The following is a 57,216-nucleotide window of genomic DNA, read 5'->3' as shown; positions in this document are numbered from 1 at the left end:
AGTCCCGCGTCGCACGATAAATTTAAAACCGCCTATCGCCTGCCATTCGTATTGCTTTCAGATCCCGAGGCCAAGGTCATGCGCGCCTACGGCGCTTGGGGCAAAAAGATAATGTACGGCAAAACGGTCGAAGGCACGATCCGCTCGACGGTCGTGATCGGCGCGGACGGCAAGGTCAGAAAACATTGGCAGACGGTGAAGAACGCCGAGGAGCATCCGCAAGAAGTCCTGGAGTTCTTGTCCGAAAAGGCGAACCGGTGAAATCTCTCTTCGATAACTTCGAAACTAGTTGAGTGAAAAGTCTACTCTCGGTTGGAAGGCTGTTCAAGAGAAAATTAAGGTGTCGATATACGGGCTTCCCGATCGCGTAGTAGGCACAGCCGGCCATTGGCAGGCGCTTCGCGGTCTCGATCTCGACCTGAATCGTGCCTGATCGGCAGCCGATTGTAATACCGACTCGTACTGACCCATAAATCCTCGTAAGAAGCTAAGTCCTTCGAATCGTTGCGCTGTTGAATCCAACGGGTGAGGGGCCTTTAGCCCACTTAATGTTACGGCAGAATCTGCCGATAGCTCTAGGAGGTAAGAGTGCTGCCATTCTTTGCCCGGTTAGCCCCCTCGCTATGGCAGGGCCATTAGCAGAATTGAAGGGATTGGAGTTCCAAGGATCAAGATGGACTTAGAGAGAACTTTTGTGTACTGGGACGTTCCATCCATGCTGCGAGCATCCATTTGAAACATTATCGCGACGACCAGACTAAATAATGTCCAATATCCACACACTGGTGATTTACGGACTGGGCGCTCCGGTCGCTCCGGTTCAAAAGTCCCTCGAAGAGCGGGGCTTATCGATCCATCTGAGCAGTAGCTGGGAAGAAGCCGAACGTGCCTACTCCTTCCTTTTAGATCAGGTCAAATATATCTTCGTTGATGTCGCCATGTGCCAGGGCCCGGGCTGGGAGAAGTTCGTTTATCGGTCCAGGATCGGCGGCTCAAGCGCTACGCTGGTTACCTTTCATGCCGAGTTTCCCCAAAACCTTCAATACCTTCTTGGCTGCCAGATCGAGGCCGACAGTCCTCGGCCGGAAGAATCATTCTCGCAGCAAATAATCGCGGAAGGGACAAAGTTCCGCGAGGTCCTGGACTTGGCAACTCGTTATGCCAAGCACGACGTAACCATCCTAATCACCGGCGAGACGGGCACCGGTAAAGAGGTGGTGGCTCGCTACATTTGCGATGAGAGTCCGAGAAAGACCGGGCCGTTCGTTCCGTGCAACGTCAGCGCGATTCCGGATACCCTGGTCGAGAGCGAGCTATTCGGACACGTCAAAGGCGCGTTCACCGGAGCCGATAAGAACAAAATGGGGCTGATCGAGTCTGCCGAAGGGGGAACGCTGTTTTTCGATGAGATCGGAGATCTCTCTCCGAATATTCAACTGAAGCTTTTGCGCTTTTTGGAAAGCCGCGAATACTACAGGATCGGAGACTCTTCGGCTAAAACCGCCGACGTGCGCATTGTCGCCGCGACCAACCGAAATCTCGAGCAGGCCATCTCGAACGACAGCTTTCGCAAGGACCTTTATTATCGATTGAACAGCGCCCGCATCATCTTGCCGCCGCTGTATGAGCGCAGGGAAGATGTTCTGCCTTTGGTCGAGCACTTTATCCGCCGGGCTTGTGGGCCGAATCCCAAACCAGCAAAAAAGTTAAGCAGCTCGGTCAAGGCGTTGTTTTTGGATTATCCATGGCCGGGCAATGTCCGGGAACTCAAGAATGTGATCGAGAGCGCGCTGATGGTTTCGGATGAGGAGTACGTGACCGTCGCCGACCTGCCGATGCATTTGCAGCAGTACGCGACCGGTCACCGGGTAGAGATCGGCGCCAAGGCGATTCGGACCATCGAGCAGGCTGAAAGGGAAGTGGTGGAGGAGGCAATCCGAAAGTCTGATAACAACAAGATGAAGGCCGCCGAGTTGCTTGGCATATCTCCCCGAACACTCTATCGCAAGCTAGCAAAATTTGCCGCGGCAGCCGAGCAAAGTTATTCCCATTCGGAACTCAGCAAGATGGCTGTCTAGACAGCCAACGACGAATTGGTTTCCAAAATACTCGAAGATTTTGAGCGCAAGCGACCTAGCGGGCGATCACCATTCGGGCTTCGCTTGAGAGGTCGACGGCCGGGATAAACCACACCACGGGCGTGAAAGAAGAGGTCACTTGGACCACGACGGTGCTCCCTGGGTCGGGGGGGGCGGGCCAGGTCACGTTCACGGTCACAGGCCGCCCTACGGCTTTGCTCTGAACGTAGCCACTGATCTGGGTCGCGGAGGCGGTACAGGAGGAGCCGTCGGGAAGAGCACAGGCGCTCCCGCGAACCGTGGCATAGCGAACTCCCTCTCTCGCGGCTTCCGAGACAATGTTGTAGTCAAAGATCAATCGACTGCCTTCAAAGATGCCCAAGATTACCATCAGGAAAAGGAGGAGGATCAGGGCAAACTCTACGGTGCTCTGGCCCGCCTCGCCTCGAATCACTTTTCTCATCCTTATTGCACCCGCATTTCTGCGGATCTTGTTATTGTAAGCGTGTCGGCGACCCAGGGATAGCTGTAAAGCAGGCTAAAGTCCTTGGTGACTACGATCCTGACGTAGACGACAGCCGCGATGCCGGTCCCGCAGCTTGCCGGTGGGATTGGAAAATTGGTATGCTTCGTCGTCGTTGCATCGCTCGGACAGCGCCAGTACATGTCGGCTGTGGTCACGTCGCTTGTGGTCAAGCCTACGTCGGCGCCGGTAGCCACTGCCGCCGCCGTCATGCCCGCAGAATCCGTCTGATTGTGAAATCCATACTCCGCGCCCGCGCGCGCCGCCTGGGTCACCGCCATTGCAAAATAAAAGATTCGTCCCAGATCGATCGTCGGCAGGAGCAGCAGGACGAGAAACGGCAAGAGCAAAGCAAATTCAACCAGGGCTTGGCCCTTATTCGATATAGATTTCATATTCATTCCGCGAGCACTACATTTCCGGGGCCCGATGGAGCGTTCGTGGGCTGCGCAAAACAGGTTGAACCCGAAATTGTGATAATATCGGCAATGAGCACAGTGCGAGATTCGGAGCAACTCCCTCCTGAAAAAGAAAGGACGGCGCCGGGAACGTAGATTGTCCCATTGAAGATTTTGTTAGAGCCTCCCGACATCGCGGCCGGAATCGGGTTAGTGCGGCCCTGGAACAGGAGAACACCTTTATAGGTTCCACTGGTCGGAGCCGAGAGCCTCACTGCACCGGTTCCGGCGAAGCTGACGCTTCCTCCTGCTGCGATATAAAAAGTTACCCCGTTGCCCGTGACGGTTGCGTTACCGCCTATCGTGAAGCCGCCGACGATATAATAGGTGCCTGGATTGAAGGTCCACGCCTCGTTGCCACTGACGGCAATCGTACAATAAGTACCCGGGTTAAAATTCCGCTGTGTCGGCAGCGGTAGAATGCAGGGGAGACTGGGGGTGGGCGCCGGTAGACTTCTCAGCGGATCGGACTTTGCCGGAGCGTTGGTTCTTGGGGTGGGGGTGGCACAACCGCCTGTGTAGTTTCCCACGATGTCGATTTCTTTGACGTGCACACACGCGCCTCCATTGAGGATCATCGCAGTGCTCGAGCTTGATCTGACATAGACGCCGCACTCTGCGGCGTTAATACTGGCGGTGCCAGCGACCGTCAATCCCGTGACCGCCAAGGGATTCAGTGCCCAGATGCACTCGGGCAAAGGCTTAGGGCCGGCGACAGCCCGGGCCGCAACTGTGGCGGTGCTGAAGTCGTCGGATGAGATGAGAGACAGGACGCGGATAAAGAAGGTCGATTTCCTCTGATTAACGATCACCTCGATATAGTCGTCGCTGGCGCTATACTGCCCGCTCGCTGGCGGACTGTTGACTGTGACGTTTACGTTGTCCACCCCTTTTGTAAACCCGTTTAAGGCCGCGTCGTCCTCGGCCGCCGTGGTGATCGCAGTTATGTTACTGCCCTTCCGTGTCTCTAGGGCTCCCGCAACGGCAGCGCTATCAGCGGCCGTCTGCATGTTCCTTTTGAGCTGGAAAAGGAAGCCTGCATCTATGGCTACCCCGATGATGCCTACAACCGGAATCAGCAATAAAGCGGCCAGAACGATGACCTGTCCGCCTTGGGACTCTGCGTACCTGTAAAGAAATGGCTTCTGCATGATTTCGTTTACCCGACTTCGTTCAGTTGGGTCTCTCTCAAATCATCGACCGCCGAGGATTCCGCCTGCGATATGTCCAGCCGGTCTCCCGGTTCGGTGCGAGATTTTCCGATCGCGCCTTTGGGCAACTCCAAGGCACTGTAAGCCGTCAGATGAATCTTGGTGGCGCGATAGGGAACCATGGCCGGAACTACGTCCACGACTTTATAGTTCTTATCCAGGAAGATGACGTCGATAGGGAACTTCATCCCGACGGTGTGAACCCCTTTGCTGGGGATCAGCCAGAGCGCCTCTTCGGGGCCAAGCTTATTTCTTTTGATCAGTCCCACCAGCCGGGTTAAAAAGCTGTCGGCTTTTCTGACTTTGGTCGCGAGCCACGTGTTCTTGTCGAGGTTAATGATCGGCATGTTAGTGACTCCCGGTGCTGACAAGCAGCTTGGCGATGCTGATGACAATCGGCGAGAAGATAACCAAGAACAGCGCGGGCAGGACAAAAAGAGCGATTGGAAAGACGAGCTTGATGACCGCCTTCCTGGCCGCCTCTTCCGCCTTGTGGCTGCGCTTGTCGCGCATCGTGCTCGCGTAGACTCTGAGCGAGCGGCCGACGCTTCCGCCCAGCTCTTCCGTTTGGTTCAGGAAAGTCAGCAGGCCTCTCAGCTCATCGAGGTCGGTCCGCTCGGCCAGCCGGGAAAGGGCCTCCCGTCGCGCCATGCCGGCATGGATCTCCCGGGTCATCAACTGGAACTCCTCGCCGATGATCAATCCTTGCTCCGCCTGTTCTTTCGCTACACGAACCAAGGCGGCGTCCATGGCCAGGCCGGCCTCGACGCAGATGACAAGGAGATCCAAAGTGTCGGGCAGGGAATCGCGTATGGCCAACGTGCGCGCCTTGGCTTTGCGTTGGAGAGCGAGTTGAGGCAGGAAGTATCCCGCCGCGGCGAATGCGGCGACCAGCAAAACCATCTTGGGCAAGGGGGTGAGAGATACGAAAGCCAAGCCGATCGAGATCAGCCCGAAAAACGCGGCCAGGAAGATGCGCACGCCCCAGAAGATGCGCACGGCCCGCTCCCACGGATAGCCGGCCCGATAGAGAAGCCGGCGCGACTTGTCATACTTCGCCGGCAGCTCTTTCTCGCCAAGAAAGAAATTCCCAATCCGTTCCCAGATCGTTTGTTCCTGGGTGTCTGATACCCGGACCGAAGAGGGCGCTTTTGTCTGAACGGCTGCGATTGCGCCGATGCGCTGCTGGATGATTTCATGTTGGGCCGCCGGCTTTGGCGCCAGGAATATATATAAAAAACTTCCGACGAGACCGAATATGCCGATGGCCAAAAGCAATTCCATAAATCCGCCGCCCGCTAGATGCGCACCTGAATAATCTTGCGGAAGACGAAAATTCCGACGACTTCGAAACTCAACGCGAGCAGCAACATCGTCCGCCCCATGGGATTGTTAAAAGTTTCGTTCATCAATTTCGCGTCCATGGAGAACATAAAAGCGGCCAAGACCGGCGGCAGCGAGGAAACAACCCAAGCGCTCATGCGGTTTTGGGCCGTTAGGCTTTTGATCTGCCTTTCGATCCTGAACCGATCGCGCACGACGTCCGCCAGGTTTTTGAGCATCTCCGCCAGGCTGCCGCCGATTTCTCTCTGCACGCCCATGGCAATGGTCAGAAGGCGCACTTCCTGGAGCGGTATCTTTTCCTGCAGTCCCTTCAAGGCGTCTGCGAGCGGAAGCCCCAGGTTTATTTCTTCCATGAAGACCGAAAATTCCGTCCCGATGGGGTCGGGCATTTCCTTGGCGACGAACACCATCGACTGGGTCAATCCCAAGCCGGCCTGCAAGCCTTGGCCGATCAGGTCCAGAGCGTCGGGCATCTGCTCCAAAAAGCGCCTGAGCCTTCTTCGGCCAAGCTGCCGGGCGTACAGGTAAGGAAGAGCGGAAGCGCCGATACCGGCGATCAGAGCGATACTAAAGCTCCAGTCGAACAGCGTCAGGAAAGCCAAGGTGATCGCTCCTGTGAAGGACGAGAACAGTAAAAACAGCGCCGGGCTGACATCCAGATTCGCCCGCTCCAAGAGGAGAGTGATGCTGCGGACGAAGTCCAGTCGATCCAAGGCGTTGTTCAGCCATGGGATTTCGCTGAAGGACGATTCCTTGAGCAGGGCGCGCACTTCCGCCTGCGAGGCATTCGGACGGCTCAGGATGGCATCGAGTCTTTTCCGGATGCGGGCTTGCGGCGAAGTCTGGATGGCGGTGGCCAGAAAAAGGGCCATGATGATCAGGCTCGCCGCGGCCAAGAAAGCGAACACGACGATAATGAGCAAACTCATATCGCCCTCTTCTTCGCGGATTGCACGACGGGAAGGAAATAGCTGTTGGGAATCTTGTGTCCGTGGCTCTCCAGGCGATCCAGGAAACTTGGCAGGACTCCGGTTGCGGCAAACTCCCCGATCACTTTGCCGGCCTCAATGCCCTTCTGCCGATATTGAAAGATCTGCTGCGTGGTGATGATGTCTCCTTCCATGCCCGTGACTTCGCAGACCTCGATCAGCTTGCGGCTGCCGTCGCTCAGGCGCGACAATTGCACGATCACGTCCAGGGCCGAGGCGATTTGTTCCCGCAAGGCCCTTTCGGGAAGACGGACGCCCGACATCAGCATCATCGTTTCCAGCCGCGCGATCGCGTCCCGGGCGGTGTTCGCATGGACCGTGCTGATGGAGCCGTCGTGTCCCGTATTCATCGCCTGAATCATGTCGAGCGCCTCGCCGCCTCTCACCTCGCCCAAAACGATCCGGTCCGGCCGCATACGAAGCGCGTTCCTGACCAGATCTCTCTGCGTCACCATTCCTTTGTCTTCGATGTTCGGCGGACGGGTTTCGAGACGGACCACGTGCTCCTGCTGGAGTTTCAGCTCGGCGGAATCCTCGATGGTGACGATCCGCTCCGTCTCGGGAATAAAGTTGGAAAGGCAGTTGAGGAGCGTCGTTTTGCCCGCGCCGGTTCCGCCGGAGACGAGAATGTTGAGGCGCGATTTGACGCAGGCCGCCAGGACTTCGGCCACCTGCTCGGGCACCGAGTCGGACTCGATAAGATTTTTCATGGTCAGCGGATCGGCGCCGAAGCGCCGGATGGAGAGTATGGGGCCGTCCAGCGCGAGCGGAGGAATGATCGCGTTCACTCGCGATCCGTCGGGAAGGCGCGCATCGACCATGGGAGACGACTCGTCGATCCGGCGGCCCACCCGCGAGACGATCCGGTCGATGATTTGCATCAAATGCGCGTCGTCGCGGAAGCTGACGTTGGCCTTTTCCAGTTTGCCGTGTCGTTCGACGTAAACCAGCCGGTGATTGTTGACGAGGATGTCGGTGATCTCGGGATCTTTCATCAAAGATTCGAGCGGCCCCAGGCCGAAGGCCTCGTGCTGAACTTCGGTCACGAGCCGGTCGCGGTCGGCGCGGCTGAGCGGCAGCGACTCCGCCATCACCATTTCCTCGAGGATGCGGCGGATCTCCACCTTCACCATCTCCACCTCTAAGCTGGAGAGTTTCGACAGGTCGAGGGTGTCGATCAGCTTGCGGTGGATGCGGAGTTTTAAATCCTGAAAGAATTGCTCATTCACCGCCCCGTGCCCGGACGTAGAGAAACGTTTGCCCTCAAGCTGGGAAATTTCGTTACGGCTCAAATTGATTTCAGAAGGGCGCATCGGTTCTTATGCCTCTTTCCTCACCTTCGCGAGATTCCGTCCCAGAGCGGGAATCCATTGGCCCAGTATTCCGCCTTTTTTTTCTTCTTCCTGCGTCGCGCCCTGGGAAAGCCAGAGGCCGTCGGTGATGCGGTCGGCCAAGGCCCGATAAGCTTTGGCGATCTCAGACTTCGGATCGTTCTCCAGAATCGAGATCCCCTGGTTAACCGCTCCGATGACCGTGGGGTAATCGTTGGGCAGCGTCCAGCAGACCTTTATCCCCAAAGCCTGTTCAACGGCCTCCACGGTCATGATTTTACTTTTTATATATCGGTTTAAGATCAACCGGATCTTCGAATCATAACCGCCGAGCCGGTCGAAGAGCTCCAACGCTCTACGGCTGCTTTTTAAGGACGGGATATCCATTTCACTGACAAAGAGAATTTGGTGCGATTGGTCGAGGGCGACCGAAACCGTGTCGTCGAAATCCTTCGGGGTGTCCACGATCACGTAATCGAAGGACTGCTCCAGAGCGGCGAGTATATGCTCGACGTCGCCGGCCTTGATCGAATTGGCGTCCTCGGCGCGGAAAGGCTCGGAGAGGACCCTCACGCCCGAGCCGTGCTGGACCAGAGAGCCTTCCAGCAACATATGATCCATTTGCTTTAAGTTTTTTACCAGATCGAGAATGGTGTAGTAGGCCTCGAGATTCAGAAAACTCGTCACCGAGCCGAATTGCAAAACAAGATCGACGATGCAAACCGACTTTTGATGATTCGCCGCCAAAGCCACGGCAAGATTGGTCGCTATCGTGGTGGTTCCGACGCCCCCCTTATTGGAAAACACGGTGATGATCTCGCCGTGCTGGGAGCCTTTCGGCGCTTGAAGATCGATCTTCGCTCGGATCCGCCCCATAGACTGCAACACGGTCGGCCAGTGGAACGGCTGAGACAAAAACTCTTCAGCTCCGGAGCGCATCGCTTCCAGGATGATTTCCGGATCTTTATTTCCGGCAGTCACCACCAGACGAACTTGAGGGAGCTTGAGCTTGACTTCCTGCGCCAGCGTCAATGCCTTGGCCGGTTCGCGGCTCAGATCAAAAATGGCTATGCCCGGACCGGTCTTCGTTCTGAGGCTCTCGAAGGCATCGTCAAAGCCGCGGATTTTATCGCTGACGATAAAGTCGCGTTCCTTTTCAATCTGCTGGCGCAAGGAGGCCAGTGAGAGATTATCTTGTCCTATCAATACGACGGGTATCTTCATAATATGATTTTTGCCCCGTAACTTTTTGGTCTCTTTCAGACCCTCCCCGCTATGGGTGTGACCTCCTCCTTATGAGTTGATCATGGCTGTTCCTGAGGCGTAGGCGCCGGATCACCGAACAGCGGGACCTGGCGCATATCCGGGTCGTCATACTTTTCAACCGACGGAATTTCCGGCTTCTCCCCGGCTTTCAACGGCTTCACGATCTTCGGTGTAATCACGAAAATCAGCTCGGTTTCCTGATCTCTAAAGCGCGTGCTGCGAAAGAGCGTCCCCAGGATCGGGATGTCGCCCAGGAACGGGATCTTGGTAAGGTCTCTAAGGGTCTTGCGGTCGAACAAGCCGCCGATCACCAGGGACTCACCCTCATGCATCTCCACGCGGTTCACGGTCCTGCGGACCTTCAATCCGGGTACGGCAATGCCTGATACCGAGACCGACACCGATTGATCGATTTCGCTGACCTCCGGAAAAACTCTGAGGTCGATGGTCTTGGACCATGTGATGGTGGGGACAAAGTCCAGTCGCACTCCGAATGGTTTGAATTCCACGGTGACTTGATCGCGAGTCGCGATGGGAATCGGAAACTCTCCTCCGGCCAGAAAACCTCCCGAGCGCCCATTTTTCATCACCAGCCTGGGCTGCGCGAGAATTTGCGTTACATCGCGATTCTGAAACAAGCGAAAAACATTCGCGACTTGGTATCTCTTTCCAAAATAAGCCATTGCGGCGGAAGCGCCCCCGCCAATCGTGGTCGTCGGCGGGAAAGTGCCGGTGTCGCCGATGAGACTGCCTGACGGAAAACCGGTCTGGGTTCCGCTCCTGCTGAGGACCGCTGTCTGGTTGTTGAAGACGCCCTGGAAGTCTAAACCCAGCTCTCTAAGCTTGGTCAGCGAAACTTCGGCGACGATGACGTCCAACTGAATTTCCTGCACCTCGCGTATCACTAGGAGATCGACGATCCCTTGTATGGCTCTTCTGTTGCCCCATCGGCCGACGTCGGTCAGGGACGATTCCTCGGTAAAGGCGAGTTGTCCGCCGCCGGCAAAAGCCGTACCCGTCTGCGGCAGGCGAATCGCCGGCGTGCTGACCGAGACAGTCTGGCTTGGCATCGGAGCGACTTCCTTGGCCGGCGCCGGTGGGAGATAGGTCTGGGCGATTTCCAAGACCTTGTCGTAAATCACTTCATTCGATACTTCGCCCCGGAGCACGATCGCAGGTCCGGAGGTCGAAGCCCGGATGTTCTCATCGGGGAAAATAATCTTGAGCTGCCTCTGCAACGCGCCGACGTCGGCCACCACCAGAAGGTCGAAGTTGGTGGCGGTTCCCTGCTGGTTCCAAACCACCAGTGAAGTCGCGCCGACCGATTTTCCGTTGATGAGAATTTGATCCGGAGCCACGACGGATACGTCGGCGATCTCCGGCTGGGTTACGGAAACCCTCGTGGCCTTTTGGTCCAGGCGGTGGATCAAAGACTTGTTGACGGTCACGGTAATGGAGGGAGGGCCATCCTGGGCCGCGGCGCTTGCTTGAACGAGCAACAGGCCGGCAAAAATCAGCAGGCGGACGCTCCACCGTTTGGCTGCGACTGTCGATAAACAAAAATGAGACCTCACGTTTTTTCCCTCCTAGAATTCCGCCACCGATTTTTTAGTTCCTAAATACAGCTCGACTCGATGTTTTGCCGGTGCGACAGCCGATACATTTCCATTCTTAGGAGCAGCGCTTACGGCAAGAAGGTCCCGCGTCGTGCTTCCCCGCGTCTGGACCAATTTTTCGTCTCCGACGGCGCGAAGCGCGAGAATGGTTTGACCTTCGAGCTGGACCAACGAAAGCCTCTCCGCCTCGTCGGGAGTCACTTCCAATGTAATGGAACGGGCGACCTGGGCCTTGCCTTCTTTTTGTTCCACGTTTTGGGCCACGGAAAGCACCCGCTTATCTTGCAAAACGATCTTGGACATTTTCTCTTCATGAGAATTTTTCCCCGGCGCGGCGACGGTGGCGATCACGTCCACCCGATCGTCCGGAGAGATGAAACCGCTCACGCCGATGATCTCATCGACTTTGACCGACATCGCCCGATAGCCGGCGCTCAGGCGAACCGTGAGCCCCATGCCCTCGCCGGAGATTCTTGATTGGAGAATCGGCTCGCCGGCCACGGTCTTGACCTTGACGATCTTGCCGACGAGTTGTTGCGTCGATACGAAAGAACCGGCGGGCACGGAAGCCTTCGGCCACGCGACCTCCTTCAGCATCCCCCCTTTAATCGCCTTTTCGTCGATGGTCGTCCCGGCGGGCACGTCCTTGGCGGCAACCACCACGTTCTGGGACGCTTTTTTCATGGCTTCCGTAGCCGCCTTCTGTTGGCGTAAAAAGTTGTACGTGCCGTAAGCGGCGATAAAGCCGAAGACCACGGCGGCAATGACGGCGATTTTGAGTCTCTGATTCATACGACGCCCTCCTTTAGAAGCCGGCCCACTTTCCCTGCGAGTCCAGATAAAATGCGATCAACGCTCCCAATCCGATGGAGACGCCATAAGGTATCGTAAGCGTCCCCTTAAAAAGTTGCTTCACGATTCCTCGGGTCGCGGCGCATGAGATCAATGCCGATGCCAAGCCAAGGACAGAAGAGTAGAAGAAGAGCCGTGGGATCCAGCTCAGCCCGAAGATGGCTCCTACGGCTCCAAAGAATTTTACGTCGCCGGCGCCGAGCCAGCCGAACGCGAAGGGGATCAAGAGAATCCCCACTCCCGCGCCGCAGCCCAAAAGGCTGTCAAAAAACTGCGGCGCTCCCTTCCAAAGATTGAGCACCATTCCACCCCCGATTCCGGCGAGGTTCAGCCAGTTGGGAATTCGTCTCTGTGTCACATCAAAGCTCATTGAAGACCCGGTAAACAGCAGAACGAAAAAATTAAAGATCAAGCTTTCGTTCAGCAATAAATTCATTTTGTTATCCGTGACCGCGAGCAGGTCATGCCGATTTTCACTGCATCCCCGAGTATGCGCCAGGGCGAGTATGGTCCCGGGGGACACACCCCACCCCTCTGCGAGAGAGAGGTGGGGCGCGGTGTGAAGGCTTCGCTAATTTATTAGCAACACCCGGTTACCGTTGTAGTCACGTTGGTGAAAATCCCGGTGATCGCATCGCCGAGACCCAAGCCGGACACGGCCACCCAGACGCCAAGAACGATGAGGCCGAGGATCAAAGCGTACTCGGTCATGCCCTGCGCTTTCTCTTCAACAAAAAACCTCTTTAGAAGCTCCATTTATTTTCACCTCCTTCCGAAAAGAATAATGTGTAGTTCGATACGGATTTCACTCGTTGGCCGATCGAGGGAGCAGTTTTTATGCCACCGTCAAAATGCTTGTTTTCGCAGGGGCTTAAATCCGATAGATCCGGCGCCTTGCCATAGATCTCTGCCACTCCTGGCAGAAGGTATGTCAGAAATGACAAACCCCTGAGCCGACTCGTGAAGCCCGGCCGTGGCTCCGGACCCTAGGCGAACGTCGAACGAGCCACGGGTAGGGGAATTTGTCCGCTAGCATCATAAGTTAATTAATCAGCGTGTTCTGTCGATCTTTCTGGATATCAATGGTTGTCCGGCTGGCCTGTGTTTTGCTCGTCCTACCCAAAACTGCCGGGGTAGAACTGCGCCCCGCTGATGCTTTTTGCTGAAAATCGAGGATTTGCCGTGCGTAAGCGCAATTCAATTCTGATCCCGTTGTTTCTGGTCACCACAATTTGCGGCCTGGTGATCTCCTTGACGGATCACGGTTCCAACTCCGCCGGGCTCGCGCTTAAAAATTTCTTGAAGTCGATTCTCTGGGTACCGCTGACAAACTTTTTTGCGCTTCGAACCGACAGCTTGACCCTTTTGTGGAACGTTCTGGAGGACAACCAAACGCTGATTGTTTACGGCGGGCTGGGGTTCTTCGGTGTCCTCATGATCGGCTTGGTAGCCCGTTCTCTTTTGAAATCTCCGAAAGACAAAATCGAGGCGTCGCTCTTGAAGGCGCTGATTCAGGAAAAAGAAAAAGCCGAACAAACGGCGAAAACAAAGGCTGAATTTCTGACCCAAGTATCGCACGAGCTGCGCACGCCGCTGGCCGTCATTATAGGATACGTCGACTGCTTGATAGACGGCATTTACGGCGATGTCGAAGGCAAGCCCAAAGACATTCTTGGAAGAATTTCCAAGCAATCGAGCGACCTTAAGAATATGATCGATCAGATTTTGCTTTTCTCCCGCTTGGAGGCGGGGAGGCATCAACCGAGGATTGAAACTGTCGCGCTCGGTAAGATGGTCGGCGAACTCAAGGAAACGTTCGGTTTTCTTGCTCGCCAAAAGGGCCTCGAAATGACTTGGCCGCTCGGCGCGGAGATTCCAGAATTACAGACCGATCCTGAAACCTTGAAGGAGGTGCTCAGCAACCTGCTGGGGAACGCTTTGAAATATACCGAGCGGGGATCGATTTATTTTCGCGCCCAATATGTTCTGGCCACGGATTCAGTTGCGTTTGAAGTTACCGATACCGGCATCGGGATTGCGCCGGCGGCGTTGGACACGATTTTCGATCCGTTCGTTCGGGCGCACAAGGAATCGGGATATCAAGCTCCGAATGGCTTGGGTGGAATAGGGATGGGTTTGGCGATCGTAAAGAAACACGTGGAGCAGCTCCATGGGGCGATCACCGTTGAAAGCCGGCTTCAACAGGGCACCTCGTTTAAAGTGGTCTTACCGAGGATATTCGTGGAACAGCAAAAACAGCCTAGCAAAAAATCTTCCCGGCTGTTGACGCTCCTGCGGCGTACCGGAGACCATAGTAAACCGGATACAGGAACGGAATCACCCGAGAATTCTGATCAGAAAAAATCAGCGTAGGGCTGAGCGCTCGCGCCGAAAATATTATCGCAGCACTACGGCAGGTAGACGTGGCCGTCCATGAGCAGGCGGGCGGTGCGCGCCAGCGCGGCTTTGGAAAGCGTGAGCCCGCCGTTATTCTTCGCGGTCTCGATCTCGACTTGAATCGTGCCGGAGGGATGTCCGATCCTCACTGCGGGCGGATTATTGGGCTGGACTCGGCGGTAAATTTCGTGAACTATCGTTCCTTCGATCTTGGCCGCCGCGCCGAGACAGACCGCGCCGGTGACGGCGTAGGCCTTGTGCAGCTTTTGTAGCGCGGTCATGCGCGCGATCACGTCGACCTCGCGCGCTTCCACTTTGCCCTTCGGCGTTTGGTAGCTCGTGGGCGGGGAGACGACAGCGATCTTTGGCACGCCGGGACTTTTTTGCGTCGCGTCGTCTTTTTTAGAGATGCCCATGATCTCGGCCACGACCGAGCGGATCTCCTCGCATTTTTTGAGCAGCGGATCGTTGCCGGCGACTTCGTCAAGCGTGGCGTCGTCTGGGAGACCTAAATCCGCCGCGCGAACAAACACGAACGGGTTGGCCGCGTCCACCATAGATACCGTCAGCTTGCCGACCGTGGGAAACTGAATTTCCTCTTTGACTTTTCCCGTCGGCAGGAGCTTGCCGGTCACCGAACCGCCGGAGTCGAGAAAGCCGAGCAGGATCTTCGACCCGCTGCCGGGAACGCCGTCGATGCGGAAATCGCCCTCGCTCTGGAATTCTCCGCCTCGCACCGGAAATTCGGCCACGATGATCTTTTTGGTGTTGGTGTTGTAGATGCGGACCTTGGTGATCGGCTCTTTAGCGTCGATCAACCCGCGCAGCAGCGCGAACGGCCCGACGGCGGCGGAGGTATTGCCGCAGTTCCCGGTGTAGTCGATCACCGGAGACGCGATGCCGACGTAACCGAAGGTATAGTTGATATCGGTCCCTGGCACGGCGGGTGGACCGATATAGGCGACCTTGCTCGTCAGCGGATCGGCGCCGCCCAGTCCGTCGATCTGTCGCATGTCCGGGCTGCCGAAGGAGGCGAGCACCACTTGATCTCTTTCTTTAGGGTCGCGCGGCAGGTCTTTTTCCAGGAAAAAAATCGGCTTGCTCGTGCCGCCGCGATAAATCGCGCAGGGAATTTTCATGACTGCGTGTGATTGTAGCCTGTTTCTTTTTGGTCCTCAATGGCCGGCTTAAGCGATACTTGCCATCTCGCTCGCATCGGCGCGCTCCCGGATCGGGGTCCCGAAGTCTCCGTCCGCAACCTGGAACTTCCGGATGAGGTCCTGGAGCGATTGGCCATAATGAACAAGCTGCGAGGCGGCCGTGTTCGCATGCTTCGATCCCGCAACCGTTTCCTTCATTGCCTGATCGATGCTCCGCATCCCTTCGGAGACCTGTTCGACGCCGAGCGCCTGTTGCCGTGTCGCCAGCGTGATCTCCTGAGTCGATTCAACCGTTTTCTTGATCGTCGAGGTCACAGTTTGCAGGGTCTCGCCCGCGTGCAGCACCTCTTCGACGCCGCTCTCCACTCCTTTCTTTCCCTCCTCGACCGCGAAGATCGAGCTGCGAGCGGCCGCTTGGACCTCCTGGATGATAGCCGCGATCTGCCCGGCGGCCTTCTGACTCTGGTCAGCTAGCTTGCGTACCTCGGTGGCGACGACCGAAAATCCTTTTCCATGCTCTCCGGCGCGCGCAGCCTCGATCGCGGCGTTGAGCGCGAGCATGTTGGTCTGCTCGGCGATGTCGGAAACCGTGTGCACGATCGTGCTAATCTTTTGGATCTGCTCGCTCAGTTGCAAAATATTGAGCGCGATTCCCTCGGTCTTGGATTTGAGGAGGTTCATTTCCTCGATCCCCTTCTGGATCGCGAGATTTCCGCGCTCGGTCGTCTGCAGCGCCTCTCTCCACTGAGCGGCCATCTCCTCAGCGGTTTTTCCGACTTGCATCGATGACTGTGCGAGCTCGTTGATGGTCGTCGTGATCTCATTGATCGAAACGGCCTGGGAAGCGATGGTTTGGTCCTGTTCGGTCAGGGCGGCGGAGATCTGCATCGCCGCGGCGCTGGTGTTCTGCACCACATCCGTGATGCGCGTGACGATCTGATTCAGGTCTTCGACCATTTTATTCAGGGATTTGGCAAGGAGATTGATTTCCGATGTCGTTTGGCCCGGGAGCGTGGCGGTCAAGTTGCCGTTAGCCACTTGCTGGGCGAATCCCGCTCCGGCAATGATGGGGCGGGAAATCGAACGCGCGAGAAAGAGCGAAGCGCCGCCGAGGAGCAGCACCGTGAAACCGACGATGGCGATCACCGTGTTGCGGAGACGGGCGATCGGAGCGAGACTTTCCGACGTATCCATTTTGGCGACAAGGACCGAGTCCAACTCGGAAAACGGCCGAAAGGCGCCCAGAACGGGCAGTCCCCGGTGGTCCTTGAAGAACGCTTCTCCCCTTTTTCCCTGATGCGCGAGCTGGATCGGCTCGACTTCGGGTATTTTCGCGAGCTGCGGCGATTCTACGTCGAAGCGCGACCGGGTAAGCATCCTGTAATCCCGGTCCACGATCATGACCTCGCCGGTTTCCCCGAGGCCGGATCGCTCCTCCGTGAGGGCCTGCATGCGGCTCAAGTCGGTCTCAAGGGCGACAAAGCCCGCCAGTTTTTCTTCAGCGGTGACGGGGGACACAATCAAGTACACAGGCTGCTGCCCGGCGGTAGAGACAAACACGGGGCTCACAAAGGTACGGCCGGTTTGCATCTTTGGCAGTCCGATCTCCGAGAGGGTCTTGCCCGTCTGGTTCAGGGTCGGCGAACTCGCAAGAATGATCTTGCCTTCAGGGTCGGTCACCAGAATGTCGAGGTAGAGGGGGTTGGTTTGCTGGAGCGATTCAACGAGGATTTTTGCCCGCTCCATTCTGGCTGCCGTCGCCGCCCCGCTACCGGCGGTGGAAAGCGGCGCGAGGAAATCTTTAATCGCGTTGTTCTGGGCCAGGCTCACGATGTCCACGCGGTGGATATATATCCAACCTTTTAACGTGAAGAGCTTGTTATCCGCGATCGCGCTGAGCTTTTGCATGATTTCGCTTTCAAGACTCGCCCGGCTGTTTATGTAAGCGAAGATGCCGATTGCGAGGATCGGCATGAGCGAGAGGGTGAGAAACCAGAAGGTCAGCTTGCCGCGAAGCGTTCCGGGCAGGACCCTTGTCACACGGGAAAGGAAATGGAATGCTTTCATAGGACCCCCTAAAGATTCGTCAAACGGCCATTGTTCATACGTTAATACTTGTGATGTCGGCCCGTCAAATGAAACCCGGCGGTCAGTAAGTTTTTCTGAACCAATCTGATAGGACTCAATCCATGGAATTGACACTTGATATCTATGGCGTTACCATGAAGCCGCCAGAAAGGAGATTATGACCATGATCGAGTTGAGAGTAAGAACGGGATTTTTATTTTCGGCCTGGTGGTATTTCCTCTTGGTTCTCGCTTTGCTCCTGAGTCCCGTGGTTTCCCATGCCGCCTCTTATTACGAAAGCAAGACCGTTACGATCGTGGTGGGCTATAAATCCGGGGGAGGATACGATCGAACCGCACGGTTGCTCGCCAAGCATCTGCCCAAATATATCCCGGGAAGCCCCACGGTGGTCGTTCAGAACATGGACGGGTCGAACAGCATGATCGCAGCGAACCACATCTACAGCGCGGCTAAGCCGGACGGTTTGACCATCGGAGCCTTCAACCGCAACCTCCCGATCGCCCAGCTTATCCGCGTCGAAGGAATAAGATTTGACATGACGAAATACAGTTGGATCGGCAGCGCCGCGTCCGAGACCACCGTGCTGACCGTCCGCAGCGACTTGCCGTTCAAGACCTTCGAGGACGTGCGCAAGTCGAAGCAGCAGGTCACCGTGGGCTCGACCGGACCCGGCGCCAATAACCACGATTTTCCGTTGCTGCTGGAAGAGTTTGCCGGCGTTAATTTCAAGATCGTCCCCGGCTATTCCTCGAGCGCGGACGTGACCCACGCCATCGAGCGCAAAGAAATCGACGCCTGGGCCGGATCCTATTCGACGGTTAAACCCTACATCGACCGCGGCCTGATTCGGGCGGTGGTCCGCTCGCGGGGCCCGGAACCCGACGTGGTGAAATTGCCGCTGGACGAAGATCTCGCCACCAGCGCAAAGGGAAAGGCTATCATGGCGATCCGATCGGCGCCGGAAAGAATAGGAAGGCCGTTCGTAGCGCCTCCGGGGACGCCGGCCGAGACGATGAAGATCCTGCGCGAGGCATTCGCGAAAGTTGCGCGGGACAAGGAACTTTTGGATGAAGCCCAGAAGGCGAAGATGGTGATCGACTATGTGTCGGCGGAGGAATGTTTGAAGATCGTTCGCGAGGTTCTCAATCAGCCCGCCGGCATAACGCAGGACTTGACGAAATACATCAAATTCGGGGAATAGCAGGGTAGTCTTACCTGCTGATCACCACTTCGTCTATCCTATCCACTTCCTTGAGCCGGACCTTGACATCCCCGCCAGCGGGAACGGCGATCTTCTCGCCCACGTAGTCGGCCGTGATCGGCAGCTCGCGCCCGCCGCGGTCGATCAGCACCGCGAGGTGAATGGCTTTCGGCCGGCCGAGATCGATCAAATGATCCATCGCGGCGCGGGTAGTCCTGCCGGTGTGCAGCACGTCGTCCACCAGAATGATCGTTTTGTTGTTGATGTCGAACGGAATCCGCGTGTGGTCCACTTTCCCGTCGGGAAGCAGCGTGTTGAGATCGTCGCGATAGAGCGTGATGTCCATTTCGCCGAGAGGAATTTCCTTTCCTCCGGTTTTTTTCATCATCTCGCCGAGCCGCCTGGCGAGATGGATGCCGCGGGTGCGTATGCCGATGAAGGCGAGCTGACCGGAATCCTCGCGCCTCGAAAGCTCGCGGCAGAAGCGCTCGAGATGCTTTTTGATTTCCCGCCCGTTCAAAATGCGGGCGCTTTTTCTTTCAGCTTTCTTCATGGGCGACGCCCACCATCGTCTCCAGGAGAATTTGCGCTCCCAGGCAGATATCCTCCGGGTCGGTCCACTCCAGCGGGCTGTGGCTGATGCCTTTCTTGCTCGGTATGAAGATCATGCCCGCGGGGGCGATCTTGGCCATCTGCATCGCATCGTGGCCCGCGCCCGACGGCATGATCTCGTAAGGAATCTTTTTCCCCTCGCAGATCTCTTGTATCAGCGAAAGCAACTTTTCATCCAGCGGCACCGGCTCCTCGGAGCGGATCGGCAGGATCTCCACGGCGATATTTCTTTTCGCCGCGATCTCCCGCGCGCGCTTTTCGACCAGGCGGGCGACGCGCTCCTTCGCCTTGGCGGAGATGCTGCGGATGTCGATCGACAGCTCCGTCTTGCCGGGAATCGCGTTGATGACGCCGGGCTCGATCTTCAGCGCGCCGACGGTGCCGACGACGCGTCCTTTTTCCACCGCGGAATGCTTTCTCGCAACCTGTTCGATATAAGTGATGAGCTGCGCCGCGGCGACGAGCGCGTCTTTTCTCATCTCCATCGGCGTCGTGCCGGAGTGGTCCGCCTGTCCGGTGAAAACCGCGCGCAGGCGGGTCGGCGCGGCGATCGCAGTGACCAGGCCGATCTTTTTCTTTTTCGCTTCGAGCACCGGCCCTTGTTCGATGTGCAGCTCCAGATAGGCCTTCACCGATCCGGGATCGCGCTTGAGCGCCGGGAGGTTGTCGCGATAAATGCCCATGCTCGCGAGAACATCTTCCAGTTTGGTGCCGCGGGCGTCTATCGCATTAGTGAGGTCCTTCATGCGCACCTGACCGGCAACGAGACTGCTGCCTAGAGTCGAGAAGCCGAAGCGGGACGATTCTTCGCCGACGAAGCAGACGACTTCCATCGGGCAGGGTAGAGCGACTCTATTTTCCTTCAGCGTTCTGACCGCCTCCAGGGCGCCGACGACGCCGACCGGACCGTCGAACTTGCCGCCGTGCATGACGCTGTCGAGGTGCGAGCCCGCCAGCACCGCGGCCTTGCCGCTGCCGCCGGCGAGCCGGCCGAAAATATTTCCGATCCGATCGACGTGGACTTTGAGCCCGGCCTGGGTCATCAAATGGATCAGGAGCTGCCGGCTCCTCAACTCTTGCACCGAAAAAACCAGGCGCGTCACCGAACCATGATCGCCGAGACCGATCCGGGAGATGGCGTTGAGATCGCCGAGCAGACGATCTTTGTTGATAGCGAGGCCGCGCGTCGGAATCTCGCGCTTGGCGGCAGTCGACTTCATCGGGCGCATTGTACCAGTTTCGGGCGCGGCGTGAAAACCGATCTATCTGCAACTGCGCCACAGAAACCGAAGCCAGCATGCCGGCCGGAGCGCTTTGCCGCAATTGCAATGACGAGTAAAATTTCTTCTAGCACCTATAAATTTAAATGCATGGGATTCGCTATTTTCATCTCTGACTTCTTATGGTAGGAAGGTCCCGGGAATACCGCGCATGACCCTGTATCAGCTCGAAGCCTTCGCCCTGGTCGCAAAGCTACAGAGCTTCACAGAGGCTGCCAAAGAACTGGGTGTAGGTCAGCCGTCCATTTCAGCCATGGTCATCCAGCTACAGAAAGAGCTTGGGATCAAGCTTTTCGAGAAACTCGGTATTAAGAGTCACCTTACCGAGGCAGGAAAGAGGCTTCTCCAGAGAGCACAAACCATACTGGCGCTTGTCCAGGAAATCAAAGACGAGATGGAAGAACTCAGGGGCTTAAAAAAGGGGAAAATCTCCGTCGGCAGTTCAGGGTTTGGCACGAGCTTGATCTTGCAGGCTGTGGAGAAGTTTAAGGAAGAATATCCGGGGATCGATGTCAATCTGACGTTTCAAGCAAGTGAAACGTTGCACCAAAAACTTCTCAACGGCGAACTCGACGTCGCTCTGCTTGGCAGACACATCGAGTCTCCATTGACCGTCGCCGAGCCTTATCGTGACGAGGAGATGGTATTTATTAGCCCGCCCAAACATCCTCTAGCCATGAAGCGCTCAGTACCGCTAACAGTCTTAGCAAAGGAGTCGTTTATTAGCTACGAGAAAAGTGCCCCGGTAATAAAACTGATCGAGGAAAAATTTGCAACGAAAGGAATTGCTTTTAAACCCCGCGTAGAGATAAGTCTGGCAATGGGGACTAGAGATGCCATAAAGAATGCGGTATCAAGGGGACTTGGCATCAGCATACTCACCAAGTGCCACATTCTCAGCGATGTAAAAGCAGGTCGCCTCAAGATCTTGAATGTTCCAGAATGGAAGGTCAAACGTACCCTGTATATTACCTTTCACAAACGTCGAAGGGATTCCTCTTGGGTTCGGCTATTTGTTGACTTCCTGAAAGGTTACAAAAGCGATTGATAGGTTGAAAGGAACAAATCGCCGAGAACTTTTTTAGCGCCGAAGAGTACGAGCTTGACGGTAGAGAGAAAGCCTCTTCAGCGGTTTAACAAGTGGCGGGTTCGCAAATCGAGGTACGGTTTTCCTAGCTGTTCAACGTCAAGTGGGTTTAAGAGAACAACGCGAACACCTCTCTGCTGCAGATTTTCGAGGTCGAAGTCGGGATGCTCTATCTTCATCCCAACTCGCCCGGAATGAAGCTTTTTCTCGACCAATATTCTCTGGCTGCCTTCGGAAAGCAGATAGTCAACCAGTAGGGCCGCCGCGTAAGGATGTGGAGCACGCCTTGCGACGCCCAGAGGCGCCACAGCACCGGGTGTTGGGTTGGGAAAGACCATTTCGATAGGACATCCCTTTTGCTTCAAACCGATGATCTGGAAGACGTAAAGTTCAATTGCGGCGTGAAACTCACCGGCACAGAGGAGCTGAGTTGTAAGCAAATGGCCGCTGCGAACTACCGCGCCGTTTTTGATTAACGCCTGCAAAAACTTCTCCGTCTTTTCAGTTCCCCAAGCCTTAATCCATCCCATGACGGCACGATCAGGCGTCGAGTCAATGGCGAAGTGCCCTTTCCATCTTGGGTCGAGGAAATCCTCATATGTCTTGGGAGACCCGACTTTCGAGACGAGGCGCGTGTTGTAGGCGATGACTGCGAAAACATCAGTGACCGAGGTCCAATAACCTTCTCGATCTTTATGATCGCCTGAGTAGAAATTTCTCTCCGGTGAGTTATACCGTCCGATCAGGTCGGCTTTCATGAGAGCAGCTAGATATTCGTTTGCCGCGGAGACAACGTCCACGTTGTATTTTCCGGCTCTCGCCTCGGTTGAAAGGCGCTGCGCTACCCCCTCGCCCCTCCCACGCCAGATTTTAACTTGGATGCCTGGATAGTGCCGTTCAAAATTCTCCTTTAACGGTTCGGTGAGATCTGCGTTGAGGGTTGTGTACCAAGCCACCTCGCCCTCCGCTTTGGCCTTCGACAGCATGAGCTTCTGCCGCTCCTGGCTGGATGACTTGGCGAGATCCCTCCAGACCTCCTCAGGCTCGGCGGCCATGCCGGTAGAAAGAAAATAGATGGGCAAGGCAAGGAACGAGACCAGCAATGAAAGGCGGTTCCTCATGACCAATCCTCCTTGCTCCTCTTTTCCGCAACCTTGATGACGATAGGACCCAGCGGCTACTCTATACGTTATATTTGGCGACGGTGTCAACGGTTGTCGCGGAAGAGACTGAGTTACGGCTCCCGATCTCGATGCTCGATCGCTTCCAAGGCCCCGGCATGCGAGTAAATCATATTGGCAACCGCGGGCGGCTGTGTTATAGCCGGTCTGTTCTCAGGAGGTGAGATGCGATGAGCGAAGTTGCCAACCGAATCGGCGAAATGCTTCTTCAGACCGAGGCGATCGCGTTCTACAAGGAGCGGCCATTCGTCTTTGTATCGGGCCGCATCTCGCCCGTCTACATTGACTGCAGGCGGCTCCTTTCTTTCCCCGATGTGCGTGAGGAGATCATCACGGAGATGGCGAAAAAGGCCGAGACGGAAATCGGCCTGAGTAAGATCGACGTCGTCGCGGGCGGCGAGACGGCGGGCATCCCGTACGCCGCGTTCGTCTCGCAGAAGCTCAAGAAGCCGATGATCTACATCCGCAAGCAGCCCAAAGGATACGGCGGCACCAAGCAGATCGAAGGCATCCTCGAAGAGAACCAGCGCGTGCTTTTGGTCGAAGACCTCATCACCGACGGCATGAGCAAGCTCCGCTTCAACATCGGCATCCGGGCCGCGGGCTCGAAGATCACCCACTGCCTCTGTGTCTTCGAGTACGGCTCCGACAATCTCAATCTCCACGAAGGAAAGAAAGCTCTCGCCGAGCACGGCATCGAGCTTCACACGCTCGCCAACTGGGACCACGTTCTCAGCGCCGGCCTCGGCAAAAAATATTTCAGCGAAGAGGCCGGCAAGCAGATCCTCGATTTTCTAAAGGACCCGGAGAACTGGGGACGGAAGATGGGGTTCGTATAGCTCGACTCGGACACTTCACGTGGGAGACCCGCCCGCTTGACTGGAAGCCTCACGGGTATAGTATTGAGTCTCTCGTTTTCTAATTTCGCCTTTAACGATTTTTCTACCATTCGCTAGCCGATCAATGCCCCACGTCAAGGCGGCAGCCCGGCGGAGAACGCAGCGCAAGAATACGCTGTTCGGGAGGCTTCGATGGTTCGTGTTGTGCTCTATGGCCTTTTTCTCCTGTTCGCTTCTCTCGGCGTCGGATGTGCGCTGGTGCATATTCCACTCACAGCCGAGCACGCAGCCATGGTCGGTCCGACCCGCGTTCACGCCTCGATTCCGCAAGAGGAGGTCACGGCCGTCGTGGAGAAGTCCTACGTCGGTATGATGGCAGGGGGCGGTATGTTGTTAGCGCTGGTCGACGCGGCCGTGGAGTCGAACCGCGCCTCAGCCGCCAATAAGCTCATCGAGCCCATTCGCCGGGACGTGAGCGACTTCGATTTTCGCGCGCAGTTCTACGCGGCATTGGAGAAAACGCTTCGCGGCATCGCGACCATCAAGCTCGCAAAGTTCGAGCCCACGGTTAAGCCGCTGAGCGACAAAGACCGCGCCGCGCTGCGGAAGCAGATTCCCGAACAGGCGTTTCTATCCGTGGCGACGAGATACGAGCTGACCTCGGATTTTCAGGCTCTGTGGGTTATCACCGAAGCATCGTTGTGGTTGCGCGATGAAGAGGACGCAGTCTATCTCGCCAAATATCATTACTACACGCCGCCCATCGCACCGGCGAAAGACAGCGAAGCGGCGGCAGCGGCGTGGGCGGCCAATCGCGGCGCAGCTTTGCGGGCGGCGTTAACCGAAGGGATCGCCGAGACCATGAAGATGTTCCGGCTCGACCTGCGCGCCGCGCCGCAGCCTGTCGGAGCTTTGACCGAGGAGCCGAAGGTCTCTCCGGGTCCTATTCCCGCCGGGGCTGCGCCGTCATCGCTGACTTACCTGGCGAAGGAAAAACAGCGCTCCATCGTCCGATACGGTGACGTCCTGTACTCCGTGTCGGCAGAAGAGGTCTTCGTGCCGGCTCAAAGTTCGAGTCCGTGAGATGGTTTCAGTGCACAAGCAGGAGCGCTGCCCGTACCCACTTCAGCGCCTGGGTAATGTCGCACGGATCGGGATTTTTGCGGCATCCCTCGCGCTATTCTCCGCCTGCGCTAACACCGAGCCGATCTTTGTCAATTTGATACGCGACCCTTCCGCGTCCGGCTCGGCCGATGAGCATGCAAACAAGCAGTCATGCCGCATTGTGATTGTGTCCGTAACCGACGACCGTACGAATCGCGAGACTTTGGGAGTCGCCTCCGGCCAACCCATCATCGGCCATAGCGTCGTCGAGTGGGTTGCGCGCGGCTTCCGCGAACTCGGCAAAGCCGGCTACCCGATTCGTAGCTCGGGTCAAGAGGACGTTCCCTCGGGCAGCGACCTGATAACCGAAGTCAGCATCCGGCGCGTTTACGCCCGGACCTTCTTGACTCAGTTCGAAGGGGTCGTTGCACTGAAAGTGAAGTTTTCCGGCCGCCAGGACCCGACCACGGAGCGCGATTATCGAGCCAGCGCCATACGGCAAAACTGGGTCAATGGAAACGTCGAAGTCGCGAACCTCTTGAACGACGCGCTGGTCGCAGCGGTGCGTCGTATAGGAGAAGACATCGAGCGAATCTGCTGACCGTTACCGGCGTGTACGTGTCAACGTCTGACCCACAGGAGCGTTACACCGCCTAACCCTTTCTCGCGCGTTTTTTTTCCGCCAAGAATTGATTTGAAACGACCGGTGCGATAGCCTCGCCGCATCGCACTTCACGTCGAGGAGTCGATCGTATGGAGAGAAAAAAAGCGAGCGATTTCGACCCGCAACTGCTCAGTCTTTTTCACAGATATGTGCATGAGGGCATCAGCCGCCGCGAGTTTTTGGACGGGGCGGCCAAATTCGCCGTCGGCGGCCTGACGGCAACCGCGTTGTGGGACATGCTTCGCCCCAATTATGCGCTGGCGCAGCAAACGGCGTCAAGTACGAGGCGTATGTGTATCCCAAAACGAATCACGGCTTCCACAATGACACGACGCCCCGCTATGACGAGGCCGCCGCCAAACTCGCCTGGCAGCGCACCATCGACCACTTCAACAAGTATTTGAAATCGTAGCATCCGCCGCGCCGAGCGGAATGACCTTCACGCCGCTGTTTTTTTCTTCTTCTGCTGCATCGCCCAGTAAATCCGCTCCGGGCTCAGCGGCAGGTCGTAGACTCGGACGTCGATCGCATCGGCGACCGCGTTGCCGATGGCCGCGGGCGTCGGTGCCAGTCCCGGCTCGCCCAGGCCCTTCGCGCCGTAAGGCCCTTCGGGCTCGGCGCATTCGACGATGATCGAAATCATTTCCGGCAGATCGAGCGAGGTGACGAGATGGTAGTCGAGGAACGAAGGGTTGCGCACTTTTCCGTTCTCATCGACGACCAGGTGCTCATGCAATGCCGAGCCGATGCCCATCGCGAGGCCGCCTTCGATCTGCGCCACGCAGTTGAGCGGGTTGATCGCCTTGCCGACGTCGTGCGCAGCCGACATGCGCAGGAGGCGCGCGCGCCCGGTCTCCTCGTCCACGGCGACTTCCGCTGCCTGCGTCGCGTACATATAAAATGCCGACGCGTGATCGCTGTGGCCGGTCTCGAGATCGAGGTCCTTCGCGATCTGATACGTGTACGAGGCGTCGCCGCGAACGGTTCCCTCCGCGCCGAGTTTTCTGCGCACGACTTCGCCGACCGTGAGCGCCATCTCAGGATGGTTCTTTAAAAAGACCTTGCCGTCGGCGAAGGCGATTTCTTCCTTCTTCGCTTCAAGCATCGGCGCGGCCATCTCGGCCAGCTTGTCGCGCGCGTCGATCGCCGCGCCGCGCACCGCGTTGCCCATGTGGTACGTGCTTCGGCTCGAAGTCGTCGAGGCATCGAACGGGATCGCGTCGGTGTCGAGCGGCGCCATGCGGACTTTCTCGATCGGCAACTTGAGCTCCTCCGCTGCGACTTGAGAGAGGATCGTATTGCAGCCCTGGCCGATCTCGACCGTTCCGGCGAGGACGGTCGCTTCGCCTCTGGCGTTGACGATCACGCCGGCGCTGGAAGTCGTCGGCGTGCGCGTGGGCTTGGAGATGCAGGCGATTCCCTTCCCAACCCTTAAACCCTTCGATCCTTCAACCCTTGAACCCTTTTGTCCCCACTCGATCGCTTCGGCGGCTTTGGTCAAAGTCTCTTTGAGGCCGACGCTGTGGAGTTGCTCTCCCCAATACGAGAGGTCGCCGTCCACGAAAACATTTTTCATGCGGAACGCGAGCGGGTCGATTCCCAATCGCTTCGCCAGCTCGTCGGTGTGCTGCTCGACCGCCCATGCTCCCTGCGGGATGCCGTAGCCGCGGTACGAGCCGGCGACCGGCGCGTTGGTATAGACAGCGTAGCCGTCCACCTTCACGTGCGGGATGCGATAAGGCCCCGGCGCGGGGAGGCTCCCGCGGATGCAGACCGTCGGGCTCTTCTCGGCGTACGCGCCGCCGCCCCAGTAGAGGGTCATCTCGCGGGCGCGGAGCGAGCCGTCTTTCTTTACGCCGCTTTTCACCCGGACAATCGCGCCGTGGCGCGTGAGCGTGGAGATGAAAGTTTCCTCGCGGTTGAACTTTACGCGCACCGGCCGGCCATTCGTATGAAAGGCGAGCGCCACGGCGATCGGCTCGACCTTGAGCCCGCCCTTGGAGCCGAAGCCGCCGCCCTGCAGTGGATTGATGAAGCGAATTTTCTCTTTCGGAAGATCGAGCGCCTCGGAAATCTCGTGCAGCGCACGGAACGGCGCGTCGTTGGCGACCCAGATCGTGACTCGGCCGCTCGCGGGATCGACCTCAGCGTGAGCGGAGTGCGGCTCCATCGCCGCGTGCTGGATGATCGGCACGGTGTAGCGCTCTTCGAGGACGAGATCGGATTCGCGGAATCCTTTCTCGACGTCGCCGGTCCTGAGCTTGAAGTGCTCGCAGACGTTCGGCTGAGTCCCGGGCGTGATGGATTCCATCTTGCGATAGCTCGCGAAGTTTTCGTGAATCGCGACGGCGCCGGCCTTACAAGCGTCTTCGGGATTTACGTAGACGGGGAGATCCTCGTACTCGACTTCAATGAGCCGCGCGGCGGCTTGCGCCGTGTCTTCATCGACGGCGGCGACCGCTGCGACCGGCTCGCCGATGTAGCGGACTTTGTCCTGCGCGAGGAACGGTTTGTCGCGGATCGATTCGCCGTGAATCCACGGCGCGTCTTTTCCGGTGATCACGGCGACGACGCCGGGATATTTTTTTGCCTTCTCCGTATCGATGCGCTTGATTCTGGCGTGCGCCTTGGGGCTGAAAAGTACTTTGCCGTAAAGCATGTTCGGCAAAACGAGATCGTAGCCGTAGACTGCTTCGCCGGTGACTTTTTCATCGGCGTCCACGCGCGTGACCGGTTTTCCGACGACGGTAAGCTCTTCCATATCAATCGACTCCGTAATTAGTCATCCTTCTTGTTGGCGCCCTTCGCGGCTTTGCGCGAGATTCCCTCACCCAACCCTCTCCCTGAGGGAGAGGGAAGGGGTGAGGGTCGCGCCAAGACGCCAAGGTCGCAAAGTAAAAAAGTATATCGACTCGACTACGCACCCCCGCGCTTCGCGCGCAATTCCCGTCCCGCATCCTGGACCGCTTTGACGATCTTCGCGTAGCCGGTGCAGCGGCAGAGATTGCCGGAGATCGCGAAGCGGATGTCTTCCTCGCTGGGATCGGGATTCTCGTCGAGCAGCGCCTTGGACATCATGAGCATGCCCGAGGTGCAGTAGCCGCACTGAACGCCGCCGTCCTGGATGAACGCCTGCTGGACCGGATGCAACTCCGGGCCGATCTTCAAGCCCTCGATCGTGACGATGTCTTCGCCGTCGAGCTCGCCTGAGAAGATGAGGCAGGAGTTCACCGGCTTCCCGTTCAGCAAGACCGTGCAAGCGCCGCAGTCGCCGGTGCCGCAGCCTTCTTTGGTTCCCGTGAGGCCGATCTCGTCGCGGAGCAAATCAAGCAGAAGACGGTGCGTCGGGACTTCAAGGTCGGTTTTCCTGCCGTTCAACGTGATCCGAATCTTTTTTTTCATACGCCTTAGTACCTTCTATCCCTTCGCCCCATCCACGACTCGGCTCTGCCGGCGACGGCGTTGAGCAGCGCGCGCTTGGTGTTCACGCGGACCATTTCTCTGCGGTAGTCGGCCGACGAGCGCACGTCGCTGATCGGTTTCGATTCCGCGGCCGCCTCCGCGCCCGCTCGCTCCGCCAGCTCTTCCGTCATGATTTGATTTTCCAGCAGCGCCTCCGCGCGACGCGCCCGCATCGGCGTGGGCGAGACCGCGCAGAGAGAGATGCGGGCTTTCGCGCAGCGTTTTTGGCCGCCGTTCAGGACCAGCGCGACCGCGACACCGACGTAGGCGAGGTCCATCATTTCGCGCGGCGAGAACTTGATGTACTCACCGACCAACGAGGGGCTCACCGGAGGAATGATTATGGAAGTAAGAATTTCTTCGGCAGCCATTACGGTCTGGCCTGGGCCGCGGAAAAATTGTTCCAGCTCGATCGTCCGCTCGCCGTTCAGGCCGGCGATCTTTGCCGTGGCGTCGAGGACAAGAAGGGCGGGAGCGACGTCGGCCGACGGCGTCGCGTTCGCCATGTTGCCGCCGATGGTGGCGCGATTGCGAATTTGGATTGAGCCCACTTCTGCCGCGCTCTGCGCGAGAAAAGGATATTTTTTGAGAACCACCGGCGAGGTTTCGACCTCGCGCATCGTCGTCAGCGCGCCGATCGCCACGCTTCCGTCGCTCTCTTCGCGGATGCCGGAAAGGCCGGGGATGCGCTTGAGATCCACGACGTAATTCGGCGAGAAGCTTTTTTCTTTGACGGCGATGACGAGGTCGGTGCCGCCGGCGAGAAAACGCCCGCCCTGGCCTTTGTCTTTGACGAGCGCGCTGGCTTCTCGAAGCGAAGCGGGCTGGAAGATCTCGAACGGTTCAGGTCGTCTCATGTGTCGGCAAAAATTTCGTGTTGGGAAGAATCAATGGAGTTCTGATTTTCTATAACACAGGCCTTGCCCCGTTTCCACTTCCAGGGTACAAACTGCTTGAACCCGAAAGGATCGGAAAATACTCGTGGTGAACATCACCCGAGACGATCACACCGAGGAAAAGATTTGGTTTTCGAGAAAACGCCGATGGGGAGAGTGGCGCTGGCGGTCGAGCCCAAGCGCGGCTGTTACGTCAAGACGGTTTCCAGCTTGATCGCCGAGATTTTGCCCGGCGAAAAATCCGGCGCGCACCGGCACGTTTACGAAGAGATCAATTATGTGGTCGCGGGCCGCGGCACCTCGATCATCGAAGACCGGCGCTACGATTGGAAGGCGGGCGACGCGCTGTCGATACCGATCTTCGCCTGGTACCAGCACTTTAATACCGGGAACGAGCCGGCGCGGTTCCTCGTCCATACCAATCGCATCGCCATGGAAAACCTCGGCTACGCGGTGACGCAGCAGGGCGAGTCGGCGGAACCCTCACCCATTCCCTCTCCCTCGAAGGGAGAGGGTTAAGAGTATGATAAGGATGGGACGCATGCAGCGGCGATTTCTCAACTTCCCCTATTCCTTCCTCTCCCCCATCGGGGGAGAGGATAAAGGTGAGGGGGCTGTTTTCGTCCTGCCGATAATTCTCGCGCTCGCGCTTCTTGTCGCTTCTCCGCTGCACGCGCAGTCGCTCAAACGCATCCGCATCGGCTCGACGACGCCAAGCATCACGACGCTCCCCAGTGAGATCGCGGCCAAGCGCGGATATTTCAAAGACGAAGGGCTCGACCCGGAGATGATCACGATCCGGAGCGCCGACATCATCATCAAGGCACTGCTGACGGGGCAGTTGGACTACTCCACCGCGCTGCCGTCTCTGGTCACGGCGGCGGTTAGAGGACTGCCGATCAAGGTCGTCGGCGTGATGATCAAAAAAACTTCTTACGTGATGGTGTCGCATCCGTCGGTCCGCACCATCCAGGATCTAAAGGGCAAGGTCATCGGCACCAGCTCTTTCGGCGCGGCGAGCGACTACGCGATCCGCATCGCGCTGCGGAAGGGCGGCCTCGATCCCAAGAAGGACGTGACGATCATCCAGGTCGGCGGCAGCGCCGGCAGGCTCGCGGCGCTGCAGGGCGGGACGATACAAGCCACGGTGCTCGTGGCGCCGTTCAACCTCCAGGCGGAAAAAATGGGCTATCGGTCCCTGCTCTGGCTCGGCAAAGTAATGGATCTGCCGCAAGGCGGCCTGGGCGCGCACGAGAAGCGGCTGCAAGAAAATCCGCAGGAGGTCGTCCGCGTCATGAAGGCGATCGCCCGCGGCATCCAGTGGGTGAAAAGCGAGCGCGAAGAGACGGTGAAGTTCATGATGAGTTGGCTGAGCTTGGACCGGAGCGTGGCCGACGCGGTGTATCCGATCGTCAGCGAGTCGCTGGCGGACTACGGCATCGCTGAGGACGGCGTGCTCGAAAGCGCCGTCGACGCGGCAAGGTTTTCCGGACTAACCGAGCGCGACGTTCCCATGAGCCAGCTACGCGACTGGTCGTTCGCGCAGAAAGCGCGGGACGAGATCTTGCAAAAGAAACGATAGGAGACTTCCGTGAGCCTGAGAATTCAACCCGGCGAGAAACTTTCATCCGAGAAGGCGAAGGCGGTCGTCGATGAGCTGTACCGCAAAGTTGCCGACCGGTGGGAAGAACGGGTCAACCGCACGCCGTTCATGACGCTTCTCAAGGAAGGGAAACTGCCGCTCGAAGCGTGGCGGAGCTTCTTTCGCAACTGGGGCGCTTACACGATCGAGATCAACACGCTCGCCGCCTGTTCTTATCAGCGCCACCTGCCGTTCTTTAAGACGCATCGCGAGCTAATGGCGCCGCTCGGCGAGAAGATCGCCGACGAGTTCATTCATCCCAAGCCGCCCGGCCATTTCCTTGTCATGTTACAGACGGCGAAGGCTTTCGGCCTCACTGAGGAAGAGATCTTCTCTCAGCCGCTGCTCTCCGGGTTTCGCGGCAAGATCGATTTCATGCGCGGCGTTCTCTCGGAGGGAACCGCCGCCGAATGGTACGGCTCGATCACTACGGAAGAGCAGATCGGCCACTGGTCGGCCGAATGCTACAAGGCGCTGACTAAGCATTACGGTTTTACGCGCGATCAGGCGATTTATTTCGCCACGCACTACGAGGCCGACCTCGAAGAGCACGAGGAAGGCGTTATGGGCCACGGCAGCTTCAATCGCCTGGCGCTGCAGCGTTTGTTGGAATCGGGCATGGCGTCCGAGCGGCCGACTTACGGCGTCGAATACTGCGCGATGACGTCGGTGGAGCTACATGGCCTGATGCTGCGCGCCGGCTTGGAGGCGGCTGAACCAGGGGCTTGAGCTGCGGTCATGAGTGAAGAGAAGGACAAATCTACCGGAAAACCGCCCGGTTACGACGACTATCTCCGCATGTACATGGAGATGGTGAAGTTCGCGAAGGAGGAGCTGAAGCGCCGGGAAACGTCGCCAGTTTACGTCCCGAGAGAAAAAATCGACCGCGAGTTCATGGGCCACAACTGGGTGGTGCTGGTTGATCCTCGGCTCGGCTTCAACGCCCGCATCCTGCGCTTCTGGATCAACGGCTTTCCGCCCGGCGAAGAAAACAATCAATGGAAGACCATGGGCCACCGTCACACGGTCGAGGCGGTGATCCACGTGCTCAAAGGCCACGGCTACAGCATCATCGACGGCATCCAATACGACTGGGAGGCGGGCGACTTTATTTGCGTTCCCGTCTTCGCCTGGCACCGGCACGTGAATCTTTCGAACGAAGACATGGTTTACGTCGCGGCGACGACCGGGCCGCTGTCGATGGGCATCGGTCTCGCGATTTACGAAGACGAGCGCTATCCCGAATACTGGATCTTCGCCCAGAAAGAAAACGGCGCGGAGAAAACCTTGCTTCCCGGCGTGGTGGATATTCCCGAAGCCCGGAGGGGGGCGCCCGAGGGACTGGATCCGGCGCAGTTCGAAAATTCGACCGCGGCAAAACTTTATTTCGATCAGTTGAACTTCGGCGAGAACGAAGAGCGCGAGCGCAGAAAGAGCCGGGTCCTCGTGAAGGGCGGCGATCTCAAGTTCGAGAAGACTCCGATGGGCCGCGTCGCGCCAGTGGTTGACCCAAAGCTCGGCTTTTATGTAAAGGTCATGTCGACCTTGGTGGCGGAGATCGAGCCGGGGGAACGCTCCGGCGCTCATCGCCATCTCTACGAAGAAGTGAATCACGTGCTTGCCGGGGAAGGCTACAGCATCATCGAGGACAAACGCTACGAATGGAAACAGGGCGACACCCTGGCGATCCCGCTGTTTTCCTGGCACCAACACTTCAACACCGGCAAAGAGCCGGCGAGATTTTTAGTGCATACGGGTAGACCCGCAATGGAAAATATCGGGTTGATGATAACGCAACAGGGTGAACTTGCATCCTTTTAAGGAGAGATTCTTCGCTTCGCTCAGAATGACATTTCGGAGCATACTCCGTCATCCTGAACGAAGTGAAGGATCTGAAATAGGATCAACGCCTATGTTTACGCGAAGCCGATTATCTGTCGCTGTCCTCTTAGGGGCGATTGTCTTAGCCTCTCCCGCTGCTGCATTGGAGAAGATGCGCCTGGGCGTCTCCGTCCGGAGCGTGGTGTTTCTGCCGTTCTACTACGGCAAAGATAAAAAGATCTTCGAGAAGCACGGCATCGACCTGGAAATTATTTCGATGCAGAGCAATCTCCAGACGATCGGTCTGGTCTCCGGTGAATTGGATTTCAATCCGGCGATCGGACCGGCGATCCTCGGGATCAGCAACGGCATGCCGCTGAAAACCGTGGCGGTTCTCTATCGCGCGCCGCTGCTCTCGCTCCTGGCTCCGGCGCACGTCGTGCGGCCGAAAGATCTGGAAGGAAAGAAAGTCGCGGTCTCGCGCATCGGCTCGGAGAGCCACCGCTACGGCGCGTTGATGCTGGAGAACAGCGGCGTCGATGAGAAAAAAATCACCTTTATCCAGACCGGGAGCACGACGGTGAGTCTGACGGCGCTCCAGCAGGGTTCGGTCGAGGCCGCGGTCCTGAGCCCGCCGTTCACCGGACTCATGGCGCGCCAGGGCTATAAGGTCCTCATGAACAGCCGCGATCTGATCGAGGCGCCGTGGCTCGGCGTCGTGACGAGCCGGCAGAAAATCCAGAAACAGCCGGATCGCATCCGGAGCTTCCTTCTCGCTTTGCGCGAGACGCTGAAAACCGTGCGCCAGGATCGGCAGGGCACGGTCGCCTACATTCAACAGAGCTGGCAGGTGGCCCCGGATGTCGCTGCGCAAGCGTATGATGACATCGCCGGCGTCATGGTTGACGATCTGGTGATGCCGGAAGAGCGCGTTAATATATTTTTGGAGCGGGCGCAGAGCCGCGGCGAGCTGGGAAAAAAGGCGCTGCCGATGAGCGAGATCTTCGATTATTCGTTCGCGCGAGGTTTGAAATGAGCCGTCCGGTAAAGAAAAAAAATCGCCCCCTCGTCCTGGCCACCGGCTACCACGTCCGCGCCCGGCCTTTATGGGACGGGAGGGTGGATACGGGCGACCTCAAGCTCAAGGTCGTTCCGTTCGAGAGCGACGGCGAGCGCCATCGGCGTTTTCTCGCCGGCGACTTCGACGCCTCGGAGCTTTCTCTGGCCCTCTACCTGGCGCTCAAGAGCAACGGCGCTCCGCTCGTGGCTATTCCGGTTTTCCCCAACCGCCGATTCCGCTACTCCTTTATATACCTGCGCGAGGATTCGCCCATCCGGGAGGCCGCCGACCTCAGGGGTAAAGCCGTCGGCGTGCCGTCGTATCTCAACACCTGCGGTCTCTGGGCGCGCGGCTTGCTGGGAGACGAATACGGACTCAAAACCCGGGACATGGCCTGGAAAGTTATCAGAAAAGAAGCGGTCGATTTCACGCCGCCGCCCGGCGCCGTCATCGAATCGTTCTCCGGAAAGCGCGACCTGCGCGCGCGCCTTCTCAAGGGAGAGGTGGACGCGTTGATTACTCCCGACGTGATCGCGGCCAGGGGAATTCGCCGGCTCTTCTCTTATACCAAGGAACTGGAAATGGATTATTTCCGGCGCACGGGAATTTTCCCGATCAACCACGCGATCGTCATCCGGGAGCAGGTTGCGCGCGACCACCCTTTGCTGGCGCGCAGACTTTATAAAATCTGGGACGAAGCGAAACGGCTGGCGCTGGCGGACGACGAAGACCCGACGTTTTCCAATTTCGTGTGGATCAGGGATTTGTGGGAAGAAGAGCGCGAGATGTTCGGCGGCGATCCGTGGCGCTACGGCATGGCGGCGAACGAAAAAGTCATCAAGACGCTGATTCGCTACGGCGTCGAGCAGGGGATCGCGAGCGCAAAAATCGATTCCGAGACACTATTTTTACGCATCGCTTGAGAAGGGGGATTTCGTCATGGTGATGGCGCGAAAAGAAGACCACTTGCGGATGCGGATGGAGCATATCCGCTTCGGCAAAGAGGAGCTGGAGCGAAGAAAAAAATCGCCGGTCCACGTCAGGGCCGAGGAGATCGACGCGCAGCTCAAAGACCACAACCACGTCTACATCGTCGATCCGCGCCTCGGCTTCAACCAGCGGACCTTCCGCTTCTGGATCAATCTCCGCACCGCCGGCGAGGAGATGGAATTCAGCGGCTGGCAATTGGGCCACCGCCATACCGTCGAGGCCGTCATCTATATTCTCAAAGGGCATGGCTACAGCGTCATTGATGGGATCAAGTATCCTTGGCAAGCCGGCGATTTAATTTGTGTTCCGGTCTTTGCCTGGCATCGGCACCACAACGAGAGCGGCGACGAGCTGGTCTATCTGGCGGCGACGACGGGCCCGCTGTCGATGGCGATGGGCATCGCGATCTACGAAGAAGAAAAATATCCCGAGTACTGGATCTTCGCGCAGAAAGGCGAGGAGGCGATGAAGACGCTAGTGCCGGGAGGCGCGGAGATCCCGGCGGAAGCGCGAGTCAAGTTCGACTCGGCCAAGTGGAAGCCGGCCGAGACGAGCAACGGCGGCGAGCCCAGTCCCGCGGAGATTTATTACGAGCAACTGACTTACGCTGAGCACGAAGAAAAACGCAGGAGAGCGGGGAAAGTGCTGGTCAAGGGAAGCACATTGCGCTTCGGCTTGACGCCGATGGGACGGGTCGCGTACGCAGTCGATCCGAAGCTCGGCTTTCACGTGAAGATCTTGGGCACTCTGCTCGCGGAAATTCCCGCTGGCAAGCGCTCGGGCGCGCACCGGCACATTTACGAAGAAACGGAATACGTGCTCTCCGGCGAAGGCTACAGTATCATCGAGGACCAGAGATACGATTGGAAGAAAGGCGACACCTTGGTGATTCCGGTCTTCGCCTGGCACCAGCACTTCAACACCGGCAAGGAGACGGCGCGATTTCTCGTCCACTCCGGCCGCGTCGCCATGGAGTCGACGGGGTACGTGCATACGCAGCAGGGGGAACCAGCGGATTACTACACTACACTAGCAAGGCGGCCATAAAGGCTCATCTGCCATAGCGTTAAGATGGTCGCGCTCGGCCGGTTAGCGGAACGCCCGCCAGTGGCGGGCTATGGCGTCAACGTACTGAAAAAAAGTACGCCTCCGCTCGCGGACCTTCGCGCGCCGCGCAGCTGAAACCTTTCTGACCGCCTTGAAGAACGGATTTTTTTAACACTGACGAGGGGCAAGATTCAAAATTTTGTTATGGATAATCACCATGGACACGACCACGAGAGCAGCGCGGTGCCGCATACGCATCTCGTCAGCGTCGGGATCGATATCGGCTCTTCGACTTCTCATCTGATGTTCTCGCAGCTCGCGATCGGCTATCCGTCGGCGCACCGGCGCCGTCCCGAAATTTTAGAGCGAAAGCTGATCGCCCGCTCTCCCGTTCTGCTGACGCCGTTCACGGGGGACTGGAACATCGAAGCCGGGCCGCTGGCCGAATTGATCGACGGCAGCTTCCGCGCCGCGGGTCTTAACCGCGAGCAAATCGACACCGGCGCGGTCATCATCACCGGCGAAGCCGCGCGGCGGGAGAACGCGCAGAAAATCGCCGAGCTTTTTTCCGCCCAGGCGGGTCAGTTCGTGTGCGCGACCGCCGGTCCCAGACTGGAGGCGCTGCTCGCGGCGCACGGCTCCGGCGCCGTCGGCCGCAGCCGCGAAGAGGCAACGACGCTTCTCAACATCGACGTCGGCGGCGGCACCACGAAGGTGAGCCTGATCGACAAGGGAAGAGTCGTCGGCGTCACGGCGCTCAACATCGGCGCGCGGTTGATCGCCTTCGACAAGAGCGGCCGGATCAGACGCCTGGAGCAGTCCGGTAAGAAATTTTTGCGCCATGCCGGTTATCAGCTGGCCCTGGGCGACCCGATCGATGCGCCGACGCTCAGGGGAGTCGCCGCGAAGATGGCGCAAATCCTTTTCGATTTGATCGCCGGCGGCGAGCCGCCGTGGAGCGAGATCATGATCATGCCTGCGCTTGCCCTGCCGCCTCAAATCGACGGGGTTCTTTTTTCCGGCGGCGTTGCCGAATATATTTACGGCCGCGAGGCCGGGAGCTTCGGGGATCTCGGCGTATTGTTCGGGAAAGAGGTGCGGGAACAGGCACGGAAGCGGCGCTACGCGGTTCTCGATTCGAGCGAAGGCATCCGCGCCACGGTCATCGGCGCGTCGCAGTATTCGATGCAGATGAGCGGCGAGACGATCTTCATTCCGAATCCGAAAACACTGCCGCTGCACAACTTAAGAGTCTCGACGGTTCAGGTGAGTTGGGATGCGCCGATCGCGGATAAAGCCGCAAAGGCGATTCGAAAGACGATCGCCGCCATGGATCCGGAGGTCAAGGGCTCGCCGTTCGCGCTGGTTTTTATCTCCCCGCCTTTCTTGGGCTACGGCGCGGCACAGGAGCTGGCGACGGGAATACGCCGCGCTTTGGCGGAGGTGCCTGCATCCGAGCGGCCGCAGATGCTCGTCTTCGAGCAGAACATCGGCCGGGTCATCGGAGAAGCGCTGGGAAAAGAACTGAGCATGCCGTGCGTGGATGAAATCTCGCTCGGCGAGATGGACTTCATCGACGTCGGAGCGATCGTGCCGGGAGAGGATTACGTGCCGGTCGTCATCAAGAGCCTGGCGTTCGGCGTCTGACGTTCGTCCGGTTTATCCTGGAGGAGAAGACATGAAGCCAAAACATAATCTCCTTTTTTGGGCGCTCCTTCTCTGGCCCGCTTTCTGTTTCGCGCAAGCGACGGACAACGTCGAGCAGGCGAAGAAGGAAGGCGAGGTCATTCTCTACACGACCATGACGGTGGTGGACTTCGAAGCGTTCAGCAAAGCGGCAAAGGAAAAATATCCCTTTCTCAACATCCGTCACGTTTACCTGAGCTCGGCCCGACAGGCGGCGCGGGTCATGCAAGAGCATCGGGCGGGAAGGGTGCAGGCGGACGTTTTGGGAAACAGCCTGGAGACGATGCTCTACTTCAAGCAGCAAGGGGTTCTCTCCGCCCACCGCTCCGCGGAAACCAAGAATCTCATCAGCGGAAGCTCGGATCCCGACGGTTACTGGTCGGGCATGACCACCGATTTGCTCATCACCGGCTTTAATCCTAAGATGATCTCGAAGGCGGCGGCGCCGAAAAATTACGATGAATATCTCAAGCCGCAATTCAAAGGGCAGATGGCCGTCAATCGTGGAGTCCCGTATCCCTTTACCGGTATGATCTCTCTGCGCGGCGAGGAGCAGGGAGCGGCTTATCTCAAAAAGTTGAGCCAACAGGAGTTGAGGCTGGTGGAAGGCTACACTCACATGGTCAATCTCCTGGCCGCGGGCGAATACCCTCTGACCATTTTTGCGCAGGTATCCAAGGTCGATGCGATGAAACGAAAAGGGGCGCCCGTCGATTGGCTTCCCAGCTCTCCCACGTTCGCAACGATCTCCACGGTCGCGGCGGTGAGAAACCCGCTCCATCCGGCCGCCGCGCGCCTGCTGGTCGATTTTTATCTCTCTCAGGAGGGGCAGCAGGCGCTGGCCAGAGCCGGGAAGATCCCATTGCGGCGCGGCGTCAAGAGCCCCTCCAAGGATATCGACCAGCTTCTCGAGAGCGATAATCTGCACGTGATTAAGCCGGAAGGGGACTACAGCCGGTATATGAAGCTTTACAACGAGTTTCTTGCCGTGAGATGAATGTCGGAGCAACGGCAGAGGCGGGTTTGAAAATCCAAGGCCTGGAGGCATGATGTCCCGTTCGGAGCAATTACGCGCGGAGCTGGACCGAATGGTCAACGCGCAGTTTGAGACGCCTGAGTTCATGCGCTTTCTCGCCATCCGCTATAATCTGAATCGGGCCCGTTTTCTGGCGCTGCACATGGCGTTCTACACGAGCAACCGGAGAGACTGCTGGGGCTACGTGTCGGGCGCGAGCCCGCTCGACGTCAAGCGGGTCATCTGGCAGCACGAGCAGGACGAGCTCGTGAGCGACCCGCGGTGCGACACGGATCATTATTCGCTCCAGATCAAGGAATGCGAGCTGCTGGGAATCGCCCCGGAGGAGGTCGCGCGGGCCGAGCCTATTCCCCAGGCGCGCGCCGCCCAGTATGCGTGGGTCTATCTCGCCACGCGACAGGATTGGCTCGCGGCGCTCGCTTCTTCGTCGATCCTCGAGAGGAGAAACAACAACCAGATCGTCAAAGGCGGAGGGCTTTCCTATCGCATCGGCCAAAAGTGGCGTGCCGAGCTCGGTCTCGACTGGAAGGACATGCCCTCGGTCGATGTGCACAAGGCGGCGGACCGCGAGCACTCGGATATGATGTGGAGCGTGTTCGAGCGCTACGTCGTAGACGACGGCAGTTACGACTCGGTGATTAACGGCGCGCGGGAATCGCTGCAGATCGACCGGGCGTTTCGCGGCGCGCTGGCGGATGAGATGGAAAGGATCAAGTAAACCGAAGTAGGAATCATCTCGGATAGGAGTAGCAGTGCGGTCCGCAATTTTATGCCTCGTTTGGCTCTTTATCTTCGCCCTGAGCACTCCCGCCGCGTCGCCGGGCGCTCAGGCGCAAAAGGTCAGGCTCTCTTATTCCAGCCGCAGCAACTCGGTCACGCCGTTCCAGGTCGCGGCGGTGAGGGGATATTTCAAAGAGGAAGGCCTCGACATGGAGATGATCCAGGTGAATCCGCGGCTCGGCGCGATGGCGGTGATGAACGGCGATCTGGATTTCACCTCGACCTTCGGCAGCACGCTGCGCGGCGTCCTCCAGGGGTTGCCGCTCAAGTTCGTGGCGGTATCGGTCAAAAAGTCGGAACACTTTTTGGTCGCGCGGGGCGACATCAAAGACGTCCAGGAGCTCAAAGGCAAAAAGCTCGCCGTCTCCACGCTGCTCGGCACGGATCAGACGGCGGCGGAGGAGATTCTCCGCTCCAAGGGATTCAACCCGGCTCAGCTTCAAATCCTCGCCGTGGGCGACGCGCCGCTGCGGGCGCAGGCCCTGCGCACGGGAATGGTCGATGCCAGCTCGATTTCCTCGCCGCACGACCTGCTGCTCAAGGACGAGGGCTTCAACGTTCTCGGCGGTCCGGAAGACGTGAAGTACGCTCTGCCGACTTCCGGCATCGCCGTCGGCCATCGCTGGCTGCAAGAAAAGCCTCAGTTGGTGAAGCAGCTCCTCCGCGCCCTGCTCAAGTCGCAGAATTTTATCTTCGAGAACAAACAGGAAACCATCAACATCAGGATGCGCTGGCTCAGCCAGTCGCCGCAGATGGCCGCGCACTCGTATCAGCTTTTGTTGGTTTCCTTGGCGCGCAACGGCGAGATCACGGACTTCGAATGGGAGCGGCTGACGGAAGGGAAGAAGCCTTTGGCCGACGTAAGAGATTTTTCTCTGCTGCGCCAGGCGCAGAAGGAATTGGGAATTCGCCAATAGAGCGACGGCGCAAGGAGCCAAGAGCAGAGCGCCAAGCCTTTGTGCCATGCGCTTAGCGTTGAAGCCGACGGCTGGAGACGGGAGACGAAAGCATGAAGATCACACCGGGCGTGAAGGTGAAGCCGGCGGAAGCCAAAGCGCTGGTTGACGAGCTTTACGGCAAAGTAGCGAAGCGCTGGGAAGCGCGGGTGACCCGCTCTCCGTTCATGCAGCAGCTCATGACCGGCAAGCTGCCGCTTTCGACCATCCAGCTCTTTTTCACAAACTGGGGCGCCTGGACGATCGAGATCAATACTCTCACCGCCTGCTCCTATCAAAGGTTTCTGCCGTTTTTCAAAAGTCATCGGGATCTGATGGCGCCGCTCGGCGAAAAGATCGCGGACGAGTTCATCCACCCCAAGCCGCCGGGCCACTATCTCGTCATGATGCAGACCGCCAAGGCGCTGGGACTTACGGAAGAAGAAGTGTTCACGCAGCCGCTGCTCTCGGAGTTCCGCGCCAAGATCGATTTCATGCGCGGCGTCATGTACGAAGGAACCGCGGCCGAATGGTACTCCTCCGTCACAACGGAGGAGCGCATCGGCCACTGGGCGGGCGATTGGTTCAAGGCGCTGACGACTCACTACGGCTTCTCGAAAGATCAGGCGACCTATTTTTCCACCCACCACGAAGCGGACCTTGAAGAGCACGAGGAAGGCGTGATGGGCCACGGGCAATTCAATCGTACGGTTCTTCAGCGGCTTCTCCAGGACGGCATCGCGGAAGAGCGGCCGACTTATGGCATGGAATATTGCGCGATGACCTCGGTCGATCTCCACGCCGTCATGCAGCGCACGGTGTTAGAAGAGGCGGAGCGGTTGAAAGGGAAGTCCGCCTAAGTCCTATAGGCTAATTTCGCACCCGATCGAGACCTCGGGGCGCCGAGTGAGCGGAGGGAACAGGAAGGTTCGCTCTGCATTCCGTTTCCCAGGTGGAACAGTCGCGTGCCGGGAGAGGCCGCGCCCGGGCCTCGGTGACATCAGCTCGGGCAAGGACATATCGATTAATCGATACCGGCTCAAGGCCCCCGAGCTGCTTGCCGAAGCGGAAAAAGGGAAAAATGGAAGTCGATCCCGTAAGCGGCGAAGTTGCAGAAATTGGCTCAACGCGTCCTGGAGCAGCCTCCGGACGTTCTCGCGCGCGTGAAGAAGCTCAGGGGGAACTGAAGTAAGGATCGGGAATTTGCGGCGAAGTTCAAAAGAGTCACCGGGTCTGATCCGGAACTTACGCCATCTCACTTCTCGAGATGTTCCGGATGTGCGGTTGCATATCCGGCGGCCCCTCGACCGGAGAGGCGGCCAAAGACCGCCCCGGACATGAGTCCCGAGGCGCCGGGATAGTTGAAATAGAAGATCCCTCCGACCAGCTCGCCTGCGCCATAGAGACCCGGAATCGGACGGTTTTCCGTGTCGAGAACTTCTCCCTTCGAAGAGACCCTGAGCCCGCCGAATGTAAACGTGATGCCCGTCGTCACGGCAAATCCCACGAAGGGAGGCGCGTCGATCGGCAGAGCCCAATTGGTTTTCGGCGGAGAAATTCCCGCCGTCCTCTTTCCATCCAGAATGGCCGGGTTGAATTCACCCGGTTGTACCGCGGCGTTGAACTCCCGCACGGTGCGAGCCAAGCCTTCCGCGTCGATCTCGAGCTTCTTCGCGAGCTCTTCGATCGTGGGAGCCTCTGCCTTGGTGACCTCGCGAATCCGGTACTCATCGCGCAATAGAGGCAATGTTTTCGAATCGAAGATTTGAAAGGCGGCTCGCTGTGGTTGGGTGAGGATGCGCCGGCCGTACTCAGCGTAAGTATAATTTCGAAAGTCCGCCCCTTCGTCGAGAAAGCGCTGTCCCTCGATATTGACGATGATCCCGAGGGGATAGGAGTGCTTTTGAAAAAGCTCTCCAACCCTCCGGTCGCCGAACGGAGGCGCGTTGAGATCCCACGCAACCGCGTGGCACGAGCTCCAATGGCCGAATGGTTGCGCCCCGATGTCGAGGGCCATCTTGATGCCGTCGCCGGTGTTGTAGGGCGTGCCGCGGACTTTGGCGAGCTCCCAGTCCTTGCCTAAATATCGGCAACGCCACTCGGCGTTGGCCTCGAATCCTCCCGCCGCCAGCACGACGGCCGGAGTATTAATCTCATAAAAACCCTGAGCGCCCCGAATCTCGATCCCGGTGATTCTGCCGTTCCTGGATATGAGCAGCCGCGTCGCCTTCGAGCCATAGCGTATTTCGATGCCATCCTTGGCCGCGCGCTCGAACAGAGCGCCGACGAGGCCGGGACCGCCTCCGATCGCTTCGACCACGAGGCCGCCCCAGAAGCGAAATTTCTCCTTCACCCGGAAGGCCTGGCGGCCAAAGGCGAGAGTCCAACGCACCCCCTTGCCCCGCAGCCACTGCATGGTAGGAAAGGACTCGCGGATCAGAGTCAGAGCGAGGTCGGCATCCGTGAGATACTCCGTGATTCGAAGCATGTCGTTGTAGAACAGATCTTCCGTATAGGGCTCGACCTCGATCGAGCGAAGCTCCGCTTCGGACAGGTCGGGGATCAAGGCTTTGATGTCGTCGATGCCCTTAAAGGCGAAGCGCAAGATGCCGCCGGTGAAAAAGGAATTTCCGCCGCGCCACTCCTCCGGGGCCTTCTCCACGATCAGCACGGAAGCTCCGGCCTCTCGGGCGGAGAGCGCCGCGCACAGGGCGGCATTGCCGCTGCCGACGACGACCACGTCAAAGTTCTTCTTCGATTCTTCCATTCTCGTTCGCTCGACGACGGCGGGTGTTCGTACTGAAACTTTTCCGTTCAGTTTGTCTTATGGCAAATTCGCCGGTCCTTGACAACTCGATTCAGCCTCAGGCAAAAGGAGCCAGGACGAGTGTGCAGTTCTCCGGAACTCTGGGACTTACTCGCGCCAAGCCTGTCCTGAGCAAAGCCGAAGGGACGCCAAGAACGCAAAGTGAAAAGAATTTTTTCTTGGCGGCCTTTGCGCCTTTGCGCGAGACAATCTGAGACCGACGGGGGTGCGACGTGCACCCCTAGGCACGAAGTCTCGAAGGAGACAAGAAAAGGAAGCGAGAGATGCAAGACAAAAAAGTCGGAGCTATATGGCTCGGTGTTTTGCTGCTGGCGATTTTCGCCCACCTTGCGCGGGCGCAGGAGGCGCCGAAAAAATTATTAGTCGCCCACGCGGGATTGATCTCCACGCATTCGAGCGTTTGGCTGGCCGAGGGTCAGGGCTTTTTTAAGAAGCATGGGCTCGACGTGACCTCGGTTTTTACCGGCAGCGGCTCGGTGACCTCTCAAGCGCTGGTCGCCGGAGAGGCCAAATTGGCTTCGACCAGTGTCGGTCCCACCGCGGGCGCGGTGGGAGCGGGCGCCGACCTCGTGATCGTGGCGGGAACCATCCATATCCTCCCCTATCAGTTTTGGGTTCTGGCCCAGGTGCGCCAGCCGGCGGATCTGAAGGGAAAGAGAGTCGCCATCAGCACTTTCGGCTCGGGCAGCCACCTCGCGGCCGAAGTGGCCCTCCAACAGCTCGGTTTGGATCCCGTGCGCGACAAGATCGCGATCATGCAGGTGGGCACCCAGCAGGATCGGGTCGCGGCTCTGGTTACCGGCAGAATCGAGGCGACAGCCTTGGAGCCCGGATTCGGCGATGCCGTGCGGGATAAGGGGCTCACCGTGATGGCCGACCTCACCAAGACCGACGCTCCTTACCTGAATACGGTCATCGTCGCTTCCCGGCGCTTTGCCAAAGAGAATCCGCAGATCATCGAGTCCTTTCTCAAAGGCACGATCGACGGCCTGGCTTTTTTGTCTAACCCGGCCAATGAGAAAACGGTGAAGGGCATGCTCGCGCGGCGCTTGAAGCTCACCACGCCGCAAAGCATTCAGATCATGTACGATACGACTTTGGAAATCCATGCGAAGACCAAGGTTCCAAACGCGCCGCTCCCGGGGGTCCAGAACATGATCGATGCTCTATTGAGGATCAATCCCCGCATGGCCAAGCTCAAGGCGGCGGAGATGGTCGACAACTCCTTCATAGAACGACTGGAGAAGTCGGGTTATCTGCAGGAAGCCATGAAAAGGAACCGTTAGGAACCGTGGCCCGCGTCACCGGAAGCCAGCTCATCTGTCGCGCGCTCATGCTCGCAGGCGTGAGAAATATTTTCGCCTTGGCCGGCGATCATATTCTCCCGGTGCTCGACGCGATGGCGGATCAGGACTTCCGCATCTTCGACACGCGTCACGAGCAGGCGGCGGTCCACATGGCGGACGCCTGGAGTCGAATCACCGAACAGCCGGGCGTCTGCATGTACACCACGCCGGGCTTCGCCAACGCGATTCCCGGCCTCGCCAATGCCATGCACAGCGAAGCCCCGGTCATCTCCATCGCCGGCTCGGCCGACCTGCCCGACCTGGGACGGGGCGCCCAGCAGGAAATCGATCAGGTGGGCATGGCCGCGCCCATCGCCAAGGGTTCGTTCATGGTCGATGACGTCCTGAGGATTCCCGAGTCCATCGCGCGCGCGCTGCGCCTGGCTTTCAGCGGCCGACGCGGGCCGGTGCACTTGACGATACCGATCGATGTCCAGGAAAAAAGCGTGGATGAAAACGAGGTCGTATCCGCCCGAACGGATGACTACCGCCCGAAAACTAAAGTGCTGCCGGCCGACCCGGAGCTTGTCCGCCGGGCTATCGGGCTCTTGCGCCAGGCCGAGAGGCCCCTGGTCCTCGCCGGCAGCGCCGCGGGTTATACCCTCTCCGGAGAGTCGCTCAGGCGCTTCGTCGAAACGACCCGCCTTCCGCTTTTGACGGAAGAGCAATCGCGCGGCTTGATCTCCGACGATCACCCGTATGTCTTTGGTTTTTTTGAGAGGGGCTTGAATCGCGCCGCCGCCAAGATTCGCGACGCCGATGTAGTCGTGCTCTTGGGCCGTAAACAGGACTTTACCATCGGCTTCTGCCGTCCGCCTCACGTCGCGGCCGATGCCAGGATCATCCAGATCGATCCTTCCGCTCCCGAGATCGGCCGCAATCGGGAGGTTGCAGTCGGCATGGTTGGAGACGTCGGCGGCGTTTTGGATCAGATGACGAGAGAAGCCGCCGATCACGCGTGGCAGGATCTGCCGTGGTTGGAGGAGCTCAGGGCCGTGCGCGCGGCGCAGGCGGCGTGGGCGGAAAATCTGGCCCGCCCGGAAACTCCGATGCACGCCCTGTTCGTTCACAAGACGCTCAAATCGCTCCTCCGCCCAGACGACTGCCTCGTGTTCGACGGCGGCGACTTCTGCCACTTCGGGCGGTCTTTTCTCCCCGCGCTCGAGCCAAAGCGCTGGTTTTATGTTTCGAGCCTGGGGATGCTTGGCTCGGCGCTGCCTACGGCTCTGGCCGCCAAGGCGGCCTACCCGGACTCGCGAGTGGTTATGCTCACCGGCGACGGGGCTTTCGGTTTCAACGCGATGGAATTCGACACCGCCGTGCGTCACAAGCTCAACGTCGTGGCCATATTGGGCAACGACTCCGCGTGGGGCATCGACCGGCAAATCCAGCTTGGCCTGTATGGCCGTCCCGTCGCCACCGAATTGCGACAGTCGCGCTACGATCAGGTCGTGCACGGCCTGGGTGGTTACGGCGAGTTTGTCGAGCGCGCGGAAGATCTGGGACCCGCGTTGCAGCGCGCCTTTGCCGCGGGACGGCCGGCGTTGCTGAACGTCGCGGTCGAACGCGCCATCAGCCCGCGAGCCGAAGCCGCCATCGGCCGGCGCAAGCTCGCCGGGTTACAATGAATCTGGCGGCCGCGAATCTCTTGTCGCAATTACCAGGGGTCCCGTAATTGATTCCGAGGCGCAGCTCGCACGTCGGCGCAACTCAACCCTTCGTCACCCGACAAACCTCGACAAGCTCGTTGACATCCTTAGGCGACGAGAGCCGGCTGCAAAGCTCCAGCAACCGGCGGGGAGTCTCCGGCGGAGTCAATTCCTCCATCAGCAATGCCATCTTTTCTACCAGCTCGGCTTCGCTCAAAGGCGCATCGGGATGGCCTCTAGGCTGATGGATTATGATCTCTTCAGTCCGGCCATCGATGAGTTCCGCCACGAGTCGCACCCCGAGAATTCCCTCCGTGTCGAGCGCCCGGTCCCTTTCGGGGTCGCGAATCAGCGCGATCTTAGAAATGACAGCCTTGACCTCGGCTGTTTCCCAGGGCGCGTCTTCATACTCGCGAAGAGTCAGCCTGCCGCGCAAGAGCGCCATCGCCGCAACGTAAGGGGTGCTGTGATCCGCAGCCTCCCGGCTTGTAGGCGCGAACGCTTCCGGCGAACCCTGCACCCCGCTGCACACGTTTCGGTGACCATAGAGAGTGAGCTTGAGGATTTGATCGGCGCGAATGCCTTCGCGATAGAGGCGAAGCACGGCCTCGATTGCCGCCTGCGTGTAAAGCTGCGCTGGATAGGCTTTAATCATGTTTCGAGCGGTCGTCCAGCGGCGGCCGAGTTTCTCTACACAAGTCGTTTCGATCTTTTCAGGCGTTGCAGATGAGAGACGACTCAAAGAGGAGAAAACCGTCTCCAAAGCATCCTCAGTGGCTGTCACGCCGAGCGCGGCCAACTCTGCCGCCTCCAGTGTACGCTGCAGGACCAGTCCCACCGCGACACCCTTGATCATCGGGACTTTGTGCCCCGGCCTCAGCCAGGTGTTCAGGACCGTGCCCGTCGCGACAGAGAGACCGCAGGCGTGCGCGGCTTCCACCGGCGTTGCCCCAATGAGACGAGCGGCGACGATGGGAACTACCCAGGCTACGTTCGTCTCCGCATGGAGGCCGCAGTCCCAGAAGTTGAAAGATTCCGCCAACGCGCCTTGAAGCTCATAGGACGCTACCAGGCAGGCAAGCAGATCCTCTCCGCTGCGCTCATACTTCTCGGCGAGAGCCAACAGCGCCGGCGTGCCATCGCTAAAGTGGCCGGAGGGGCCGCCGCGGCTGAAAACGTAAATGTCGTTGGCGTCCAGATATCGAACCATGGTGCCATTGACCAGCGCGGCCGGCCCGGCCGGGACTTTTCGATCCGTCCCTATGAGCGTCGCTTCCGCACGACCGCCCGCTTCGACGGCATAACTCCGCACCGCATGAGCGGCTCGGGTATCATACGCCCCAATGGCGCAAGCCATCGTATCGGCCAGATGCCGGCGTGCCGCGGTCATGACCTCACGTGGTATGGAATCGTACCTCAGAGAAAAAACGTAGTCGGCAAAAATTTGCGCGAGGGTTTTCAAATCTCTCTCCATCCGCAATGATCTCCAGGCGAGCTGATAATAATAGGTAAAGCACCCTTGCTTCAAGTTCGAGTGAAATCGCCTGCTCTTGACAGGACAAGAGACAAGGCAGTATGGGAGGGAAAATCACTTGGGAGGGCCTGACGTGAAAAAAATCCGTTTTAAAGTTGAACGATCGATCTGGCGATGGCTCGCTGTTTTGGGATTAGCGCTGGCACCAACGACCCAGGCGCTGGGAGCGGCTCCCTACTACGAGGGGAAGACGATCGAAATCATTATTCCTTTTCCCGTCGCAGGCGGGTCCGATATCTGGATCCGCACCATAGGACCCTATCTTGAGAAACAGATCCCGGGCAACCCCAAGCTCAACTACCGCAACGTCGCCGGCGGCAGGAGCATCCCGGGCATGATGGAGTTCGCCCAGAAGGCCAAGGCGGACGGCCTGATGTTGCTCGTCAGCTCGGCGACCAATTACTTTCCGGTTCTGCTGGGAGACAAGGCCGCCAAGTACGACTTTCGCCAGTGGAAGCCTCTGCTCGTGAACCCCGTGGGAGGCGTTATGTATGCTTCTCCGGCCGCGGGTGTCAAACGGGTGGAGGATCTCGCCAGGGCCAAGAATCTGATTTACGGCGGGATCAGCGCTATTGGGCTCGATATGATCCCTCTAATCACTTTTGAGCTGTTAGAGCTGGACGCAAAAGGGGTGCTTGGTTTCAAAGGCAGGGGAGAGGCGCGGATCGCGTTCGAGCGCGGGGAAACCAACATCGACTACCAGACGACGCCCGCCTATAACGCACAGGTGGTTCCTCTGATCAAGGAAGGGAAGGCCATCCCGCTAATGACCTTCGGCCAGCTCGACGAGAACGGAAACATCGTCAGGGACCCGGCTGTGCCTGATCTCCCGACGGTTCCCGAAGTCTACGAGAAGCTCAAGGGAAAAAAGCCTTCCGGCAAATTCTGGGACACTTACCAGGTCTTTATGCCGTCCGCGTTTGCGGTGCAGAAGATTCTCTGGGTGAAAGCGGACGCCCCCGCGGAGGTGCTGAAGGTCTTTTATGCGGCTGCGGACCGTCTTGAGAAGGACAAGGAGTTTCTCGCCAAAACCGACAAGATTCTAGGCGGCTATCCGCTCTTGCGCGGCGATCGGCTCGAGAAAACCATCCAACAGGCATTCCAGATCGACTCGGACACCCAGAGTTTCGTCAAGCAGTGGGCGGGAAAGAAGTACCACGTCAAATTCGACTAGCAAAGATTGGAGTACTGGAGTCGTGGAGTAATGGAGTGATGCATTCAAAGCGCAACGCTCCAATACTCCTATACTCCAACGCCCCATTTCGCTCCTGCTAATTGCTCAGACATGTGGGAGGCCGCCTTAATCGCCCTGGAGCGATTCGCCAGTGTTTCTCATCTGGCTATGCTCCTGGCGGGCGTCTTGGCCGGCACGATCATAGGCATCCTGCCGGGGCTGGGCGGCATCGCCTGCGTAGCCATCCTGCTCCCTTTCATTTACACCCTTGATGTCCACACGGCGATGGTCCTTCTGATCGGATCGCTGGCGGTGGTCCATACGTCGGATACGATCACTTCAGTGTTGATTGGAACTCCCGGTTCCGCAGCGGCGGCCGCGACAATTCTGGATGGCCATCCTCTGGCAAAGCAGGGCCAGGCGGCCAGGGCCTTGAGCGCCGCTTTCTTGTCCTCGTTGATCGGCGGCCTGATCGGCACCCTCTTTTTGACTCTCTCGCTCCCCATCGCGCGGCCTCTGGTTCTACTCTTTGGCTCGCCCGAGTTGTTGATGCTCTGTGTCCTGGGCCTTTCCTTTGCGGGATTTCTGACCGGCGGCGCGCCGCTCAAAGGCGGTCTGGCGGCCTGCCTGGGACTCTTGCTCGGAAGCGTCGGCTCCGCGCCATCGGAGGCGGTCTATCGCTATACCTTCGACCAACTCTACCTGGCGGACGGGATCCCCCTGGTCGGAGTGGCACTGGGAATCTTTGGCATCACGGAGATCGTCGATCTCTTGGCCAAAGGCGGCCAGATCGCCGAGCGGGTCGACTTGGGCGAAGGATGGCTCCAGGGAATTAGAGACGTCGTGCGCCATTGGGGAATCGTAGTGCGCGGCTCCCTGATCGGCGTTTGGGCCGGAATCCTTCCCGGCATCGGCGCGACGGCGGGATCGTGGATGGCCTATGGGCACGTGGTAGCTATGAGCCGGGACAAAGAGCGCTTCGGCAAGGGAGACATTCGCGGCGTGATCGCTCCGGAGAGCGCGAACAATTCCGTCGAGGCCGGCGATCTCATCCCGACCTTGCTGTTCAGCGTTCCCGGAGGGGCGCCCGCCGCGATCCTCCTGGGCGCGCTGTATTTCTACGGTATCCAGCCCGGCCCGCGCATGGTTCAGGAGAACCTCGATCTGATTTTTACAATCATCTGGAGTTTTGCCTTCGCCAACGCTATCGGCGCCGGGCTCTGCCTTTTTCTAAGTCCCGCCCTGGCGCGGCTTACCTGGGTTCCCTTCGCTCAGTTGGCTCCGGCCATCGTGGTCACCATTTTTCTTGGCGCTTTTCAGAGCTCTCAGGACTTCGGCGATCTTTTTGCGTTGCTGGCGTTGGGACTGCTGGGTTGGCTCATGAAACAACTGGGTTGGCCGCGCGCCCCTTTTCTCGTCGGCTTTGTTTTGGCCAAGCCGACCGAACAGTATCTGTGGCTATCGATCAGCCTTTACGACCTGGCATGGCTGTTGCGCCCCGGAGTGATCGCGCTGGGCTTGTTGCTTCTAGCCTCAATATTCTGGATGATGTTCGAAAAACGCAGGGGAAAACAGCGCCCGGTCGAGGAGCCGGCTGAAGAAGGGGTTCTTTTAGGAAAGGCCCCGTCGGTGCTATTCACGCTCGCCGTTCTCGTTGTTTCCGGGGCGGCGCTTTATGAGGCGCGCTCCTTTCCCTACTTGGGCGCCATCTTTCCCGTAGCGGCTGCGGTTCCGGCCATTTTCATGGCCGCCGCACAGCTCTTTTTTGAGCTGCGCGCCCCCGGCGCGACGCCGGGGCTCGAGACGCGGGCGAAAATCAGGAGGGCCCTGGGCTATTTTTCTTCGCTCCTCTTGTTGTTTCTGATGATCTGGTTACTGGGGTTCGGCATCGCGACCGCCGTTTTCACTTTCTTCTTCCTTTATGCAGCGGTCAGAATGCGCTGGTTCCATGCTCTGATCTACACGGGCGCTCTGGTAGGCGTGGCGCTGTTCATGGGCTGGCTGCTCGGCCTCTATTGGCCGCAAAGCCTATTGCTCGGCCTATATATGGGGTGAGCCGGCTGCCAAAGGGGGTACTTCGGCAACGAGCGGCGGCGATATCCGCCGCTATCTGTTGTCCATCGCTCTGCTCGGAATGATGCCCAGAAAAAATCAAGGCGCCTTGGGCGGGATCGAGACGCCGCGAATGCCGTGCTTTTCGATCGCCCGGGCGACCAGCCCGGAGGCTTTTGCGTCTTCGATAAATTCCCTGAGATACTTTGCGCCGGCGTCGCGGCCCTTGGGAATTCCGATCGCTTGACCGATCGCCAGGAAGCGGCCGTCGAGCACGCGCGAGCCGGCAAGCTTCGCTGCGTTCGCAACGAGCGTCTGCTTCACGCCCGCCAGCGCCGCCGCCTTACCTGCGACGAGCAGCTCGAACGCCGCAGTAGGATTCGGCGCGCGCACTAATTCGGCGTGCTGAATGTTGCGGCTCAAAAAGAGATCGTAAGCGGCTCCGGCCGCTAGTGCGATACGCACTCCCTTGCGGTCGACGTCCGCGATCGCGTTAAGCGAAGACCCGGACGGGACCAGATAGGTACCTTCGATCTCGATGTAGGGAGCGGTGAAAGCGATTTCGGTCTCACGGCCCGGATCGATCGCGAGGAACGCGATGTCCCATTCGCCGCTTTTCAGCCGCTCGACCATCTTTCCCGCCGCGTCGTAACCGACCAGCTCGACCGGCAAATTGACGCGCCGCCCGATCTCGCGCGCCAGATCGACGGCCACGCCGCGGAGCTCGCCGCCGGCCGGATCTCTCGTCGCGAGCACCGGGTTGGCATAGTTGATTCCAACGCGCATCTTGCCCGTCGGCGCGAGATCGGAGCGGAGAGATGGGGAGATCATAAAGCCTCATTTGCTCCGGGCTTTCGCGGCCAGGGCCTCGTCGATGATTTTCACCGCGGGCTTCACGTCGATGAATTCGGGGCCGTCGACAAAAAAGTATTTTTTCCCGGCCACGCGCCGCACGTCCGCGGGAACTTTGTCCTTGGGGATATCGATCCGGAGCGAATCGCGGTCGCCGTGGCTTTCCTGATAAACGATCTGCCCGCGGCGCGAGAGATACCAGTTGATAAAGAGCTTGGCCGCGTTGGGATGCGGCGCCTTGTTGACCAGCGTGATCGCGCCCGCGCTGCCTCTAAGGCGCGGCATCTCCTTCAAGTCGTTGGGGTTGATGACGTCTACGGGTAGCCCCTGCGCCTTGGCGATGGTTGAAAAGCCGTCACGGCAAAAGACGCAGAGCGCCATTTTCCCGACGCCCACCCAGTCGATCGCCTGCTGGTGCTCGCGGCTGAAGACGACGTCCATCTCGCCGAAGAGCCGCCGGATGAATTCCGGCCCCAGCTCCGGATGATAATAGACGAAGCGCAGCTCGCTCGCGCCGAAGCCGGGATCGCGCGCGTCGAGGCTGACGATTTTTCCTTTCCATTTAGGCTGGAAGATGTCCCAATAGGACTTGAACTCGCCCGGCTTGGCGAGCCGGACGTTGTACGTGATGGAGAAACCTGAGACGCTCCCTTCGTTGATCAAGATGTACTTGCGCTCGGGCTCGACGTACCAGTGCTTGCCTTCCCACCACAGCGCGGGGTCCAACACTTCGGGAAGGACCAGGAGCGGCGCCAGCGGATCGAAGAGATTGTTTTTGTAAAAACCGTAGAGGGAAGTGGGGCCGCCGAGATAAACGTCCGCGAGATATTTGTCGGCCCTGCGCTCGGCGAGCAGCCGGGGCGAGATCCGGCTGCTGTTGCCGTGAACGATCATGGCCTTGATTTCGGGATAATCCTTCTGAAACTCCTCGAAGATCCGCGGATGGTAGGGTCCGAGAGCCGCGTAGATGAAGATCTGTCCTTCCTTCTTGGCCGCTTGGACGGTTCTTTCCCAGTCTGCTTGGCCTGAGATTTTTTCCGCCGCGGCGGATTCTCCCGTCCGGGTGAAAAAGAAATAAAAAAGTAGCAGGGCAAAGACAATGAGCGTCGTCGTCTTCATGGCACCTCCGCGAAGCTATCCTGCGCTGCACCGCGGATGCGATTCACCCATGGCGCAGCGCGCGCCGGCCCTGGCAAGAGCAGCTCCCAGGGCGCCACCTCGACGGCCTTGAGATCTTCGATGTAGAAATCCGTCACGCAGGGGATCTGCTGCTTCTCCTGCCAGATCTTATAGGTGTCGATCGATTCTCTCTTGCTCTGTTTTGCCGTAGGTGTTTCCGCCATTTTTTCCTCCCGCTAAAAATATAGAAAGAGCCGGCTTGAATACGCCGTCCGGGCGATGACGCGGCATCAAAGATGCGACGGGAGCGGCGCCGCCGAAGGACGGTCAGAAAATGCAGGAAATCGACGATCGCGTCAAGGGCCGTTTCGGGAGTCTTAGGTTGACACGGGACAACGCCGGCGGATAAATTGCCGCCAGATAGCGGGAAGGAGTATAGCCTATGCCGAAGATCAAAGGGCTGAGCCATGTGGTGCTTTACGTGAAAGATCTGGACAAGATGGCCGCGTTCTACCGCGACGTTCTTGGGCTCGTTCAATACCACGAGCACCCGGGGCGAATGGTTTTTCTGACGCCCGATCCCGACATTGACGATCACCAGCTCGCTCTCGCGAAAGGACGAGAAGGCGACGCCAAGATCCTCGCGCACATCGCCTGGCGCGTGGATACGCCGGCCGACGTGAAGGACTTCTACGAACAGTTCAAGTCCAAAGGCGTCCCGATCCATCACTGCGTGAGCCACGCGTACGAGGAGATGGGCAACACCGTGTCGTGTTATTTCCTCGATCCCGAAGGGAACCGCATCGAGATCTACGCTCTGGTGCCGGAGCGGAACGAAGCGCGCGGCAACCGGCCGCTCGACCTGGACAAAAGCGTGGACGAGATCATCGCCCAGGCCAGTGGGCTCGAGCGCTGAGCCCTTTTTTTCTCCCTGAGCAAGATTCTTGGTCCATTTTCGAGCGTTCTCGGGGCATCCCCAGGTCGTTTACAAGGCCGGCGGGGGCTTGCAGATAAAGAGCGGCTTTAGTATATAGAACACCCGCAAATAATATAGAACGGAGGGGGAGAACACATGAACAAAATGTATGAATCCCTTGAGGAATTAATGCAAAAGACTATTCAGCGCAGCAAAGCCACCCTGGCCATGGCCGGGGTCAAAGCGGGTACGGCTTCGGGATTGAGCGATGATCTGGAGAAGCTCGAGAAGCTGGTCGTGGATAGGCTCGGCAAATTAAAAGATGCGGTCAAGCAGGGCGAATCCTTGGCCGCGGATGAAACCCAGCGTTCCGAGCAGCTCATCGAGAGTCTCAGGGCGAATCTCGCCGTGCTGGAGGTCAAGGTCAAAGAGACGGAGGAAATCGTCGGTAGAAAAGACTCCGCCAGCCACAGCATGGAAAAAAGTCTTACCGAGAAGATCACTCTGCTGGAGACCAAGCTCAGGGATACGGAGAAGACCGTTCGTGAAAAGGAATCGACCATCCAAGTGCAGGAACAAAACCTCAATGCCAAAATCAAAGACCTCGAAAGCCAACTAAGAGCCAACGAGAAGATTCTGGCGGGCCGCCACGCGCAAATAAACGATCTCCAGTCGCAGTTGAGGTCCCTCACACACGGCATCAAGGAGATGTCTTCCTTTTTCAGACAGGCAGAAGCTTTGGCTGCCGCTGAGACGCCGGGCGCCGGCGGGGTTTCCCAAAGCGGGCAATCGAACGGAGGGGAAGAGAAATCAGCCGCCGCCCAGTTTGCTGATCCGGCTCAAGAGAATGTGCCGGCGGTCTTTTTTGACGACATAACCCGCGAACTTACCGAGGTCCTCGGGCCCATAGCGTCCATGGTCATTCGCGATCACGTAGCATCCTTCGGTGAATCCATGGAAAAATTTCCCAAGGCTCGAGTCCCTGAACTCCTGCAGATCATTAGCCAAGAGATACTGGACGAGGACCGAAAAGTCAGATTTCGCGAGCGGATAGGCGTGAACCTGTAAATTGCTGGGGAAGCCGCGCTCTAATCCCGTTCCCTTAGCGAACCGCATCGAGATCTACGTTCTGGTCGCGGAGCGAAGCACGCGGCAACCGGCCGCTCGACCTGGACAAGAGCGTCGACGAAATCGTCGCCCAGGCCGGCGGCCTGCAGAGATGAAATTAGCCATAACTTTGTCGGACGGAGTTTTTAAAACGTATGCCCTTAAGGGCGAGAGGAAAGGCGATGTTCAAACGAATTGCGCCGCAGATAGTTGTTGCGATCTTTTCACTCGCGGTTCTCTATCCCCGCTTTACTCAGGCGCAAGATAGATCAGGCACGCTGGAGGGTGTGGTCAAGAATTCGTCAGGGGCGCCGGTCTCGGGGGCGTTTGTGAAAATGAAAAACGCGGAGCGGCGTCTCTTGTTTATGATCGTTACCCAGGGGCAAGGCCGGTACTCGGCAAAACTTCTGCCTCTCGGAAAGTATGTAGTTCAGGCGATCGGCGGCGACTATCAGAGCGAGGCGTCCGCGCCGGTGGAGGTGGCAGCGGGCCGGCCGGCGACCGTGGACGTGTCGCTTACGGCGATGCGGGCGCCGCAGTTGCCTGGAGCGTGGCCGGGCAGGCGCCCGGGGGAGCGGGGCGGCGAGGCGGAGGTGGCGATGGGCGGTGGTCCGACTCTGCCGGAGGGAGCGGGCAAGCAGATCGTCGAGACGAAATGCGCGACCGGATGTCACGACGCCCAACGAGTCGTGAGAGCCCGAGCCGACCGGGGCCGCTGGGAAGAGATTATCGGGAACATGCGACTCTACGCGCAGGGCTCAACCTTCGCCAAAGATTTGACCGATCAAGAAGCTAAAGTCGTGCTGGACTACGTGGCGATGAATTTCGGCGCCAGAGAGAGAGCGGGAAGGCCGAAGCCCGACGCCAACAGCCGCTTGCCCAGGACCTTGCTCCAGGGCGAGGCCACGAAGTATGTGGCCGTGGAATATGAGCTGCCTATTCGCGACGCGGAGCCGCACGAAGTGGCGGTGGACTCCGAGGGAAACGGCTGGGTCAGCCAACGCAGGGGCGGCCACCTGGGCCGCCTGGATCTCAAGACGCTGGTCTATAGAGACATCGCTCCGCCTCCTGCGCCGTCGAAACTGGTTCGTCTGAACGGCATCAGAAGCGGTCCGAACAATAAACTCTGGGTGATGGACGGCGGACCCAACCGCCGATGGTTGAGCTATGACACGAGGGCCAAGGAATTCAGCGTCTATGAGCTGCCGAAAACCAAAACCGGCAACGCCAGCGGAAATACCATGCGCGTCCACACGAACGGAACCGTGTGGTTGAATTCCATCGCCGCCAACCAGGTCATTCGCCTGGACCCGAAGAGCAAGCAGTTCACCTTCTTCGATGTTCCAGCCGGGGTCAAGGCGGGACGGACCGCCAATCCGTATGGGATGGCGATAGCGGGCGACGGCATGATCTGGTTTGCCGAGAACACCATGAACAAGATGGGCCGAATCGACCCGGTCACGGGCAAGATCGACGAGTTCGACATCCCGGTCGGAGACTCCGTCCCGCGGAAGATGGGGGCGGACGCCGAAGGAAACCTCTGGGTCGGCCTTCATGGCGCCGGCAAGCTGATGAAGATCGATTACAAAACCGCCAAGATGACCGTCTATACGCCTCCGAGCGATGATGCCGGGCTATACCTGGCGGACGTAGACCTAAAGCACAATCTCATCTGGGTGAGCTTGCAGCACGTGGACAAGATTGCGCGCTTCGATCCTAAAACCGAAACCTGGGCGGAGTTTCCCCTGGCCAGCGCGGAGTCGGACGCGAGGAGGATCGAAGTCGACCAGAACAACCCTAACCGCATCTGGTGGTCGGGCAATCTTTCGAACCGAATGGGTTACGTCGAGCTGGTGAAATAAATAGGGGATCGCGCCAAGGAAACTTGGGAAAGGGGGAAGAGATGTAGAAAACAACTCGGAAACCTTTCAGTGAAACCTTGCAGGTAAGCAAGCCTGTCCGGGAAGGCCTAACCCGCTCCCGGAAGCGAGTCTTGCGCTGCGG

52 protein-coding genes and 1 pseudogene (1 of these 53 only partly in view) are annotated in these 57,216 nt (G+C 58.5%); 28 read left to right on the top strand and 25 right to left on the bottom strand.

Annotated elements, in window-relative coordinates; all coding sequences use genetic code 11:
- Together VGL70_02585 and VGL70_02580 are read left to right on the top strand one after the other, a co-directional pair.
- On the top strand, positions 1-261 hold the 3' portion of the coding sequence (locus VGL70_02585) for a peroxiredoxin (protein HEY3302404.1). Its footprint begins 153 nt before the window's first position; only the last 261 of its 414 coding nucleotides appear in the window; the start codon falls outside the window, past its left edge; its stop codon occupies positions 259-261.
- Positions 262-764: 503 nt separating this feature from the next.
- Entirely contained in the window at positions 765-2,078 is a 1,314-nt protein-coding gene (locus VGL70_02580) for a sigma-54 dependent transcriptional regulator (GenBank protein HEY3302403.1), read from the top strand.
- A 55-nt stretch (positions 2,079-2,133) separates the two neighbouring features.
- On the opposite strand, the gene VGL70_02575 is transcribed toward VGL70_02580, so the two are convergent.
- From VGL70_02575 to VGL70_02520, 12 genes are all read right to left on the bottom strand, one after another.
- Positions 2,134-2,532, bottom strand: coding sequence for a TadE/TadG family type IV pilus assembly protein (locus tag VGL70_02575; protein HEY3302402.1), 399 nt, complete (start codon positions 2,530-2,532; stop codon positions 2,134-2,136).
- Positions 2,533-2,543: 11 nt separating this feature from the next.
- Positions 2,544-2,996, bottom strand: a complete 453-nt coding sequence (locus VGL70_02570; protein HEY3302401.1) for a TadE/TadG family type IV pilus assembly protein — start codon at positions 2,994-2,996, stop codon at positions 2,544-2,546.
- Positions 2,997-2,998: 2 nt separating this feature from the next.
- A complete protein-coding gene (locus VGL70_02565; protein HEY3302400.1) occupies positions 2,999-4,210 on the bottom strand; it encodes a pilus assembly protein TadG-related protein in 1,212 nt (403 codons plus the stop codon).
- Positions 4,211-4,218: 8 nt separating this feature from the next.
- A complete protein-coding gene (locus VGL70_02560) occupies positions 4,219-4,617 on the bottom strand; it encodes a DUF192 domain-containing protein (protein ID HEY3302399.1) in 399 nt (132 codons plus the stop codon).
- Position 4,618: 1 nt separating this feature from the next.
- Positions 4,619-5,554 carry a type II secretion system F family protein gene (locus tag VGL70_02555; GenBank protein ID HEY3302398.1) on the bottom strand — a complete coding sequence of 312 codons (936 nt, stop codon included), beginning with the start codon at positions 5,552-5,554 and terminating at the stop codon, positions 4,619-4,621.
- 14 nt (positions 5,555-5,568) lie between these two features.
- The gene (locus tag VGL70_02550; GenBank protein ID HEY3302397.1) at positions 5,569-6,543 is read right to left on the bottom strand and encodes a type II secretion system F family protein; all 975 of its coding nucleotides are present in this window, start codon (positions 6,541-6,543) and stop codon (positions 5,569-5,571) included.
- Positions 6,540-7,832, bottom strand: a complete 1,293-nt coding sequence (locus VGL70_02545; protein HEY3302396.1) for a CpaF family protein — start codon at positions 7,830-7,832, stop codon at positions 6,540-6,542. The genes VGL70_02550 and VGL70_02545 overlap by 4 nt, the downstream gene beginning before the upstream one ends.
- 90 nt (positions 7,833-7,922) lie before the next feature.
- The gene (locus tag VGL70_02540) at positions 7,923-9,158 is read right to left on the bottom strand and encodes an AAA family ATPase (protein HEY3302395.1); all 1,236 of its coding nucleotides are present in this window, start codon (positions 9,156-9,158) and stop codon (positions 7,923-7,925) included.
- Between the two features lie 80 nt (positions 9,159-9,238).
- Entirely contained in the window at positions 9,239-10,774 is a 1,536-nt protein-coding gene (locus VGL70_02535; GenBank protein ID HEY3302394.1) for a pilus assembly protein N-terminal domain-containing protein, read from the bottom strand.
- 12 nt (positions 10,775-10,786) lie between these two features.
- Complete coding sequence (cpaB, locus tag VGL70_02530) at positions 10,787-11,608, bottom strand: Flp pilus assembly protein CpaB (GenBank protein HEY3302393.1); 822 nt, start codon at positions 11,606-11,608, stop codon at positions 10,787-10,789.
- A 13-nt stretch (positions 11,609-11,621) separates the two neighbouring features.
- A complete protein-coding gene (locus tag VGL70_02525) occupies positions 11,622-12,104 on the bottom strand; it encodes a prepilin peptidase (GenBank protein ID HEY3302392.1) in 483 nt (160 codons plus the stop codon).
- 143 nt (positions 12,105-12,247) lie between these two features.
- Entirely contained in the window at positions 12,248-12,424 is a 177-nt protein-coding gene (locus VGL70_02520; GenBank protein HEY3302391.1) for a Flp family type IVb pilin, read from the bottom strand.
- 396 nt (positions 12,425-12,820) lie between these two features.
- Here VGL70_02520 and VGL70_02515 point away from each other — a divergent pair, with 396 nt between their 5' ends.
- Positions 12,821-14,041: a HAMP domain-containing sensor histidine kinase gene (locus VGL70_02515; GenBank protein HEY3302390.1), complete on the top strand. Its 1,221-nt coding sequence runs from the start codon at positions 12,821-12,823 to the stop codon at positions 14,039-14,041.
- A 35-nt stretch (positions 14,042-14,076) separates the two neighbouring features.
- Here the strand turns inward: VGL70_02515 and VGL70_02510 are convergent, their stop codons facing one another.
- Complete coding sequence (locus VGL70_02510; protein ID HEY3302389.1) at positions 14,077-15,204, bottom strand: PrpF domain-containing protein; 1,128 nt, start codon at positions 15,202-15,204, stop codon at positions 14,077-14,079.
- 48 nt (positions 15,205-15,252) lie between these two features.
- Positions 15,253-17,292 (bottom strand): methyl-accepting chemotaxis protein, encoded by a 2,040-nt coding sequence (locus VGL70_02505; protein HEY3302388.1) that lies wholly within the window; start codon positions 17,290-17,292, stop codon positions 15,253-15,255.
- Positions 17,293-17,476: 184 nt separating this feature from the next.
- Between VGL70_02505 and VGL70_02500 the strand changes: the two genes are divergently transcribed.
- Positions 17,477-18,514 carry a tripartite tricarboxylate transporter substrate-binding protein gene (locus tag VGL70_02500; GenBank protein ID HEY3302387.1) on the top strand — a complete coding sequence of 346 codons (1,038 nt, stop codon included), beginning with the start codon at positions 17,477-17,479 and terminating at the stop codon, positions 18,512-18,514.
- Between the two features lie 10 nt (positions 18,515-18,524).
- Here the strand turns inward: VGL70_02500 and pyrR are convergent, their stop codons facing one another.
- Both pyrR and VGL70_02490 read right to left on the bottom strand, forming a co-directional pair.
- On the bottom strand, positions 18,525-19,067 hold the full coding sequence (gene pyrR, locus VGL70_02495) for a bifunctional pyr operon transcriptional regulator/uracil phosphoribosyltransferase PyrR (GenBank protein ID HEY3302386.1): 543 nt from the start codon (positions 19,065-19,067) through the stop codon (positions 18,525-18,527).
- Positions 19,054-20,346 (bottom strand): M20 family metallo-hydrolase, encoded by a 1,293-nt coding sequence (locus VGL70_02490; GenBank protein ID HEY3302385.1) that lies wholly within the window; start codon positions 20,344-20,346, stop codon positions 19,054-19,056. Before VGL70_02490 ends, pyrR begins: the two co-directional genes overlap by 14 nt.
- A 211-nt stretch (positions 20,347-20,557) precedes the next feature.
- Between VGL70_02490 and VGL70_02485 the strand changes: the two genes are divergently transcribed.
- Positions 20,558-21,454, top strand: a complete 897-nt coding sequence (locus VGL70_02485) for a LysR family transcriptional regulator (protein ID HEY3302384.1) — start codon at positions 20,558-20,560, stop codon at positions 21,452-21,454.
- 77 nt (positions 21,455-21,531) lie between these two features.
- On the opposite strand, the gene VGL70_02480 is transcribed toward VGL70_02485, so the two are convergent.
- A complete protein-coding gene (locus VGL70_02480; GenBank protein HEY3302383.1) occupies positions 21,532-22,614 on the bottom strand; it encodes an extracellular solute-binding protein in 1,083 nt (360 codons plus the stop codon).
- 230 nt (positions 22,615-22,844) lie between these two features.
- Between VGL70_02480 and VGL70_02475 the strand changes: the two genes are divergently transcribed.
- From VGL70_02475 to VGL70_02460, 4 genes and pseudogenes are all read left to right on the top strand, one after another.
- Positions 22,845-23,513 (top strand): orotate phosphoribosyltransferase, encoded by a 669-nt coding sequence (locus VGL70_02475; GenBank protein HEY3302382.1) that lies wholly within the window; start codon positions 22,845-22,847, stop codon positions 23,511-23,513.
- Between the two features lie 192 nt (positions 23,514-23,705).
- Positions 23,706-24,596, top strand: coding sequence for a hypothetical protein (locus tag VGL70_02470; protein HEY3302381.1), 891 nt, complete (start codon positions 23,706-23,708; stop codon positions 24,594-24,596).
- Between the two features lie 202 nt (positions 24,597-24,798).
- Positions 24,799-25,218, top strand: a complete 420-nt coding sequence (locus VGL70_02465; protein HEY3302380.1) for a hypothetical protein — start codon at positions 24,799-24,801, stop codon at positions 25,216-25,218.
- A 343-nt stretch (positions 25,219-25,561) separates the two neighbouring features.
- Positions 25,562-25,693 (top strand): annotated as a pseudogene (locus tag VGL70_02460) (dienelactone hydrolase family protein).
- 27 nt (positions 25,694-25,720) lie between these two features.
- Here VGL70_02460 and VGL70_02455 read toward each other — a convergent pair.
- The 3 genes from VGL70_02455 to VGL70_02445 all read right to left on the bottom strand — a co-directional run bounded on the left by VGL70_02455 (position 25,721) and on the right by VGL70_02445 (position 29,600).
- Complete coding sequence (locus VGL70_02455) at positions 25,721-28,042, bottom strand: molybdopterin cofactor-binding domain-containing protein (GenBank protein ID HEY3302379.1); 2,322 nt, start codon at positions 28,040-28,042, stop codon at positions 25,721-25,723.
- A gap of 155 nt (positions 28,043-28,197) precedes the next feature.
- Positions 28,198-28,683: a (2Fe-2S)-binding protein gene (locus VGL70_02450; GenBank protein HEY3302378.1), complete on the bottom strand. Its 486-nt coding sequence runs from the start codon at positions 28,681-28,683 to the stop codon at positions 28,198-28,200.
- Positions 28,684-28,688: 5 nt separating this feature from the next.
- The gene (locus VGL70_02445; protein ID HEY3302377.1) at positions 28,689-29,600 is read right to left on the bottom strand and encodes a xanthine dehydrogenase family protein subunit M; all 912 of its coding nucleotides are present in this window, start codon (positions 29,598-29,600) and stop codon (positions 28,689-28,691) included.
- A gap of 165 nt (positions 29,601-29,765) precedes the next feature.
- Here VGL70_02445 and VGL70_02440 point away from each other — a divergent pair, with 165 nt between their 5' ends.
- The 12 genes from VGL70_02440 (at position 29,766) to VGL70_02385 (ending at position 41,496) form a co-directional block, all read left to right on the top strand.
- On the top strand, positions 29,766-30,158 hold the full coding sequence (locus VGL70_02440; GenBank protein ID HEY3302376.1) for a cupin domain-containing protein: 393 nt from the start codon (positions 29,766-29,768) through the stop codon (positions 30,156-30,158).
- A gap of 22 nt (positions 30,159-30,180) precedes the next feature.
- Entirely contained in the window at positions 30,181-31,221 is a 1,041-nt protein-coding gene (locus VGL70_02435) for an ABC transporter substrate-binding protein (GenBank protein HEY3302375.1), read from the top strand.
- A gap of 9 nt (positions 31,222-31,230) precedes the next feature.
- Entirely contained in the window at positions 31,231-32,010 is a 780-nt protein-coding gene (locus VGL70_02430; GenBank protein HEY3302374.1) for a hypothetical protein, read from the top strand.
- Between the two features lie 9 nt (positions 32,011-32,019).
- Positions 32,020-33,102, top strand: a complete 1,083-nt coding sequence (locus tag VGL70_02425) for a cupin domain-containing protein (GenBank protein HEY3302373.1) — start codon at positions 32,020-32,022, stop codon at positions 33,100-33,102.
- A 172-nt stretch (positions 33,103-33,274) separates the two neighbouring features.
- Positions 33,275-34,138: an ABC transporter substrate-binding protein gene (locus tag VGL70_02420; GenBank protein HEY3302372.1), complete on the top strand. Its 864-nt coding sequence runs from the start codon at positions 33,275-33,277 to the stop codon at positions 34,136-34,138.
- Positions 34,135-35,085: a PhnD/SsuA/transferrin family substrate-binding protein gene (locus tag VGL70_02415; GenBank protein ID HEY3302371.1), complete on the top strand. Its 951-nt coding sequence runs from the start codon at positions 34,135-34,137 to the stop codon at positions 35,083-35,085. Before VGL70_02420 ends, VGL70_02415 begins: the two co-directional genes overlap by 4 nt.
- Positions 35,086-35,107: 22 nt before the next feature.
- A complete protein-coding gene (locus VGL70_02410) occupies positions 35,108-36,199 on the top strand; it encodes a cupin domain-containing protein (protein ID HEY3302370.1) in 1,092 nt (363 codons plus the stop codon).
- 204 nt (positions 36,200-36,403) lie between these two features.
- A complete protein-coding gene (locus VGL70_02405) occupies positions 36,404-37,846 on the top strand; it encodes an ethanolamine ammonia-lyase reactivating factor EutA (GenBank protein ID HEY3302369.1) in 1,443 nt (480 codons plus the stop codon).
- Between the two features lie 31 nt (positions 37,847-37,877).
- On the top strand, positions 37,878-38,882 hold the full coding sequence (locus VGL70_02400; GenBank protein ID HEY3302368.1) for an ABC transporter substrate-binding protein: 1,005 nt from the start codon (positions 37,878-37,880) through the stop codon (positions 38,880-38,882).
- Between the two features lie 49 nt (positions 38,883-38,931).
- Positions 38,932-39,639: an iron-containing redox enzyme family protein gene (locus VGL70_02395; GenBank protein ID HEY3302367.1), complete on the top strand. Its 708-nt coding sequence runs from the start codon at positions 38,932-38,934 to the stop codon at positions 39,637-39,639.
- A 34-nt stretch (positions 39,640-39,673) separates the two neighbouring features.
- Positions 39,674-40,618, top strand: coding sequence for an ABC transporter substrate-binding protein (locus tag VGL70_02390; GenBank protein HEY3302366.1), 945 nt, complete (start codon positions 39,674-39,676; stop codon positions 40,616-40,618).
- A gap of 92 nt (positions 40,619-40,710) precedes the next feature.
- Positions 40,711-41,496, top strand: a complete 786-nt coding sequence (locus VGL70_02385) for a hypothetical protein (GenBank protein HEY3302365.1) — start codon at positions 40,711-40,713, stop codon at positions 41,494-41,496.
- A gap of 395 nt (positions 41,497-41,891) precedes the next feature.
- Here VGL70_02385 and tcuA read toward each other — a convergent pair whose 3' ends face one another.
- Complete coding sequence (tcuA, locus tag VGL70_02380) at positions 41,892-43,403, bottom strand: FAD-dependent tricarballylate dehydrogenase TcuA (protein HEY3302364.1); 1,512 nt, start codon at positions 43,401-43,403, stop codon at positions 41,892-41,894.
- 323 nt (positions 43,404-43,726) lie between these two features.
- On the opposite strand from tcuA, the gene VGL70_02375 reads away from it, so the two are divergent.
- Both VGL70_02375 and VGL70_02370 read left to right on the top strand, forming a co-directional pair.
- Positions 43,727-44,749 carry an ABC transporter substrate-binding protein gene (locus tag VGL70_02375; protein HEY3302363.1) on the top strand — a complete coding sequence of 341 codons (1,023 nt, stop codon included), beginning with the start codon at positions 43,727-43,729 and terminating at the stop codon, positions 44,747-44,749.
- A gap of 5 nt (positions 44,750-44,754) precedes the next feature.
- Positions 44,755-46,437, top strand: a complete 1,683-nt coding sequence (locus VGL70_02370; GenBank protein HEY3302362.1) for a thiamine pyrophosphate-binding protein — start codon at positions 44,755-44,757, stop codon at positions 46,435-46,437.
- 82 nt (positions 46,438-46,519) lie between these two features.
- On the opposite strand, the gene VGL70_02365 is transcribed toward VGL70_02370, so the two are convergent.
- Positions 46,520-47,932 carry an MmgE/PrpD family protein gene (locus tag VGL70_02365; GenBank protein ID HEY3302361.1) on the bottom strand — a complete coding sequence of 471 codons (1,413 nt, stop codon included), beginning with the start codon at positions 47,930-47,932 and terminating at the stop codon, positions 46,520-46,522.
- Between the two features lie 133 nt (positions 47,933-48,065).
- On the opposite strand from VGL70_02365, the gene VGL70_02360 reads away from it, so the two are divergent.
- On the top strand, positions 48,066-49,166 hold the full coding sequence (locus VGL70_02360; GenBank protein ID HEY3302360.1) for a hypothetical protein: 1,101 nt from the start codon (positions 48,066-48,068) through the stop codon (positions 49,164-49,166).
- Between the two features lie 111 nt (positions 49,167-49,277).
- Entirely contained in the window at positions 49,278-51,221 is a 1,944-nt protein-coding gene (locus tag VGL70_02355; GenBank protein HEY3302359.1) for a tripartite tricarboxylate transporter permease, read from the top strand.
- Between the two features lie 96 nt (positions 51,222-51,317).
- On the opposite strand, the gene VGL70_02350 is transcribed toward VGL70_02355, so the two are convergent.
- The 3 genes from VGL70_02350 to VGL70_02340 are packed head-to-tail and all read right to left on the bottom strand — an operon-like array spanning position 51,318 to position 53,413.
- Positions 51,318-52,049, bottom strand: a complete 732-nt coding sequence (locus VGL70_02350) for an ABC transporter substrate-binding protein (GenBank protein ID HEY3302358.1) — start codon at positions 52,047-52,049, stop codon at positions 51,318-51,320.
- Positions 52,050-52,055: 6 nt separating this feature from the next.
- Complete coding sequence (locus VGL70_02345) at positions 52,056-53,189, bottom strand: hypothetical protein (GenBank protein HEY3302357.1); 1,134 nt, start codon at positions 53,187-53,189, stop codon at positions 52,056-52,058.
- Positions 53,186-53,413 (bottom strand): hypothetical protein, encoded by a 228-nt coding sequence (locus VGL70_02340; GenBank protein ID HEY3302356.1) that lies wholly within the window; start codon positions 53,411-53,413, stop codon positions 53,186-53,188. Before VGL70_02340 ends, VGL70_02345 begins: the two co-directional genes overlap by 4 nt.
- Positions 53,414-53,631: 218 nt before the next feature.
- Here VGL70_02340 and VGL70_02335 point away from each other — a divergent pair, with 218 nt between their 5' ends.
- The 3 genes from VGL70_02335 to VGL70_02325 all read left to right on the top strand — a co-directional run bounded on the left by VGL70_02335 (position 53,632) and on the right by VGL70_02325 (position 57,074).
- Positions 53,632-54,105 (top strand): VOC family protein, encoded by a 474-nt coding sequence (locus VGL70_02335; protein HEY3302355.1) that lies wholly within the window; start codon positions 53,632-53,634, stop codon positions 54,103-54,105.
- A 189-nt stretch (positions 54,106-54,294) separates the two neighbouring features.
- On the top strand, positions 54,295-55,173 hold the full coding sequence (locus VGL70_02330; protein ID HEY3302354.1) for a hypothetical protein: 879 nt from the start codon (positions 54,295-54,297) through the stop codon (positions 55,171-55,173).
- A gap of 221 nt (positions 55,174-55,394) precedes the next feature.
- On the top strand, positions 55,395-57,074 hold the full coding sequence (locus VGL70_02325) for a carboxypeptidase regulatory-like domain-containing protein (GenBank protein ID HEY3302353.1): 1,680 nt from the start codon (positions 55,395-55,397) through the stop codon (positions 57,072-57,074).
- Positions 57,075-57,216: the final 142 nt, after the last annotated feature.

It is taken from the genome of Candidatus Binatia bacterium, assembly GCA_036504975.1.
Lineage (GTDB): Bacteria > Desulfobacterota > Binatia > UBA9968 > UBA9968 > JAJPJQ01.
The sequence above is the reverse complement of the archived record's forward strand: the minus strand, read 5'-3'. Positions and strand labels throughout refer to the sequence as shown.

Excerpts from the sequence above, each read along its gene's own strand:
- VGL70_02555 (HEY3302398.1), bottom strand. The coding sequence starts at position 5,554 with ATGGAATTGCTTTTGGCCATCGGCATATTCGGTCTCGTCGGAAGTTTT.
- VGL70_02450 (HEY3302378.1), bottom strand. The coding sequence starts at position 28,683 with ATGAAAAAAAAGATTCGGATCACGTTGAACGGCAGGAAAACCGACCTT.
- VGL70_02525 (HEY3302392.1), bottom strand. The coding sequence starts at position 12,104 with ATGAATTTATTGCTGAACGAAAGCTTGATCTTTAATTTTTTCGTTCTG.
- VGL70_02570 (HEY3302401.1), bottom strand. The coding sequence starts at position 2,996 with ATGAAATCTATATCGAATAAGGGCCAAGCCCTGGTTGAATTTGCTTTG.
- VGL70_02395 (HEY3302367.1), top strand. The coding sequence starts at position 38,932 with ATGATGTCCCGTTCGGAGCAATTACGCGCGGAGCTGGACCGAATGGTC.
- VGL70_02485 (HEY3302384.1), top strand. The coding sequence starts at position 20,558 with ATGACCCTGTATCAGCTCGAAGCCTTCGCCCTGGTCGCAAAGCTACAG.
- VGL70_02435 (HEY3302375.1), top strand. The coding sequence starts at position 30,181 with ATGCAGCGGCGATTTCTCAACTTCCCCTATTCCTTCCTCTCCCCCATC.
- VGL70_02400 (HEY3302368.1), top strand. The coding sequence starts at position 37,878 with ATGAAGCCAAAACATAATCTCCTTTTTTGGGCGCTCCTTCTCTGGCCC.
- VGL70_02490 (HEY3302385.1), bottom strand. The coding sequence starts at position 20,346 with ATGAAGTCGACTGCCGCCAAGCGCGAGATTCCGACGCGCGGCCTCGCT.
- VGL70_02565 (HEY3302400.1), bottom strand. The coding sequence starts at position 4,210 with ATGCAGAAGCCATTTCTTTACAGGTACGCAGAGTCCCAAGGCGGACAG.
- VGL70_02445 (HEY3302377.1), bottom strand. The coding sequence starts at position 29,600 with ATGAGACGACCTGAACCGTTCGAGATCTTCCAGCCCGCTTCGCTTCGA.
- VGL70_02580 (HEY3302403.1), top strand. The coding sequence starts at position 765 with ATGTCCAATATCCACACACTGGTGATTTACGGACTGGGCGCTCCGGTC.
- VGL70_02560 (HEY3302399.1), bottom strand. The coding sequence starts at position 4,617 with ATGCCGATCATTAACCTCGACAAGAACACGTGGCTCGCGACCAAAGTC.
- VGL70_02355 (HEY3302359.1), top strand. The coding sequence starts at position 49,278 with ATGTGGGAGGCCGCCTTAATCGCCCTGGAGCGATTCGCCAGTGTTTCT.
- VGL70_02375 (HEY3302363.1), top strand. The coding sequence starts at position 43,727 with ATGCAAGACAAAAAAGTCGGAGCTATATGGCTCGGTGTTTTGCTGCTG.
- VGL70_02425 (HEY3302373.1), top strand. The coding sequence starts at position 32,020 with ATGAGTGAAGAGAAGGACAAATCTACCGGAAAACCGCCCGGTTACGAC.
- VGL70_02480 (HEY3302383.1), bottom strand. The coding sequence starts at position 22,614 with ATGAGGAACCGCCTTTCATTGCTGGTCTCGTTCCTTGCCTTGCCCATC.
- VGL70_02405 (HEY3302369.1), top strand. The coding sequence starts at position 36,404 with ATGGATAATCACCATGGACACGACCACGAGAGCAGCGCGGTGCCGCAT.
- VGL70_02550 (HEY3302397.1), bottom strand. The coding sequence starts at position 6,543 with ATGAGTTTGCTCATTATCGTCGTGTTCGCTTTCTTGGCCGCGGCGAGC.
- tcuA (HEY3302364.1), bottom strand. The coding sequence starts at position 43,403 with ATGGAAGAATCGAAGAAGAACTTTGACGTGGTCGTCGTCGGCAGCGGC.
- VGL70_02475 (HEY3302382.1), top strand. The coding sequence starts at position 22,845 with ATGAGCGAAGTTGCCAACCGAATCGGCGAAATGCTTCTTCAGACCGAG.
- VGL70_02340 (HEY3302356.1), bottom strand. The coding sequence starts at position 53,413 with ATGGCGGAAACACCTACGGCAAAACAGAGCAAGAGAGAATCGATCGAC.
- VGL70_02500 (HEY3302387.1), top strand. The coding sequence starts at position 17,477 with ATGATCGAGTTGAGAGTAAGAACGGGATTTTTATTTTCGGCCTGGTGG.
- VGL70_02510 (HEY3302389.1), bottom strand. The coding sequence starts at position 15,204 with ATGAAAATTCCCTGCGCGATTTATCGCGGCGGCACGAGCAAGCCGATT.
- VGL70_02420 (HEY3302372.1), top strand. The coding sequence starts at position 33,275 with ATGCGCCTGGGCGTCTCCGTCCGGAGCGTGGTGTTTCTGCCGTTCTAC.
- VGL70_02335 (HEY3302355.1), top strand. The coding sequence starts at position 53,632 with ATGCCGAAGATCAAAGGGCTGAGCCATGTGGTGCTTTACGTGAAAGAT.
- VGL70_02515 (HEY3302390.1), top strand. The coding sequence starts at position 12,821 with ATGCTTTTTGCTGAAAATCGAGGATTTGCCGTGCGTAAGCGCAATTCA.
- VGL70_02365 (HEY3302361.1), bottom strand. The coding sequence starts at position 47,932 with ATGGAGAGAGATTTGAAAACCCTCGCGCAAATTTTTGCCGACTACGTT.
- pyrR (HEY3302386.1), bottom strand. The coding sequence starts at position 19,067 with ATGAAGAAAGCTGAAAGAAAAAGCGCCCGCATTTTGAACGGGCGGGAA.
- cpaB (HEY3302393.1), bottom strand. The coding sequence starts at position 11,608 with ATGAATCAGAGACTCAAAATCGCCGTCATTGCCGCCGTGGTCTTCGGC.
- VGL70_02540 (HEY3302395.1), bottom strand. The coding sequence starts at position 9,158 with ATGAAGATACCCGTCGTATTGATAGGACAAGATAATCTCTCACTGGCC.
- VGL70_02410 (HEY3302370.1), top strand. The coding sequence starts at position 35,108 with ATGGCGCGAAAAGAAGACCACTTGCGGATGCGGATGGAGCATATCCGC.
- VGL70_02325 (HEY3302353.1), top strand. The coding sequence starts at position 55,395 with ATGTTCAAACGAATTGCGCCGCAGATAGTTGTTGCGATCTTTTCACTC.
- VGL70_02350 (HEY3302358.1), bottom strand. The coding sequence starts at position 52,049 with ATGATCTCCCCATCTCTCCGCTCCGATCTCGCGCCGACGGGCAAGATG.
- VGL70_02520 (HEY3302391.1), bottom strand. The coding sequence starts at position 12,424 with ATGGAGCTTCTAAAGAGGTTTTTTGTTGAAGAGAAAGCGCAGGGCATG.
- VGL70_02330 (HEY3302354.1), top strand. The coding sequence starts at position 54,295 with ATGCAAAAGACTATTCAGCGCAGCAAAGCCACCCTGGCCATGGCCGGG.
- VGL70_02345 (HEY3302357.1), bottom strand. The coding sequence starts at position 53,189 with ATGAAGACGACGACGCTCATTGTCTTTGCCCTGCTACTTTTTTATTTC.
- VGL70_02455 (HEY3302379.1), bottom strand. The coding sequence starts at position 28,042 with ATGGAAGAGCTTACCGTCGTCGGAAAACCGGTCACGCGCGTGGACGCC.
- VGL70_02470 (HEY3302381.1), top strand. The coding sequence starts at position 23,706 with ATGGTTCGTGTTGTGCTCTATGGCCTTTTTCTCCTGTTCGCTTCTCTC.
- VGL70_02385 (HEY3302365.1), top strand. The coding sequence starts at position 40,711 with ATGAAGATCACACCGGGCGTGAAGGTGAAGCCGGCGGAAGCCAAAGCG.
- VGL70_02505 (HEY3302388.1), bottom strand. The coding sequence starts at position 17,292 with ATGAAAGCATTCCATTTCCTTTCCCGTGTGACAAGGGTCCTGCCCGGA.
- VGL70_02415 (HEY3302371.1), top strand. The coding sequence starts at position 34,135 with ATGAGCCGTCCGGTAAAGAAAAAAAATCGCCCCCTCGTCCTGGCCACC.